Annotated in this window: 52 protein-coding genes, 1 tRNA gene, 2 pseudogenes and 1 riboswitch; of the genes and pseudogenes, 27 read left to right on the forward strand and 28 right to left on the reverse strand. The window is 72.5% G+C overall.

What is annotated here, in order from left to right:
- Both ABD207_RS13395 and ABD207_RS13400 read left to right on the forward strand, forming a co-directional pair.
- On the forward strand, nucleotides 1–458 hold a 458-nt coding region (locus tag ABD207_RS13395), incomplete at its 5' end, for a futalosine hydrolase (RefSeq protein WP_344012773.1).
- Between the two features lie 199 nt (nucleotides 459–657).
- Complete coding sequence (locus ABD207_RS13400) at nucleotides 658–1,491, forward strand: 1,4-dihydroxy-6-naphtoate synthase (RefSeq protein WP_425580716.1); 834 nt, start codon at nucleotides 658–660, stop codon at nucleotides 1,489–1,491.
- Nucleotides 1,492–1,517: 26 nt separating this feature from the next.
- Here the strand turns inward: ABD207_RS13400 and ABD207_RS13405 are convergent, their stop codons facing one another.
- On the reverse strand, nucleotides 1,518–1,898 hold the full coding sequence (locus ABD207_RS13405; protein ID WP_167996215.1) for a cold-shock protein: 381 nt from the start codon (nucleotides 1,896–1,898) through the stop codon (nucleotides 1,518–1,520).
- Nucleotides 1,899–2,061: 163 nt separating this feature from the next.
- Here ABD207_RS13405 and ABD207_RS13410 point away from each other — a divergent pair, with 163 nt between their 5' ends.
- Nucleotides 2,062–2,310, forward strand: coding sequence for a hypothetical protein (locus ABD207_RS13410; RefSeq protein ID WP_343999040.1), 249 nt, complete (start codon nucleotides 2,062–2,064; stop codon nucleotides 2,308–2,310).
- Here ABD207_RS13410 and ABD207_RS13415 read toward each other — a convergent pair.
- Nucleotides 2,289–2,945, reverse strand: coding sequence for an HAD family hydrolase (locus tag ABD207_RS13415; RefSeq protein WP_344012774.1), 657 nt, complete (start codon nucleotides 2,943–2,945; stop codon nucleotides 2,289–2,291). The genes ABD207_RS13410 and ABD207_RS13415 overlap by 22 nt on opposite strands.
- Nucleotides 2,946–3,475: 530 nt before the next feature.
- Complete coding sequence (locus ABD207_RS13420; protein ID WP_344012776.1) at nucleotides 3,476–4,534, reverse strand: hypothetical protein; 1,059 nt, start codon at nucleotides 4,532–4,534, stop codon at nucleotides 3,476–3,478.
- Nucleotides 4,535–4,653: 119 nt separating this feature from the next.
- On the opposite strand from ABD207_RS13420, the gene ABD207_RS13425 reads away from it, so the two are divergent.
- The 3 genes from ABD207_RS13425 (at nucleotide 4,654) to ABD207_RS13435 (ending at nucleotide 9,644) form a co-directional block, all read left to right on the forward strand.
- Nucleotides 4,654–7,269, forward strand: coding sequence for a helicase-associated domain-containing protein (locus ABD207_RS13425; RefSeq protein WP_344012778.1), 2,616 nt, complete (start codon nucleotides 4,654–4,656; stop codon nucleotides 7,267–7,269).
- Between the two features lie 503 nt (nucleotides 7,270–7,772).
- A complete protein-coding gene (locus ABD207_RS13430; protein WP_344012780.1) occupies nucleotides 7,773–7,904 on the forward strand; it encodes a hypothetical protein in 132 nt (43 codons plus the stop codon).
- A gap of 96 nt (nucleotides 7,905–8,000) precedes the next feature.
- Complete coding sequence (locus ABD207_RS13435) at nucleotides 8,001–9,644, forward strand: DNA repair helicase XPB (RefSeq protein WP_344012783.1); 1,644 nt, start codon at nucleotides 8,001–8,003, stop codon at nucleotides 9,642–9,644.
- Nucleotides 9,645–9,663: 19 nt separating this feature from the next.
- Here the strand turns inward: ABD207_RS13435 and ABD207_RS13440 are convergent, their stop codons facing one another.
- Entirely contained in the window at nucleotides 9,664–9,972 is a 309-nt protein-coding gene (locus ABD207_RS13440; RefSeq protein ID WP_344012785.1) for a hypothetical protein, read from the reverse strand.
- Nucleotides 9,973–10,140: 168 nt separating this feature from the next.
- Nucleotides 10,141–10,344 carry a hypothetical protein gene (locus ABD207_RS13445; RefSeq protein WP_344012787.1) on the reverse strand — a complete coding sequence of 68 codons (204 nt, stop codon included), beginning with the start codon at nucleotides 10,342–10,344 and terminating at the stop codon, nucleotides 10,141–10,143.
- 268 nt (nucleotides 10,345–10,612) lie between these two features.
- On the opposite strand from ABD207_RS13445, the gene ABD207_RS13450 reads away from it, so the two are divergent.
- Nucleotides 10,613–12,685: a HelD family protein gene (locus ABD207_RS13450; RefSeq protein WP_344012789.1), complete on the forward strand. Its 2,073-nt coding sequence runs from the start codon at nucleotides 10,613–10,615 to the stop codon at nucleotides 12,683–12,685.
- Nucleotides 12,686–12,862: 177 nt separating this feature from the next.
- On the opposite strand, the gene ABD207_RS13455 is transcribed toward ABD207_RS13450, so the two are convergent.
- The 4 genes from ABD207_RS13455 to ABD207_RS13470 all read right to left on the reverse strand — a co-directional run bounded on the left by ABD207_RS13455 (nucleotide 12,863) and on the right by ABD207_RS13470 (nucleotide 15,505).
- Nucleotides 12,863–13,552, reverse strand: a complete 690-nt coding sequence (locus ABD207_RS13455) for a copper homeostasis protein CutC (RefSeq protein WP_344012792.1) — start codon at nucleotides 13,550–13,552, stop codon at nucleotides 12,863–12,865.
- A gap of 94 nt (nucleotides 13,553–13,646) precedes the next feature.
- Complete coding sequence (locus ABD207_RS13460) at nucleotides 13,647–14,324, reverse strand: maleylpyruvate isomerase family mycothiol-dependent enzyme (RefSeq protein ID WP_344012794.1); 678 nt, start codon at nucleotides 14,322–14,324, stop codon at nucleotides 13,647–13,649.
- 138 nt (nucleotides 14,325–14,462) lie between these two features.
- Entirely contained in the window at nucleotides 14,463–14,666 is a 204-nt protein-coding gene (locus ABD207_RS13465) for a DUF397 domain-containing protein (RefSeq protein WP_343999057.1), read from the reverse strand.
- Nucleotides 14,663–15,505 (reverse strand): helix-turn-helix domain-containing protein, encoded by an 843-nt coding sequence (locus ABD207_RS13470; RefSeq protein ID WP_344012796.1) that lies wholly within the window; start codon nucleotides 15,503–15,505, stop codon nucleotides 14,663–14,665. Before ABD207_RS13470 ends, ABD207_RS13465 begins: the two co-directional genes overlap by 4 nt.
- Nucleotides 15,506–15,680: 175 nt before the next feature.
- On the opposite strand from ABD207_RS13470, the pseudogene ABD207_RS13475 reads away from it, so the two are divergent.
- Both ABD207_RS13475 and ABD207_RS13480 read left to right on the forward strand, forming a co-directional pair.
- A pseudogene (locus tag ABD207_RS13475) lies at nucleotides 15,681–16,049 on the forward strand (ATP-binding protein); the annotation flags it as partial.
- A 174-nt stretch (nucleotides 16,050–16,223) separates the two neighbouring features.
- The gene (locus ABD207_RS13480) at nucleotides 16,224–16,886 is read left to right on the forward strand and encodes an HD domain-containing protein (protein WP_344012904.1); all 663 of its coding nucleotides are present in this window, start codon (nucleotides 16,224–16,226) and stop codon (nucleotides 16,884–16,886) included.
- Between the two features lie 138 nt (nucleotides 16,887–17,024).
- On the opposite strand, the gene ABD207_RS13485 is transcribed toward ABD207_RS13480, so the two are convergent.
- Both ABD207_RS13485 and ABD207_RS13490 read right to left on the reverse strand, forming a co-directional pair.
- A complete protein-coding gene (locus ABD207_RS13485; protein ID WP_344012797.1) occupies nucleotides 17,025–17,333 on the reverse strand; it encodes a DUF4031 domain-containing protein in 309 nt (102 codons plus the stop codon).
- Nucleotides 17,330–17,761 (reverse strand): hypothetical protein, encoded by a 432-nt coding sequence (locus tag ABD207_RS13490; protein WP_344012798.1) that lies wholly within the window; start codon nucleotides 17,759–17,761, stop codon nucleotides 17,330–17,332. The genes ABD207_RS13485 and ABD207_RS13490 overlap by 4 nt, the downstream gene beginning before the upstream one ends.
- Nucleotides 17,762–17,816: 55 nt before the next feature.
- On the opposite strand from ABD207_RS13490, the gene ABD207_RS13495 reads away from it, so the two are divergent.
- Entirely contained in the window at nucleotides 17,817–18,764 is a 948-nt protein-coding gene (locus ABD207_RS13495) for a MurR/RpiR family transcriptional regulator (RefSeq protein WP_344012800.1), read from the forward strand.
- 120 nt (nucleotides 18,765–18,884) lie between these two features.
- On the forward strand, nucleotides 18,885–19,820 hold the full coding sequence (murQ, locus tag ABD207_RS13500; RefSeq protein ID WP_344012802.1) for an N-acetylmuramic acid 6-phosphate etherase: 936 nt from the start codon (nucleotides 18,885–18,887) through the stop codon (nucleotides 19,818–19,820).
- A gap of 169 nt (nucleotides 19,821–19,989) precedes the next feature.
- Here murQ and ABD207_RS13505 read toward each other — a convergent pair whose 3' ends face one another.
- On the reverse strand, nucleotides 19,990–20,427 hold the full coding sequence (locus ABD207_RS13505) for an MmcQ/YjbR family DNA-binding protein (RefSeq protein ID WP_344012803.1): 438 nt from the start codon (nucleotides 20,425–20,427) through the stop codon (nucleotides 19,990–19,992).
- Between the two features lie 69 nt (nucleotides 20,428–20,496).
- Between ABD207_RS13505 and ABD207_RS13510 the strand changes: the two genes are divergently transcribed.
- Complete coding sequence (locus ABD207_RS13510) at nucleotides 20,497–21,066, forward strand: hypothetical protein (protein ID WP_344012805.1); 570 nt, start codon at nucleotides 20,497–20,499, stop codon at nucleotides 21,064–21,066.
- Nucleotides 21,067–21,093: 27 nt separating this feature from the next.
- On the opposite strand, the gene ABD207_RS13515 is transcribed toward ABD207_RS13510, so the two are convergent.
- From ABD207_RS13515 to thrC, 6 genes are all read right to left on the reverse strand, one after another.
- Nucleotides 21,094–22,647, reverse strand: a complete 1,554-nt coding sequence (locus ABD207_RS13515) for a carboxylesterase/lipase family protein (protein WP_344012806.1) — start codon at nucleotides 22,645–22,647, stop codon at nucleotides 21,094–21,096.
- A 134-nt stretch (nucleotides 22,648–22,781) separates the two neighbouring features.
- Nucleotides 22,782–23,909 (reverse strand): NADH:flavin oxidoreductase, encoded by a 1,128-nt coding sequence (locus tag ABD207_RS13520; protein ID WP_344012807.1) that lies wholly within the window; start codon nucleotides 23,907–23,909, stop codon nucleotides 22,782–22,784.
- A gap of 250 nt (nucleotides 23,910–24,159) precedes the next feature.
- Nucleotides 24,160–25,782, reverse strand: coding sequence for a chaperonin GroEL (gene groL / locus ABD207_RS13525; RefSeq protein ID WP_344012809.1), 1,623 nt, complete (start codon nucleotides 25,780–25,782; stop codon nucleotides 24,160–24,162).
- 362 nt (nucleotides 25,783–26,144) lie between these two features.
- On the reverse strand, nucleotides 26,145–26,348 hold the full coding sequence (locus tag ABD207_RS13530) for a cold-shock protein (protein ID WP_004986573.1): 204 nt from the start codon (nucleotides 26,346–26,348) through the stop codon (nucleotides 26,145–26,147).
- Between the two features lie 440 nt (nucleotides 26,349–26,788).
- On the reverse strand, nucleotides 26,789–27,064 hold the full coding sequence (locus tag ABD207_RS13535; protein WP_167996234.1) for a MoaD/ThiS family protein: 276 nt from the start codon (nucleotides 27,062–27,064) through the stop codon (nucleotides 26,789–26,791).
- Nucleotides 27,065–27,153: 89 nt separating this feature from the next.
- A complete protein-coding gene (gene thrC / locus ABD207_RS13540) occupies nucleotides 27,154–28,467 on the reverse strand; it encodes a threonine synthase (RefSeq protein WP_344012811.1) in 1,314 nt (437 codons plus the stop codon).
- Between the two features lie 18 nt (nucleotides 28,468–28,485).
- Nucleotides 28,486–28,633, reverse strand: a riboswitch (SAM riboswitch).
- 136 nt (nucleotides 28,634–28,769) lie between these two features.
- Here thrC and ABD207_RS13545 point away from each other — a divergent pair.
- The 3 genes from ABD207_RS13545 (at nucleotide 28,770) to otsB (ending at nucleotide 32,090) form a co-directional block, all read left to right on the forward strand.
- A complete protein-coding gene (locus ABD207_RS13545; protein WP_344012814.1) occupies nucleotides 28,770–29,714 on the forward strand; it encodes a glucosyl-3-phosphoglycerate synthase in 945 nt (314 codons plus the stop codon).
- A gap of 112 nt (nucleotides 29,715–29,826) precedes the next feature.
- Nucleotides 29,827–31,221: an alpha,alpha-trehalose-phosphate synthase (UDP-forming) gene (locus ABD207_RS13550; protein WP_344012815.1), complete on the forward strand. Its 1,395-nt coding sequence runs from the start codon at nucleotides 29,827–29,829 to the stop codon at nucleotides 31,219–31,221.
- Nucleotides 31,218–32,090, forward strand: a complete 873-nt coding sequence (gene otsB / locus ABD207_RS13555; RefSeq protein WP_344012817.1) for a trehalose-phosphatase — start codon at nucleotides 31,218–31,220, stop codon at nucleotides 32,088–32,090. Before ABD207_RS13550 ends, otsB begins: the two co-directional genes overlap by 4 nt.
- Nucleotides 32,091–32,179: 89 nt before the next feature.
- Here otsB and ABD207_RS13560 read toward each other — a convergent pair whose 3' ends face one another.
- Nucleotides 32,180–32,425: a DUF3263 domain-containing protein gene (locus ABD207_RS13560; protein WP_344012819.1), complete on the reverse strand. Its 246-nt coding sequence runs from the start codon at nucleotides 32,423–32,425 to the stop codon at nucleotides 32,180–32,182.
- Nucleotides 32,426–32,477: 52 nt separating this feature from the next.
- Nucleotides 32,478–33,740: an extracellular solute-binding protein gene (locus ABD207_RS13565; protein ID WP_344012820.1), complete on the reverse strand. Its 1,263-nt coding sequence runs from the start codon at nucleotides 33,738–33,740 to the stop codon at nucleotides 32,478–32,480.
- 119 nt (nucleotides 33,741–33,859) lie between these two features.
- On the opposite strand from ABD207_RS13565, the gene ABD207_RS13570 reads away from it, so the two are divergent.
- The 3 genes from ABD207_RS13570 to ABD207_RS13580 all read left to right on the forward strand — a co-directional run bounded on the left by ABD207_RS13570 (nucleotide 33,860) and on the right by ABD207_RS13580 (nucleotide 36,999).
- Nucleotides 33,860–34,804: an ROK family protein gene (locus ABD207_RS13570; RefSeq protein ID WP_344012822.1), complete on the forward strand. Its 945-nt coding sequence runs from the start codon at nucleotides 33,860–33,862 to the stop codon at nucleotides 34,802–34,804.
- Nucleotides 34,804–35,949 carry an N-acetylglucosamine-6-phosphate deacetylase gene (gene nagA, locus ABD207_RS13575; RefSeq protein WP_344012824.1) on the forward strand — a complete coding sequence of 382 codons (1,146 nt, stop codon included), beginning with the start codon at nucleotides 34,804–34,806 and terminating at the stop codon, nucleotides 35,947–35,949. Before ABD207_RS13570 ends, nagA begins: the two co-directional genes overlap by 1 nt.
- A gap of 120 nt (nucleotides 35,950–36,069) precedes the next feature.
- Nucleotides 36,070–36,999, forward strand: a complete 930-nt coding sequence (locus ABD207_RS13580; RefSeq protein ID WP_344012826.1) for a 1-phosphofructokinase family hexose kinase — start codon at nucleotides 36,070–36,072, stop codon at nucleotides 36,997–36,999.
- Here ABD207_RS13580 and ABD207_RS13585 read toward each other — a convergent pair.
- Both ABD207_RS13585 and cdgB read right to left on the reverse strand, forming a co-directional pair.
- Nucleotides 36,996–37,946 (reverse strand): CBM35 domain-containing protein, encoded by a 951-nt coding sequence (locus tag ABD207_RS13585; protein WP_344012828.1) that lies wholly within the window; start codon nucleotides 37,944–37,946, stop codon nucleotides 36,996–36,998. The two genes, ABD207_RS13580 and ABD207_RS13585, sit on opposite strands and share 4 nt — an antisense overlap.
- Nucleotides 37,947–38,063: 117 nt before the next feature.
- Nucleotides 38,064–39,752 carry a diguanylate cyclase CdgB gene (gene cdgB / locus ABD207_RS13590; protein WP_344012830.1) on the reverse strand — a complete coding sequence of 563 codons (1,689 nt, stop codon included), beginning with the start codon at nucleotides 39,750–39,752 and terminating at the stop codon, nucleotides 38,064–38,066.
- A 351-nt stretch (nucleotides 39,753–40,103) separates the two neighbouring features.
- Between cdgB and ABD207_RS13595 the strand changes: the two genes are divergently transcribed.
- Both ABD207_RS13595 and ABD207_RS13600 read left to right on the forward strand, forming a co-directional pair.
- On the forward strand, nucleotides 40,104–40,688 hold the full coding sequence (locus ABD207_RS13595) for a flavin reductase family protein (protein ID WP_344012832.1): 585 nt from the start codon (nucleotides 40,104–40,106) through the stop codon (nucleotides 40,686–40,688).
- Nucleotides 40,689–40,765: 77 nt separating this feature from the next.
- Nucleotides 40,766–41,238: pseudogene (locus ABD207_RS13600) on the forward strand (GNAT family N-acetyltransferase).
- A gap of 122 nt (nucleotides 41,239–41,360) precedes the next feature.
- Here ABD207_RS13600 and arfB read toward each other — a convergent pair.
- A complete protein-coding gene (arfB, locus tag ABD207_RS13605; protein WP_425580712.1) occupies nucleotides 41,361–41,837 on the reverse strand; it encodes an alternative ribosome rescue aminoacyl-tRNA hydrolase ArfB in 477 nt (158 codons plus the stop codon).
- 145 nt (nucleotides 41,838–41,982) lie between these two features.
- On the opposite strand from arfB, the gene ABD207_RS13610 reads away from it, so the two are divergent.
- Nucleotides 41,983–42,558, forward strand: coding sequence for a TerD family protein (locus ABD207_RS13610; RefSeq protein WP_344012835.1), 576 nt, complete (start codon nucleotides 41,983–41,985; stop codon nucleotides 42,556–42,558).
- Between the two features lie 368 nt (nucleotides 42,559–42,926).
- Here the strand turns inward: ABD207_RS13610 and ABD207_RS13615 are convergent, their stop codons facing one another.
- A complete protein-coding gene (locus ABD207_RS13615; RefSeq protein WP_344012836.1) occupies nucleotides 42,927–43,160 on the reverse strand; it encodes a hypothetical protein in 234 nt (77 codons plus the stop codon).
- 289 nt (nucleotides 43,161–43,449) lie between these two features.
- Here ABD207_RS13615 and ABD207_RS13620 point away from each other — a divergent pair, with 289 nt between their 5' ends.
- The gene (locus ABD207_RS13620; protein WP_344012837.1) at nucleotides 43,450–44,010 is read left to right on the forward strand and encodes an XRE family transcriptional regulator; all 561 of its coding nucleotides are present in this window, start codon (nucleotides 43,450–43,452) and stop codon (nucleotides 44,008–44,010) included.
- 209 nt (nucleotides 44,011–44,219) lie between these two features.
- Here the strand turns inward: ABD207_RS13620 and ABD207_RS13625 are convergent, their stop codons facing one another.
- Nucleotides 44,220–45,629, reverse strand: coding sequence for a M1 family metallopeptidase (locus tag ABD207_RS13625; protein ID WP_344012839.1), 1,410 nt, complete (start codon nucleotides 45,627–45,629; stop codon nucleotides 44,220–44,222).
- Nucleotides 45,630–45,747: 118 nt separating this feature from the next.
- Between ABD207_RS13625 and ABD207_RS13630 the strand changes: the two genes are divergently transcribed.
- The 4 genes from ABD207_RS13630 to ABD207_RS13650 all read left to right on the forward strand — a co-directional run bounded on the left by ABD207_RS13630 (nucleotide 45,748) and on the right by ABD207_RS13650 (nucleotide 50,786).
- On the forward strand, nucleotides 45,748–46,248 hold the full coding sequence (locus ABD207_RS13630; protein WP_344012841.1) for a hypothetical protein: 501 nt from the start codon (nucleotides 45,748–45,750) through the stop codon (nucleotides 46,246–46,248).
- 136 nt (nucleotides 46,249–46,384) lie between these two features.
- Entirely contained in the window at nucleotides 46,385–47,596 is a 1,212-nt protein-coding gene (locus ABD207_RS13635) for a helix-turn-helix domain-containing protein (protein ID WP_344012843.1), read from the forward strand.
- A 970-nt stretch (nucleotides 47,597–48,566) separates the two neighbouring features.
- The gene (locus ABD207_RS13645) at nucleotides 48,567–49,727 is read left to right on the forward strand and encodes an FAD-dependent oxidoreductase (protein ID WP_344012847.1); all 1,161 of its coding nucleotides are present in this window, start codon (nucleotides 48,567–48,569) and stop codon (nucleotides 49,725–49,727) included.
- 84 nt (nucleotides 49,728–49,811) lie between these two features.
- A complete protein-coding gene (locus ABD207_RS13650; protein ID WP_344012848.1) occupies nucleotides 49,812–50,786 on the forward strand; it encodes a zinc-binding dehydrogenase in 975 nt (324 codons plus the stop codon).
- Nucleotides 50,787–50,891: 105 nt separating this feature from the next.
- On the opposite strand, the gene ABD207_RS13655 is transcribed toward ABD207_RS13650, so the two are convergent.
- The 3 genes from ABD207_RS13655 to ABD207_RS13665 all read right to left on the reverse strand — a co-directional run bounded on the left by ABD207_RS13655 (nucleotide 50,892) and on the right by ABD207_RS13665 (nucleotide 54,302).
- Nucleotides 50,892–52,295 carry an NAD(P)/FAD-dependent oxidoreductase gene (locus ABD207_RS13655; RefSeq protein WP_344012849.1) on the reverse strand — a complete coding sequence of 468 codons (1,404 nt, stop codon included), beginning with the start codon at nucleotides 52,293–52,295 and terminating at the stop codon, nucleotides 50,892–50,894.
- Nucleotides 52,296–52,408: 113 nt separating this feature from the next.
- Complete coding sequence (locus ABD207_RS13660) at nucleotides 52,409–54,019, reverse strand: alpha/beta hydrolase (RefSeq protein ID WP_344012850.1); 1,611 nt, start codon at nucleotides 54,017–54,019, stop codon at nucleotides 52,409–52,411.
- A 209-nt stretch (nucleotides 54,020–54,228) separates the two neighbouring features.
- Nucleotides 54,229–54,302 (reverse strand) — tRNA-Thr (locus tag ABD207_RS13665).
- A 270-nt stretch (nucleotides 54,303–54,572) separates the two neighbouring features.
- Between ABD207_RS13665 and ABD207_RS13670 the strand changes: the two genes are divergently transcribed.
- Nucleotides 54,573–55,661, forward strand: a complete 1,089-nt coding sequence (locus ABD207_RS13670) for an ABC transporter ATP-binding protein (protein WP_344012851.1) — start codon at nucleotides 54,573–54,575, stop codon at nucleotides 55,659–55,661.
- Nucleotides 55,662–55,811 lie beyond the last annotated feature (150 nt).

Consider the following 55,811-nt stretch of genomic DNA (forward strand, 5'->3'; position numbering starts at 1 on the left):
CCCCGCGGGCGCCCCTCGGCTCCCTCGTCCTCGCCGACGAGATCACCGCCGCCGACCTGGGCGCCGAGACCGCCGAGGGCTTCGTGCCGGTGACCGGCCTCGGCTTCGGGACCGTCACCCACCGCCCGCCGGCCGCCCTGGTGCGCGACGCCGCCGCCGCGACCGGCGCGCTCACCGGCACCGTCCTGACCGTCTCCACGGTGACCGGCACCGCCGCCCGCGCCGACGAGCTGCGCTCCCGCCACCCGCGGGCGCTGGCCGAGGCGATGGAGGGCTTCGGGGTCGCGGAGGCCGCCGCCGCGCACGGCGTGCCGGTGCTGGAGCTGCGGGCGGTGTCGAACCCCGTCGGCCCGCGCGACCGCGCCGCCTGGCGCATCGGCGACGCCCTGAGCGCCCTCACCGAGGGCTTCGGGAAGCTCGCGCCCGTCCTGCAGAGTTGGAACCCGCATGAGCAGTGAACAGCACCAGCGGCAGTGCACGAGCGGTGAGCAGCACGAGCGGCCCCGCACAAGCGGTGAGCAGCACGAGCGACCCCGCACAAGCGGTGAGCAGCACGAGCGACCCCGCACAAGCGGTGAGCAGCACGAGCGACCCCGCACAAGCGGTGAGCAGCACGAGCGGCCCCGCACAAGCGGTGAGCAGCACGAGCGGCAGCGGCTGCGGATCGCGTACTCGCCCTGCCCCAACGACACCTTCGTCTTCGACGCCCTCGCCCACGGCCGCGTCCCCGGCGCGCCAGAGCTGGACGTCACCTTCGCCGACATCGACATCACCAACGGCATGGCCGAGCGCGGCGAGTCCGACGTGCTGAAGGTGTCCTACGCGGTGCTGCCGTACGTCCTGGACGACTACGCCCTGCTGCCCTGCGGAGGCGCGCTGGGCCGCGGCTGCGGGCCGCTGGTGCTGACCCGGGAGCCGGGGGCGGACCTCGCGGGCGGCACCGTCGCCGTGCCGAGCGAGAAGTCGACGGCGTATCTGCTGTTCCGGCTGTGGGCGGCGGACGTGCTGCCGGACGGGGTGGGCCGGATCGTGGTGATGCCGTTCCACGAGATCATGCCGGCCGTGCGGGACGGCAAGGTCCGCGCGGGGCTCGTCATCCACGAGGCGCGCTTCACCTACCAGAACTACGGCCTGCACAAGCTCGCCGACATGGGCGAGCACTGGGAGCACACCACCGGGCTGCCGATCCCGCTGGGCGCGATCATCGCCAGGCGGTCGCTGGGCGCGGAGGCGCTGACGCGGCTCGCCGACGCCATCCGCACCTCGGTCCGGATGGCCTGGGACGACCCCGCCGCCTCCCGCCCGTACGTGATGGAGCACGCCCAGGAGATGGACCCGGCCGTCGCCGACCAGCACATCGGGCTGTATGTGAACGAATTCACCGCCGCGCTCGGCGAGGACGGCTACGCCGCCGTGCGGGGGCTGCTCACCCGTGCGGCGGCCGAGGGACTGGTCCCGCCCCTCGGCCCGGACGCCCTGCGCTTCCCGTAGGCCGGGCCCCGGCTCGGGGCCCGGCCTCAGACGTCCAGCTGGTCGGCGACGGCGCGCAGCAGGCCGGCGATCTTCTTGCCGGCCGCCTTGTCGGGGTAGCGGCCCCGCTCCAGCATCGGGGTGATGTTCTCCAGGAGCGTCGTCAGGTCCTGGACGATGGAGGCCAGCTCGTCGGGCTTCTTGCGCTGGGCCGCCGCGACCGACGGGGTCTCCAGGAGCGTCAGGGACAGGGCCTGGTCACCCCGCTGCCCGGCGACCACGCCGAACTCCACGCGCTGCCCCGGCTTGAGTGTCTCGACTCCGGCGGGGAGGACCGAGGAATGCACGAAGACGTCGCCGCCGTCGTCACGGGAGAGAAAGCCGAAGCCCTTCTCGCTGTTGAACCACTTGACCTTGCCGGTAGGCACGTCTGTCCTCGTCCTCGTACTCGTCGGAAAACTGCTTCTGAAACGGCTCTTGATAGCACTCGGGCGGGCCTGGTGACCCGCCGGTACCAAGGCTAATGGTCTTCAGGCCGGTGACAAGACGTCACCCGGTTGTTCCCTACGCGCTGGGAACTACCCTGGTCGGGTGCGTGACAAAACCCAAGCGAATTCCGCCGCGCCCGGTGACGGTCTGGTCCGTGCCGGTGCCATCGTCTTCTTCATCGGCGCTGTGGCCACACTGGTCACGGTGGCCCCGCTGTTCCTCGGAACGGAGCCCTTTCCGACGTACATGTTCGGATTGAGCATGCTCATGGCGGTCGGATTCCTGATGGCAGGCGCGGGGGTTCTGCGCTCGGTCGCGGCGGGGCGGCGTCAGGCCCGGGCGGGACGGTAGCCGGAGCAGTAGTCCGAAAACCACCGGGGAAATTCTTTCAGATCCGGTAGTACTACGTCCGCGCCGGCCGCGCGGAGCTCGTCGGGGTCGCAGGGCCCGGTGGCGACCGCCACGGAGACCGCGCCGGCGGCCCGGGCTCCGCGCACGTCTCCCACGTGATCACCCACATAGACGCACGCGCCGTGCTCGCGCAGGGCGACGGCCTTCTGCTCGGCCCACAGGTCGCCTATCACGGCGTCCGGCTCGAGGCCGAGGTGCTCCAGGTGCAGCTTGGCGTTCGGCTCGTGCTTGGCCGTGACGACGAGGGCGCGGCCGCCGGCCTCCTGCACGGCGGTGATCGCCTCACGGGCGCCGGTCAGGGCGAGCGTGGGCTCGATCGCGTACGCCGGGTACATGGCCCGGTACATCGCCGCCATCTCCTCCACCTGCTCGGCGGGGAACCAGTTCGCCATCTCCTCCGTCAGGGGCGGGCCCAGGCGGGTGACGGCGAGGTCGGCGTCGATACGGGTGCCGGTGCGTTCCGCCAGCGCGACGTAGCAGGCGCGGATCCCTGGCCGGGAGTCGATCAGGGTCATGTCGAGATCGAATCCCACGGTGGGACCGGGCGGGGAGACGTTCACGTCGGTGGAAGCCATGGGTGCCATTGTCCAGGGCGGTACGCGTCGCCTTCCGACGGCCGGGCCCGATTGCGAGGCCGCCCGGCGCGCGTGCAGGCCGGGGGCAGGCGGCGCACCCCGGCGCCAACGGGGTACCGCCCGCGCCCACCCTCCCCCACTCTCGGCTTCGCTCGAGCGGGGGACCCCCATCGCCCCAGGCGGCACGCATGGCCGCGGAGGCCGAGTCGGACCGTCGCCGCCACGGTCCGCTCAGCCGGCCAACGGCGGGCGCTCGCGTCACCCCGCAGGGCAGTAGGCAGCGAGGGGTGCCGTGACGTCGACGGGAGGACGGCCGGCCTCGCCCAACCGGGCGGCGTGCCGCCGGCGAAGTGGAGTCGGCGGGTGGACTGGCCCGCCCATCCGCGGGCAGTCGTGCCGCAGGGCGGCACGGGTGGGCGCGGGCGGTGACGCGGTGGCGCCGGGTCGCGCCACCTGCCCCCGGTCCGCAAGAACCCGGTCACCTGAGGCGTCGGGTTGCACCAGTCACCCCCGGCCGGCAAAAACCCGGTTCACCTGCGGCGCTGGGAGCGCCAGACGAGGAAGACCGCGGAGGCGAGGGCGGCGCCCCGGACGACCCAGGGCCAGGTCTCGGCGATCGCCTCGTTCATCGCGCCCTCGGCGATCGGATCGCCCCAGCCGCGGTTGGTCCGGCCCCACAGCCACACCACGCCCGACGTGAGCGCCAGGCCCGGCAGGATGACGACCGCCCACTTGACCTCCGCCGGGGTCAGCCGCCGCGAGGCGTACGCGATCAGCCAGCCGAAGAGCAGGACGAAGAGATTCCCCAGCACCGTCCCCGCGACCAGCAGCCCGGCGGCGAGCAGGAGCATGGGGTTCTGCCAGCTGCGTTGACGGGAGAGCAGGCGCAGGCTACGGCGCCGGGTCCTCTCAGTCTCGACCTCGGCCTCGGCCTCGAGCTCGCCCTCGGTCTCCGGCTCCGCCCGCTTCTCCTCCGTCTGCCTCGGCTGCGGCGGCCTGAGGAGTTCGGGGATCTCGATTCCGCCGGTGAATCCGGGCACCTCGTCGCCCACCCCGAGCGGACCGCGGTCCACCTGCCACCAGTCGGGCCGCGACGTGTCCCCCATCTCGTCCATGCCGGCCCGGTGGGGCGGGGAGGGTCCGTCCGTTCGCTCCCGAGCGGCCGGGGTCGCGGCCGCAGTGGAAGAGGCCGCCTCCGTACCGCCGTCCGGCTGGTCCGCGGGGCGGGTGCGGGGGATGACCTTCCGGAGTACGCCCTTGCCGACCCTGCCCCGCTCGCCCCGCTCACCTCGCTCACCGTCCCGCTGCAGCGGCACCGCCGCCCGCGGCGCCGGAGCGGCCGGCGCCGGAGAACCCTGCGCCCCCTCGGACGCCGCCGTCACCACCTCGTCCGGCGTCCCCAGGCGGGAGATGATCCGGCGGACGGCTGCCGGTGAGTCGACGACCGCCCTGGCGCGCCGCCGGTCGATCTCGTCCCGCAGCCGGGCGACCAGCCGCATGCGGTCCGCCGACGGCAACTGCCGCTGCTGCGCCACGTCGCCGACCCGGCTCAGATACTCGTAGACGACCTGGTCACTCTCGATACCCACGAAGTCCCCTCCGGGGCTGAAGTGTTGGGACACCCGGTCGCACGACCGTATCGCGAGTCGCACCGGCCGACCCAACTCCCGGGCCCCCCGCGGCGTGGCCACCCGCTACCGTGAGTCGGATGAGCACCGAGGACAAGCCCGTGCCGGCCTCGTCGGCCGCGGCCCCCCGTTCCCTGGCGGAGGCGCTCAGGGGGCGGGACGACGCCTCCCTGGCCGCGCTGCTGCGCAGCAGGCCGGACCTCATCACGCCCGTGCCGACCGACCTGACCCAGCTGGCCACCCGCGCCGGGACCCGCGCCTCGGTGGTGCGCGCGCTGGAGCGGCTGGACCGGTTCGCGCTGCAGACCGCGGAGGCGCTCGCCGTGGCCCCGGACCCGGCGACGTACGAGGAACTGCTCGGCCTGATGGCGGGCGACGAGGGTGACCCGGCGGTCGCCGCCGCGCTGCCGCACGCGCTGGGCACGCTGCGCGAGCAGGCGCTGGTGTGGGGCGGCGACGACCGGCTGCGGCTGGTGCGCACCGCCCGTGAGCTGCTGTCCCCGTCGCCGCAGCATCCGTCCCCGACCGGTCTGGGGCCGACCGTGCAGGAGGCCACCGCCGGGATGTCGCCGGGGCGCATCCAGGAGATCCTCGCGGCCGTGGGGCTGCCGTCCACCCACGACTCGGTGTCCGCGGTGGCCGCGCTGACCGAGCTGTTCACCGACCGCCGGCGGATGGCGGCGCTGCTCGCCGGGGCGCCGGCCGAGTCGCTCCAGGTGCTGGAACGGCTGGTGTGGGGCCCGCCGTACGGGCAGGTCACCGCCGACCCGGCGCCCAGGCTGCGCTGGCTGCTGGACCGGGGGCTGCTGCTGCCGACCGCGCCCGGCACGGTCGTGCTGCCCCGCGAGGTGGCGCTGCATCTGCGCGGCGGCCGCGCGCACCGGACGCCGGAGCCGGTGCCGCCGCCGGTGGAGACCGCGGCGGCGCACCGTCCACAGGTTGTGGACGCGGCGGCGGCCGCCCAGGCGTACACCGCGCTGGCCACCGTCGAGGAGCTGCTGAAGGACTGGGACGAGGGCGGCCCCTCGGTGCTGCGGGCCGGGGGCCTGAGCGTGCGGGACCTCAAGCGCACCGCCGTCGCCCTGGACGTGCCGGAGCCGGTCGCCGCGTTCTGGGTGGAGCTGGCGTACGCGGCGGGGCTGATCGCCTCCGACGGGGAGGCGGACGAGCGGTACGCGGCGACCCCGGCCTATGACGAGTGGCGCGAGCAGCCCGCCGCCGAGCGCTGGGCCCGCCTGGCGACCGCCTGGCTGACGGCGACCCGCGTCTCCGGGCTGGTCGGCGGCCGGGACGCGAAGGACCGCGCGCTGTCCGCGCTCGGCCCGGGCCTCGACCGCTCGGCCGCCCCGGAGGTGCGCCACCGGGTGCTGGCCCTGCTGGCCGGGCTCCCGGCGGGTGCCGCGCCGGTCCCGGAGTCGGTCCTGGCGCGCCTGCACTGGGAGCGGCCGCTGCGCGGCGGGCAGAACAGCGGCGGCGGGCAGAACAGCCGCGGCGGGCAGAACACCGGGGGCGACACGGGCGACGACCTGCGCACCCGCATCGCCCGCTGGACCCTCTCCGAGGCGGAACTGCTGGGGATCACCGGGCGCGGGGCGCTGTCCGCGCACGGGCGGGCGCTGATCGGCGCGCCCGCGCCACCGGAGCCGGAGGCCGAGCCGGAGGGCCCCGGCGACAAGCTGCCGGTGCATCACCGGCCCGCCCCGCCGCTCACGCCCCTGCCGCCGGCCGAGCAGGCCGCCGCCTCCGCTGCCGCCGCCCGGCTGCTCGCGCCCCAGCTGCCCGAGCCGCTGGACCATGTACTGCTCCAGGCCGACCTGACGGCGGTCGCGCCGGGGCCGCTGCAGCGGCCGCTGGCCGACATGCTGGGCGTGCTGGCGGACGTGGAGTCCAAGGGCGGTGCGACCGTCTACCGGTTCACGCCGGGCTCGGTGCGGCGCGCGCTGGACGCCGGGCAGACCGCCGCCGATCTGCACGCCTTCCTCGCCGAGCACTCCCGCACCCCGGTGCCGCAGCCGCTGACGTACCTGATCGACGACGTGGCCCGGCGGCACGGGCAGCTGCGGGTCGGCGCCGCCTCGGCGTACGTCCGGTGCGACGACGACGCGATGCTGAACGAGATCCTCGCCGACCGGAGGGCCGCCGGCCTGGGCCTGCGCCGGCTGGCGCCGACCGTCCTCGCGGCGCAGACGGACCCGGCCGCGCTGCTGGAGGGGCTGCGCGCGATGGGGTTCGCGCCGGCCGCCGAATCGGCGGAGGGCGATGTGCTGATCAGCCGCGCCCACGCCTACCGCACCCCGCCGCGCTCGGCCCCCGAGCCGGTGCCGGAGGGGCCTCCCGTCCCCGACGACACGCTGCTGACGGCCGCGATCCGCGCCATCCGCGCCGGTGACCGCGCCTCCACGACGCCGCGCAAGCAGATCGCCCCGGACGGCTCCGGGGGCGGCGGCAGCGGCAGCGGCGGGCTGCCGCGCACGACGGCCGCCGAGACCCTCGCCGCCATGCAGGCGGCCGTCCTCACCGGCGAGGCGCTGTGGATCGGCTACGTCAACGCCGAGGGCGCCGCCAGCCAGCGCGTCATCGCCCCGATCCGCGTCGAGGGCGGCTTCGTCACGGCGTACGACCACACCGCCGACGAGGTGCGGACGTACCCGCTGCACCGGATCACGGGCGTGGCGGAGCTGGCCGAGGACGACTGACCGGGTCCGCCGTATGCCCGCCTGACACCCCGGCGGGCCTCACACCTACGGGTGTACGGCGGACTTCATGCACGCCACGCCGGAGACTTCCAACGACCGGGCGAGCTTGGGGGCGTGTCCGCATTCCGGCGCCGGCCGCGGGGCAGCCACCGGGTGTCCCTGAACGGGCCGGGATGAGCCGACCGGGGATCAGCCGGGCCCCGTTCGTGTGCAACAGGAAGGAAGTCCCCATGCGACGTGCCGTTCGTCGGGTCGCTGCCGTACTGACCTCCACCGTGGCGCTGCTCGGCGCCCTGGCCGCGGACGCGGCGGCGGTCGGCATCGACCTCGGCGGTGGCGTGACTCTCTGACGCGCTCAGACGCCTACTCCGTTCTCGTTCTCGCGGGCCGGTCCCTGTCCCCGGGACCGGCCCGTCCCCGTGCAAGGTTTCCGGCGACAAGCGAAAGGCCGCCCGTGCGTCTCCCGCTCGCTCTCGCGCTCGCCCTCGGCACCGCCACCGCCTGTGTCCTGCTCGCCGGGCTCGCCCCGGCTGCCGCTGCCCCTGCCCGTCACCGGCGGGGAGCCGCTGGTCACCGAGGGCGTCCAGGTCGAGGGACCGCTGGTGAACAACCTCACGCTGCCCGCGCTGAAGTAGCTCGCCCGCTCCGGCCCCGGCGGGCGGACGATCAGGCAGACTGGACGTTTGGCCGTGTGTGCCCGTGCCGAGCCCGTCGCAGAAAGGCAGCCGCGCGTGAATGGTCCGCTGATCGTCCAGTCCGACAAGACCCTGCTCCTCGAGGTCGACCACGAGCAGGCCGACGACTGCCGTCGCGCCATCGCGCCGTTCGCCGAACTCGAGCGGGCCCCGGAGCACATCCACACCTACCGGGTGACCCCGCTGGGCCTGTGGAACGCGCGGGCGGCGGGCCATGACGCCGAGCAGGTCGTCGACGCGCTGGTGCAGTACAGCCGCTACCCGGTGCCGCACGCGCTGCTGGTCGACATCGCCGAGACCATGGACCGCTACGGCCGGCTCAGCCTGGTCAAGCACCCGGCGCACGGGCTGGTCCTCACCACCACCGACCGGCCGGTCCTGGAGGAGGTGCTGCGCTCCAAGCGGATCGCCCCGCTGGTCGGCGCCCGGATCGACCCGGACACGGTCGCCGTGCACCCTTCGGAGCGCGGGCAGATCAAGCAGGTGCTGCTGAAGCTGGGCTGGCCCGCCGAGGACCTCGCCGGGTACGTCGACGGTGAGGCGCACCCGATCGAGCTGCGCGAGGAGGGCTGGAAGCTCCGGCCCTACCAGAAGCAGGCGGTGGAGAACTTCTGGCACGGCGGCAGCGGTGTCGTCGTGCTGCCCTGCGGCGCGGGCAAGACCCTGGTCGGGGCCGGTGCGATGGCGCAGGCGAAGTCGACCACGCTGATCCTGGTCACCAACACCGTCTCGGCCCGCCAGTGGAAGCACGAGCTGGTGCGGCGCACCTCGCTCACCGAGGACGAGATCGGCGAGTACAGCGGGACGAAGAAGGAGATCCGTCCCGTCACCATCGCCACGTACCAGGTACTGACCACCAAGCGGAAGGGTGTCTACCCGCACCTGGAGCTGTTCGACTCCCGGGACTGGGGTCTGATCGTCTACGACGAGGTGCATCTGCTGCCCGCGCCCGTCTTCAAGTTCACCGCCGACCTCCAGGCCCGGCGCCGGCTGGGCCTGACCGCCACGCTGGTGCGTGAGGACGGCCGCGAGTCGGACGTCTTCTCGCTCATCGGCCCCAAGCGGTTCGACGCGCCGTGGAAGGAGATCGAGGCGCAGGGCTACATCGCGCCCGCCGACTGCGTGGAGGTCCGCGTCAACCTCACCGACTCCGAGCGGCTCGCCTACGCCACCGCCGAGGTCGAGGAGAAGTACCGCTTCTGCGCCACCACGGACACCAAGCGGAAGGTCGCCGAGGCGATCGTCCGGCGGTTCGAGGGCCAGCAGATCCTCGTGATCGGCCAGTACATCGACCAGCTCGACGAGCTCGGCGAGCACCTGGGCGCGCCGGTGATCAAGGGTGAGACGTCCAACGCGCAGCGGGAGAAGCTGTTCGACGCGTTCCGGAAGGGCGAGATCAACGTCCTGGTCGTGTCGAAGGTGGCGAACTTCTCCATCGACCTGCCCGAGGCGACGGTCGCCATCCAGGTCTCGGGCACCTTCGGCTCCCGCCAGGAGGAGGCCCAGCGGCTCGGCCGCGTGCTGCGCCCCAAGGCGGACGGCCATCAGGCGCACTTCTACTCGGTGGTCGCCCGCGACACCATCGACCAGGACTTCGCCGCCCACCGCCAGCGCTTCCTCGCCGAACAGGGCTACGCCTACCGGATCATGGACGCGGACGAACTCCTCGCGGAGAGCTGAGCGTCCGCGCTCCGGCGTCCTACCCCTGCGGCAGGCTCATCACCAGCATCAGCACGAACAGGGACGGCATCAGCGACAGGGCCGCCACCAGCGCCCGCCACATCGACCAGCGGTGCGTCCAGGGCAGCACCCACGAGGTGACCCACGCCCCGAGGGTCAGCAGACCGCCGTAGAACATCGCGCCGTCGATCAGGGTCAGCCGGGTCATGAGCGCCTGCGAGCAGTTGTCGGGGCCGCAGGCGTCCGTCGCCATGGGAGAGAGCCCTCCGAAGAACAGCGCGGCTGGGCCGAGGAAGAACAACAGCGCGGTCGCGACGGCCGGCGCCACCCGGGCTCGGCGATCGTGGTCGGCCGCCGGGAGCAGGACTGCGGGGTTCGGAGTGATCGGGTGAGGGCTCGAATGGCTCATACCGGCAGTGAAGCCGCACAGCCGGCGCCCGCGCACCGGTCGGGGTACTCAGTCGGAGGGGGTGGGAGTACTCATGTAACGGTGTGCTCAGGAGCGGGTGGGGTCCTTGCGGCGGACGCCGGCCTCCTCGGCGTACTCGCCGAGGACGATGACGTCGAAGGCGGCGCGCAGGAAGACCTTGACGGCACGCAGGGCGTCGCCGAGCGGGTGGTGGTGTTCGCCTCGTAGCGGGGTCGCGCCGGCCGGTGGCCGGCCCGGTGGGGTGGCTGGGTGGATGGCTGCTGCACTCATGTCTCCATGGTGACTCCGCCGGCGCCCCTGGAGCATCGGTCCGAAGGCCCCATTCCCGAGGCCCGCGTGTACATCTCCCGGCCGGCGGACAGCGCCCGCCTCCCGCCGCCGGACGGACACGCCCCCTAGGGGTCGGCCGGGCCAAGTGTGCCGGAGGGCGCCGGAAATTCATTGGGCGCCCGCCCCGCTCCGTCCTAAAATCACCGCCCTTGCCCGCCTCCCCTTCACGGAGTGCCGCCGACCGGACGGAAACCGGCCGGCATCTCGCATGCCCACCTCGCACAGGTCCTTCGGAGGCACCCCCTTGTCCAGCGCCGACCCCCTGTCCCGTGAGCGCGCCCATCTCGCCGCGTCCCGTGCCGCCCTGCGCGCGATGCGGGAGGACGTCGAGGCCCTCGACATCAGCGACGTCACCGCGAACTGGGTCAACGCCCAAGTCCTCCAGCGCCAGATCGAGCAGCGCATCAAGGCGCTCGCCGACCTCAGCGACACCCCGCTGTTCTTCGGCCGCCTCGACTATCTGCACGCCCCCGGCGTCGAGAAGGCGGAGGGCGCGCAGGGCGAGTCCTTCTACATCGGGCGCCGCCATGTGCACGACGCGGACGGCGACCCGATGGTGATCGACTGGCGTGCGCCGGTGTCCCAGCCGTTCTACCGGGCGTCCAAGAAGGACCCGATGGACATCGCGCTGCGCCGCCGCTTCGGCTACACCGGCGGCGAGCTCACCGCCTACGAGGACGAGCATCTGTCGGACCCGGCGGAGGCGGCGCGGACCAGCAGGCTGCTCCAGCAGGAGATCGAGCGCCCGCGCGTGGGCCCGATGCGGGACATCGTCGCCACCATCCAGCCCGAGCAGGACGAGATCGTGCGGTCCGGCCTGGCGGGCAGCGTCTGCGTGCAGGGCGGTCCCGGCACCGGCAAGACCGCCGTCGGCCTGCACCGGATCGCCTACCTCCTCTACGCGCACCGCGAGCGCCTGGCCCGCACGGGCACCCTGGTCGTCGGCCCCAACCGCTCCTTCCTGCACTACATCGAGCAGGTGCTGCCCGCACTGGGCGAGCTGACCGTCGCGCAGGCCACGGTGGACGACCTGGTCGCCCACGTCGAGGTGCGCGCCACCGACGACACGCGGGCGGCGACCGTCAAGGGCGACGCGCGCATGGCCGAGGTCCTGCGCCGGGCCCTCTACTCCCACGTCACCATGCCCACGGAACCGGTGGTCGTGGTCCGCGGCTCCCGCCGCTGGCGCGTCCCGGCGTACGAACTCGAGGAGATCGTCCGGCAGTTGCTGGAGCGGGACATCCGCTACGGCGCCGCCCGGGATGCGCTGCCGCAGCGCATCGCGCATGCCGTGCTGGTGCAGATGGAGCGGGCCGGGGAGGCGCCGGACGACCGGGTGCAGGACGCGGTGGCCCGCAACAGCGCGGTGAAGGCGGCGGTGAAGGCGATCTGGCCGCAGGTCGACCCGGCGAAGCTGGTGATGCGCCTGCTCGGCGACGCGGAGTTCCTGGCCGAGCACTCCGCCGGACTGCTCGAGGAGGACGAGCGGAAGGCGATCCTGTGGCCAAAGCCCGCGCGGTCGGTGAAGTCGGCGAAGTGGACCGCGGCGGACGCCGTACTGATCGACGAGGCGGCCGATCTGATCCAGCGCACCCCGTCCCTCGGCCATGTCGTCCTCGACGAGGCGCAGGACCTCTCCCCCATGCAGTACCGGGCGGTCGGGCGCCGCTGCTCCACCGGTTCGGCCACCGTCCTCGGAGACCTGGCACAGGGCACCACCCCGTGGGCGACCCGCAGCTGGCAGGAGGCCCTGGCCCACCTGGGCAAGCCGGACGCGGCGATCGAGGAACTCACGGCCGGTTTCCGCGTCCCCACGGACGTCATCACCTACGCCTCCCGCCTGCTCCCGCACATCGCCCCGGGCCTGACCCCGGTGACCTCCATCCGCGAGAACCCGGGCCTCTTCGAGATCCGCAGCATCACGCAGACGTCCCAAGTCGTCTCCGCCTGCGAGGAATTGCTGGAGAACGAGGGCTCCGTGGGCCTGATCGCCGCCGACCCCCGGATCCCGCAGCTGGCCGAGGCCCTCGCGGCGGCGGGCCTGCCGCACCTGGCCCCGGGCGAGGAGACCACGGAGGGCACCCGCCTGACCCTGGTCCCCGCCTCCCTGGCGAAAGGCCTGGAATACGACTACGTCGTCCTCGACGAACCGGCGGCCGTGATCGACGCCGAGCCCGACGAACCCACCGGCCTCCGCCGCCTCTACGTGTCCCTCACCCGTGCGGTCTCCGGCCTGATCATCACCCACACCGCACCCCTGCCGGAGCAGCTGACGGATTGATCAACTCCCCCGCATCCACGGACCGTACGAGCGGAACGGCAACTCCCTCAGGGGCTACGAGCGGAACAGCAACTCCCTAAAGGGGCGCGGGGCCGTATCAATGTGCGGCTCCGCCGCGCGGGCGCGACCAGCCACCACCCACCCGCACCCGGCAACGCGCAGAAACCCGCCCCCCTCTCACCCGTCCAGAACTTCCCTCCACCTGGCAACCGCCTCCGCGGAGACCGGACCGCGCCACCCCTCCGGCCGGGCGGCTCCGCCGATATGGAACGCCTCGATCCCGGCCCCCCGCAGCGCCGGCACGTGATCGAGGCGCAGGCCGCCGCCCACAAGGAGCTGCTGCTCGTACCCGGGCTCTCCCCTCAGCCCCGCTTCCCTCACCAACGTCGGCAGGCCCGCGTCCACCCCGTCCGCCGCCCCGGCAGTCAGGTAGGTGTCGAGTCCCGGCAGCCCGTCCAGCTGCTTGCGCAGCGCGTCCCGGTCCGCGGCCCGGTCGATGGCCCGGTGGAAGGTCCACCTGCACCCGTCCAGCGCACCGACGACCCGTTCCACCGCGTCCAGGTCCACAGTCCCGTCGGCGTGCAGGAAGCCCAGCACGAACTCCTCGGCGCCGGCCGCCCGCATCTCCTCCGCGACCCCGGCCAGCCGGCCCACGTCCCCCGCGGCGAAGCCGTCCGCCAGCCGCAGCATCACCCGCAGGGGGAGGTCGACCGCCCGGCGGATCGCGGCCACCGTCCGGGGCGAGGGCGTGAGCCCGTCCGCCGCCATGTCGGTGACCAGCTCGAGGCGGTCCGCACCTCCGGCCTGGGCGGCGACCGCGTCCTCGACGTCGAGGGCGATCACCTCCAGGACTGCACGCTTGCTCATGGGACCCCATTCCTCGGCGTCGGGCGGCTACGGGCGGCTCCGGGCCACAGGGCCCGAGAGGTCTAGTCCAATCTAGACTACGCCCCTCACCCGATCAGTCACCGAGGATGTTCAGCTCCGCCGCCTCCACCCCGGCCAGCTCGTAGGGCCGGTCCACCGGCCGCCCCGCGTACAGGCGCACCAGCGTCGAGCCGTCCCCGATGAACCGGGCCGGCGGCCGCTGCCCCGTCGCGTCCCCGAGCCGCAGCGGCTCGTCCGCGTCGTCGAGGTCGGCGTGGAGCGGCACATGGCCCCGCTCCGTGGTCGCCTGCGCCAGCAGCGCCAGCGCGTACGGCAGTCCCGCGCCCCCGTACGCGCCGGGCTCGCCGAAGGCCACGCGCACATCACCGGCGTGCACCCACTCGCCCAGCGCGATCAGATCCAGCGCACCGCCCGCCTTGGCGATCGCCGGGCCCGCCTCGGTCATCCCGCGCTCCAGCTCGTCCACGACCTGGGCGTTGCTCCACCCGGCCCGCTCGGCGATGTCCCGGTCGTTGGACTCGGGCGAGAAGGCCCCCTTCTCGAAGCGGTTCTCCACCACCCGGGTCAGCGCGGCCGAACAGTGCGCCAGCACATCCCGCACCGTCCACGCGGGGCACGCCGCCACCGGCAGCGCGAAGTCCTCCTCCGCCCTGCTGCGCAGCAGGGGGATCAGCGCGTCCCGTTCCACGGCCAGCAGCCGCCCGGGCAGCTCGGGGTCACGTACGTTCTGCACATCCGCAGGAGTCGTCATGCCCCCACGCTAGTGCGGCTCGATTCCCCTGGCAGGGACACCTCGCGACACGGCACTCGGGCCGCCCCGAAGGAGCGGCCCGAGGACCTGGTGCAGCCGACGGGCGGCCGTCACGCCAAGATCGCCGCCTGTTTCCGGTCAGTGACGGCGACCGGTGTGGTCGACGAAGGCGGACCAGGAAGCAGGAGACACGGCGAAGGAGCCCCGTCCGGTGTCCTTGGAGTCGCGGACGCGGACGGAGTGGGGGAGAGCGGCGACCTCGATGCACTCGCCGCCCTCGCCACCGCTGTAGCTGGACTTGAACCAGTGGAGCTGCTGTGCCTGGGACTGCTCGGTGTTCATAGGTCTCCTTGCAGCAACTTCTCGATGTGACGCACGGATTCGGCAGGGGACAACGCCTGCGCCCGCAGGATTCCATACCGCACCGCGAAGCCGCGTACGCTTTCCCGCTTGGTGATCACGCGCCCGTTGCCCTGACTCTCGACATACGCGACCTGTTCTCCGCCGTCCGGCGTCATCAGCGTGAAGGGCCCGTCCGCGCCCGCGTGATCGACGACCCGGGTCGGCATGACCTGGATCTCGACATGGGGGTTCTCCGCGACCAGCCGGATGTGCTCCAGCTGACCGCGCAGCACGTCCACCCCGCCGAACGGCCGCTCCAGCACGGACTCCTCGATCACGAAGCTCAGCGTCGGCGCGGGCTTGCGCTCGTAGATCCTGTGACGGGCCAGCCGTGCCGCCACCATCTCCTCGATCTCGTCCTCGCGCCGCCGGGGCCGACGTACGGTGAACATGGTCCGCGCATACTCCTCGGTCTGCAGCAGACCCGGCACGGCGAGCACCGCGTACGCGTGGAACTCGACGGCCTCCTCCTCGATACGCGCGGCGTCACGGAAGAAGGCCGGATACCGCGTAAGCGCCACGGCCCGCTTCATGGCGGTCAACAGCCCGTTGCCGTCCAGCAGGCCGTCGAGCCGGTCGATGGTCTCCGGCCGTGGAATGCGGCGCCCCTGCTCGATCGCGGCGATCTGCGCCTCGCTGTACCCGATCCGCTCGGCAAGTGCGGCCTGGGTGAGCCCGGCCCGCTCGCGGAGGATCTTCGTCTGCCGGCCGAAGCACCGCAGAAGTTCATCGGCGGGATCCGCTTCCCGCACTGCCGGCTGCCCTGTGATCTGCACCATCGACCGTCCCCTTCCCTGCCCCGACAGCCACGCGCAACACCCCCACAGCGACGCTGTGTAAGGGGCTCGTCACTGGTCACCGTAGGTGTGGGCCACCAAGCTCACCGGCATGACGACCGAAATTCCCTCGTTCGGGAAGACGGGGCAACTCACCGGCCCCGAGCCGCAGTTCGCCATGGCCTTCACCTCCACGCCGCGCGGGGCCCGCCTGGCCCGGCGGCTCGCCTCCCATCGCCTGGACGCCTGGGGCTTCCCGTACGACTCGGACGTGAACGAGACGGTGACCTCGGTGGTGGCGGAACTCGTCGCGAACGCCGTGACGCACGGCCGTGACCCCGGCCGCGACTTCCACCTGCGCCTGACGCTGACCGCCGCCCGCGATCGGGTACGTGTCGAGGTCACCGACACCAGAGGCGACCGCTTGCCGCCTGCCCGGCCGTGCGCGCCCGGGAATCCCGAGGCGGAAGCGGGCCGTGGCCTGTGGCTGGTGACCAGCCTCGCGAGCCGGCTGTCCGTCGAGCCGCAGGAGGGCGGCGGTCCGGGGAAGGTGGTGCGAGCCGAGGTGGATCTCCGCAGCACCCCACCGATGCTGGAGCAGGTGCGGCGTCGTGTACGAGGATCGGCCCATCCGGCCGGTGCACCGCCCGCTACCCGGCTGCTGACGGCGATCGGCGCGGCCGGAACGACGGATACCCGCGCAGCGGGAACAATGGACCGCATGGCCGATCTCGACGCCCTGCGTGCCCGATTCGCCCGCGCCCTCGAAAGTGCCCGCGGCGGCGCCGGGGGTCCCGACCCCGGGCCCTACGCCGACCATCTGCTCAGGCGCTGGCAGGAGCCGCGGCGGCACTATCACACGGTCGCGCATCTCACCGCGGTGCTGGACCACGTCGACGAGCTGCAGGCGTACGCCGACGACCCCGACGTGGTGCGGCTGGCGGCCTGGTTCCACGACGCGGTGTATCTGCCGGAGCGGTCGGAGAACGAGGAGCGGTCGGCGCGGCTGGCCGAGCGGGCGCTGCCCGAGGCCGAGGTGCCGGGGGACAAGGTCGCCGAGGTGGCCCGGCTGGTCCGGCTCACCGTCACGCACGATCCCGCCGACGGCGACCGCGACGGGCAGGTGCTCTGCGACGCCGACCTGGCGATCCTGGGCTCGCCGCCTTCGGCGTACGCCCACTACACGGCGGCCGTCCGCGAGGAGTACCACTTCGTGCCCGCGGACGCCTTCCGCGAGGGCCGGGCCGCGGTTCTGCGTCAACTCCTCGATCTGCCGCGCCTGTTCCGCACGCCCTACGGCCGGGAGCACTGGGAGGCCACCGCCCGCCACAACATGCGCGGGGAGCTGGAAATGCTGTCGCAGCCGGTGCCGCCGTCCTCGTAGCCTTCGTCCGGTCGGTCGACTCCGCCCGCCTCACCTACGAGTTCCGCGAACAGGTCAGCTGAGGTTCAGCGCAGCGAACCCGCCGGCTGCGAGTTCCTCGGGCCGCTCGGCTGGAGGTTCAGCGAATCGCCCCTTCTGCTAGTTCCCCAAGCTGCCCGGCTGGACGTCACGTGAACCGCCCGGCCAGACGGCCCCCTTGCGCCGGCGCAGCCCAGCCGCGTGCAGCAGCCGCACCACCTCGCGGCTGCTCACCTCCCGCGCCCCGGCGCGCACGGCGTCGGCGTACCGCTGGCGGGGGATGTCGTAGTGGTCGCGCTCGAAGGCGCGGCGCGGGACGCCGAGCCGCTCGGCGAAGGCGTGGAGTTCCTCGTAGGAGTGGTCGCTGACCAGATGCGACCAGAGGCGGCCGTGGCCCGGCCAGGTGGGCGGGTCGATGTAGAGCGTCACGACTCGGCCGCCCCGCCGCCCGTCGCCGCGCCCAGCGCGCCGACCGCCGCGACCTTCACGCCGGCCTTGGTGCACACCCAGTGCGGGTCGGGTCCGAGCTCCGGTTCCACCTCCAGTGCGTGCGGGGCGCCGGAGCCGCACACCGGGCACAGCGGCCAGCGGCCGTACCGCTCCAGCAGGGCGTCCTGCACGTCCTGGGCGACCAGGCCGGCGAGATAGGCGGAGCCCTCCGGCCACTGCTCGACCCACCAGCGGCGCTGGGCCACGGACTCCTCGACCAGGGAGACCACGTCCGCCTCGGCCACCTCGCGCGCCACCAGATCCGCGAGCACCAGGGCGCGCGCCGCGTGCAGCGCCTGTTCCAAGGGGCTGACGTGGGCAGCGGGAGAGGCGTCGCCCGAAGTACCGTGCGGGTCGGAGGGGGTCATGTCCCTATTGTGCGCGCTCTTGACCGCACCACAGAGCCGAAAATATCTTTCATCTGTGACCAGTGAAGTGAAGGAAATTTTCGCGACTGAGCGCGGCCCCGGCGGTTCCGCCTCAGCACCGCCCGCGCCCGCCGCCCTCGCGGCCAAGGTACGCACGCTGGCCCCGTCGATGACCCGCTCCATGCAGCGGGTCGCGGAGGCCGTCGCGAACGACCCGGCGGGCTGCGCGGCGCTCACGGTCACCGGCCTCGCCGAGCTCACCGGCACCAGCGAGGCCACCGTCGTGCGCACCGCCCGCCTGCTGGGCTACCCCGGCTACCGCGATCTGCGCCTGGCCCTGGCCGGGCTCGCCGCCCAGCAGCAGTCGGGCCGGGCGCCCGCCATCACCACCGACATCGCGGTGGACGACCCGATCGCCGACGTGGTCGCCAAGCTCGCCTACGACGAGCAGCAGACCCTGGCCGACACCGCGGCCGGGCTGGACACCGTGCAGCTGGGCGCCGCCGTCACCGCGCTCGCCTCGGCGGGCCGGACCGACGTCTACGGCGTCGGCGCCTCCGGGCTGGTCGCCCAGGACCTCACCCAGAAGCTGCTGCGCATAGGGCTCATCGCCCACGCCCACAGCGACCCGCACCTCGCCGTCACCAACGCGGTGCAGCTGCGCTCGGGTGACGTGGCCATCGCGATCACCCACTCCGGTTCCACCGGCGACGTCATCGAACCGCTCCGGGTCGCCTTCGAGCGCGGGGCGACCACGGTGGCGATCACCGGGCGGCCGGACAGCCCGGTCACCCAGTACGCCGATCATGTGCTGACCACCTCCACGGCGCGGGAGAGCGAACTGCGCCCGGCGGCGATGTCCTCGCGCACGGGCCAGCTGCTGGTGGTGGACTGCCTGTTCGTCGGGGTGGCGCAGCGGACGTACGAGTCGGCGGCGCCGGCGCTGTCCGCCTCGTACGAGGCGCTGGCGCACCGGCACCGGGCCGGCCGCAAGGGTCCCTAGGGGTGTCCGGGACGCCGTGGTGAGCCGCGTACGGGTGGGGGCCGGCCGGGCAGGTCCCCGCGCCCCCTGGGATGTCGCACCGCCCCCGCCGAGAAGAGACCCGAAAGAGCCGCCCCGCCCATGACCTCTGCATCCGACCCGCGTGATGTCCGCACGGAGCTGGCATCCCTCACCACCGAGGCCTACCGGCCGGAGCTGGCCGGCATCGACCGGCTGCCCACCCTCGAGATCGCCCGCCTGATGAACGGCGAGGACGCCACCGTGCCGGCCGCCGTGGCCGAGCGGCTGCCCGAGATCGCCGCCGCGATCGACGCCATCGCCGACCGGATGGCGCACGGCGGACGCCTGATCTACGCCGGCGCCGGCACGGCCGGCCGGCTGGGCGTGCTGGACGCCTCCGAGTGCCCGCCCACCTTCAACACCGCCCCCGGTCAGGTCGTCGGGCTCATCGCCGGCGGCCCCGACGCCGTGGTCACCTCCGTCGAGGGCGCCGAGGACTCGCGGGAGCTGGCCGAGGCGGACCTGGCCGCACTGGATCTCACCGCCGACGACACGGTGGTCGGCATCTCCGCCTCCGGCCGCACCCCGTACGCCGTCGGCGCCGTCACCTGGGCCCGCGCCCGGGGCGCGCTCACGGTGGGCCTGTCCTGCAACGCGGGCAGCGCGCTGGCGGCGGCGGCCGAGCACGGCATCGAGGTCGTGGTGGGCCCGGAGCTCCTCACCGGCTCCACCCGTCTGAAGGCCGGCACCGCCCAGAAGCTGGTGCTCAACATGCTGTCGACGATCACCATGATCCGCCTGGGCAAGACCTACGGGAACCTGATGGTCGACGTCCGCGCCTCCAACGCCAAGCTGCGCGCCCGCTCCCATCGCATCGTCGCCCTCGCCACCGGAGCGGAGGACGCCGCGATCGAGAGCGCCCTGGCCGCCACCGACGGCGAGGTCAAGCCCGCGATCCTCACCCTCCTCACCGGCGTCGACGCCGCGACGGCCGCCCGCCTCCTCAAGGACGCCCAGGGCCACCTGCGGGCGGCCCTGGCGGCCGCGGGGAGCTGAGCACCCGGACCTCCGCTCGGCTTCCCCGAGTCACGCACCGGCCGTCACCCGCGCAGCGGGCTGCCCTGCCGCTGCAGCGCCCCGGTGAGGACGCGCACCGCCTTCGGGCCGACGCCGTGCAGGGCCGGCAGCTCGTCCGCGGTGTGCCGGGCCACGTCGTCCAGCGTGGTCAGTCCCGCACCGAGCAGGGCCCGCGTCGCCGCCGTCCGATGCCGGCGGGCAGGTCGCAACCGGACTCGCCCGCCCCGGCCTCGGAGGCGGTCTCGAAGGGGGCCTCGGAGGCGGCGAGCTCCGCCGCGAGCCTCTTGGGCGCCCGGCCGGCCCAGGCGGCCCGCACCAGGGCGTTCAGGGCCTGGCCGTCGATGTCGGCCGGCGGAACGCGGAAACCGATCGTCTTCCCGGCCCGGACGATGCGCTCACCGGCCGGATGCGCCGCCAGGGCGGCCTCGGTCTCGTCCTCGGGCAGGTTCAGCTGCACCTGGCCGTCCTTCGTCACCGAGACGAAGCCCTTGCCCCGCACCGAGAAGGCGACCATGCCGAAGTGGGTGCCCTCCTCCGCCTCGGGGAGAGCCAGGGCGTAGGTGCGCAGATGAGCCAGTGTGGTCATCCGGGCAGTGTTCCGCACCGATCGGGGCGGACGCGATACTGAAGCGAACCCGACCACGGAGACACCACCATGAACCACGCGCAGCTCACCGCACTGGGCCGGGCCCTGCGGGTGCTCGGCGAGCACGGTGAGGCGCTCTCCGCCGACACCCCGGACGCCCGGCTGCACGAGGTGAGGGCGGACCTCAAGCGTGCCTTGGAGCTGCTGGACGAGACCGTCACCACCGAGGTGCCCCGCACCCGCTGCCCCGAGCACCCCACCGGTCCGGTCGACGAGAGCGCCCCGGACCTGTGCCTGCTGTGCGAGACCCGGCGCCGCGCCGCCCGCCGCGCCGAGTACGCCGGCCCCGCCCCGCAGTACCGGTCGCCCGATCCGGCCCCGTCCCGCTACGGCGTGCGCGGCGACCGCCCGCAGCCGCAGCAGCGGTGGCTGCCGGAGGCGTGGAACGGCCAGGCCTGGCAGCTGTGCGGCACGCCGCGCCGGGACCGCCGCGAGGCCGAGCTGTACCTCGCGGCCCAGCGCCGCGGCCCCCGGCCCGCCACGGCCTACCGGCTGGTCCACGAGTTCACCGACTACGAGGTGCTGCGCGTGTGGGGCACCCCCGTGCGGACCGACATCGAGCCGATGGGCGGGCTGTAGGCCCCGAGGAGGGCACAGGGGCCGGTCTCAGAGCAGTGGCAGGGGCCTGAACTCGTAGTCCGCCCACAGGCGGCGGGAGGCCTCCTCCGGGCAGGGCTCGACGCGCGGCTCGGTGTCCAGCACCTGCACCAGCCGCCGCTCGGTGTCGTAGGCGGGCCAGCCCGGGTCACCGGTGCGGGCGAACGCCGTCCAGGCGGCCCGGAACCGGGACGACAGCGCCTTCGCGTCCTCACCGGGCTGCGCCCCGGCGAACATCAGCATCCCCAGGTCGGCCTCGAAGGTGCCGAAGAGCAGCGGGATGTCCAGGCCGTGGCAGGCGCCGAGCGCGCCGTCCAGGCCAGGTGCCGGCCAGGTGAGTTCGTAGAGGTGCGCCCGTCCGCCGCCGGCCAGATGCGCCTCGGCCAGCTTCAGGGTGGGCATGGCGAACACCCAGTCGGTCTGCACCCGCTCGTACAGCTCGCCCGGCGAGGCGTCCGGGAAGGCGGCGCGGTAGGCGTCGGCTCCGCCGGGGCCGGGGGCGTACATGTGCAGGGCGCGGTCCGCCTGCTCGGCGGTGATCTGCCCGAGCCGGCCGCCCAGGGCGATGAAGAGGCGGAACTCCTCGCGGTTGTGCCCGGTGACCAGCTCCACGTCCCGGGCGGAGCCCTCGGCGAGCGCCTGCCAGGGCGTGGTCGGCAGCACCTCGCCGTCGACGACGGGCGCGTACGGGGTCAGGGTGGGCGCGGCCTCCCCCCAGCGGTCCACGGAGCGGGGCATCTTCGGGCCCAGCGTCTCCCCGGCGGCCGTCAGCTTGCGCGGGTCCACCGCCGACAGGTCCGCCACCGTCGGCCGCAGACCGACCTCGGCGGCGAGCGCGGCACCGAGGTCGCGGGCGAGGGCGTCGGAGAAGTACGTGCCGGGCACGCTCTGCGCGATCGCCCGCCGGAACAGTCCCGCCGCGCGGGGCATCGCCAGCAGCGCCGCGATCGACCCGGCGCCCGCCGATTCCCCGAACACGGTGACCTGCCCGGGGTCGCCGCCGAACGCCGCGATGTTGTCCCGCACCCACTCCAGCGCGGCCACCTGGTCCAGCAGTCCCCGGTTGGCGGGCGCCCCCTCGATGTGGGCGAACCCCTCCATCCCCAGGCGGTAGTTGAGGGTGACCACGACGACGTCGCCGTCCCGTGCGATCCGCCGGGCGTCGTAGCCGGGGCTGCCGGAGTGGCCCAGCCGGAAGGAGCCGCCGTAGATCCACACCATGACCGGCCGGCGGGCGGCCGGACCGGGTTCGGGCGTCCAGACGTTGACGGTCAGCCAGTCGTCGCCGGTGGGCAGGCTGTCCACGACGGCCCGCCCCTGCAGCGCCGCGTCCTGCGGGGGCGGCGGCCCGAAGGCGTACGCCTCCCGCACGCCGTCCCAGCCGCGCACCGGCCGGGGCGCGGCGAACCGGGCCTCGCCGACGGGCGGTTCGGCGAACGGTATGCCGCGGAACACCGCCAGACCGCCCTCGTACCGCCCGCGCACGGCACCGGCGGCGGTCCGTACGACGGGCTCGGGGCGGGCGGCGTCACCGGACGGCGGACGGGACGGGGACGTCGTCATCGGCTCTCCTCACGCGTGCGGGGGGCGGCGCGAGGGAGCAAGTGCCCCTCGCGGCAGGGGCGTTCATACGTACCGGTCGGTCTTGCATGCACGACCCTACGCCCGCCCCGCTCCGTCCGCGCGAGCGGAACGCGTCAGCTCAGCGTCTTCAGGGAGGCCGCGTCGTACGGCGTCAGCTCGTCGAACCGGCCGGAGAGCACCTTGGCCGCCCAGTTGGGGTCCTGGAGCAGTGCGCGGCCGACGGCCACCACGTCGAACTCGTCGCGCTCCAGGCGGTCGAGCAGGTTGTCGATGCTGCCGAGTGCCGCGCCCGCGCCCTGGAACGCCTCGATGAACTCCCCGTCCAGGCCCACCGATCCGACGGTGATGGCCGGCTTGCCAGTGAGCTTCTTCGTCCAGCCGGCCAGGTTGAGGTCGGCGCCCTCGAACTCGGGCACCCAGTAGCGGCGCTGCGAGGCGTGGAAGGCGTCGACACCGGCGGCGGAGATCGGGGCGAGGATCGCCTCCAGCTCCTCCGGCGTCTCGGCGAGCCGGGCGTCGTAGGCCTCCTGCTTCCACTGCGAGTAGCGGAAGATGACCGGGAAGCCGGGCGAGACCGCCTCCCGGACGGCCGCGACGATCTCGGCGGCGAAGGTGGCGCGGGCGACCGGGTCGCCGCCGTAGGCGTCGGTGCGGCGGTTGGTGCCGGACCACAGGAACTGGTCGATCAGGTAGCCGTGGGCGCCGTGCAGTTCGACTCCGTCGAAGCCGATGCGCTCGGCAGCGGCGGCGGCCTCGGCGAAGGCGGCGATGACGTCGTCGATGTCCTTCTTGGTCATGGTGCGGCCGCCCTCGGTGCCGTCGATCCGCAGCCCGGAGGGTCCGACGGCCGGCGCCTCGGGGAACGGGCCCTGGCCCTCCTGGCGCACCATGCCGATGTGCCACAGCTGCGGCACGATCCGGCCGCCGGCCTCGTGCACCGCCTCGGCCACCTTGGCCCAGCCCGCCAGCTGCTCCTCGCCGTGGAAGCGGGGCACCCGGCTGCTGCCCCCGGCGGAGGGGTGGCCGACATATGTGCCCTCGGTGATGATCAGCCCGACACCGGCGGCGGCGCGGCGGGCGTAGTACGAGGCCACGTCCTCCCCGGGAATGCCGTTCGGGGAGAACATGCGGGTCATCGGCGCCATGGCGATGCGGTTCGGCACGGTGAGACCGTTGATGGTCACCGGACGGGACAGGACGTCGGCGGCCCGGGAGGCGGAGTCGGCGATGGTGACGGTCACGAGGGCTCCTTGACGGGGGAGGTACCGCTTGGTATGTGCGCATGCATTCAACGCACGCCAAGGAGAACCACCGCGGGGAGGCGGCCATTCCGGCCCCTGCTTGTGATCCGAACCACAGCCCCCGTCGCCGCGACGCTCCCGGCTCTCCCCCCGGCACAGCGGCCGTGAAACGCCCGAGGGCGGCACCCCCCTCGCGGGGAGTGCCGCCCTCGGCTGTGAACGCGGGACGTTCGATCGACGCTGAGGCCGATCAGAAGTCCATGTCACCGCCCGGCATGCCGCCGCCGGCCGGCGCAGCGGCCTTCTCCGGCTTGTCGGCGATGACGGCCTCGGTGGTGAGGAACAGCGCGGCGATGGACGCGGCGTTCTGCAGCGCGGAGCGCGTCACCTTCGCCGGGTCGATGATGCCCTCGGCGATCAGGTCGACGTACTCGCCGGTCGCGGCGTTCAGGCCGTGGCCCGGGGTGAGGTTGCGGACCTTCTCCACCACGACGCCGCCCTCGAGGCCGGCGTTGACGGCGATCTGCTTCAGCGGGGCCTCCAGGGCCACGCGCACGGCGTTGGCACCGGTCGCCTCGTCGCCCTCGAGCTCCAGCTTCTCGAAGACCTGGGAGGCCTGCAGCAGGGCCACGCCACCACCGGCGACGATGCCCTCCTCGACGGCCGCCTTGGCGTTGCGGACGGCGTCCTCGATGCGGTGCTTGCGCTCCTTGAGCTCCACCTCGGTGGCGGCACCGGCCTTGATGACGGCCACACCGCCGGCCAGCTTGGCCAGGCGCTCCTGCAGCTTCTCGCGGTCGTAGTCGGAGTCGCTGTTCTCGATCTCGGCGCGGATCTGGTTGACACGGCCCTGGACCTGCTCGGCGGAGCCGGCACCGTCGACGATGGTGGTCTCGTCCTTGGTGATGACCACCTTGCGGGCCCGGCCCAGCAGGTCGAGGGTGGCGTTCTCCAGCTTGAGGCCGACCTCCTCGGAGATGACCTCGCCGCCCGTGAGGATGGCGATGTCGCCGAGCATGGCCTTGCGGCGGTCGCCGAAGCCCGGGGCCTTGACCGCGACGGACTTGAAGGTGCCGCGGATCTTGTTGACGACCAGGGTCGACAGGGCCTCGCCCTCGACGTCCTCGGCGATGATCAGCAGCGGCTTGCCCGACTGCATGACCTTCTCCAGGAGCGGGAGCAGGTCCTTGACACTGGAGATCTTGGAGTTGGCGATCAGGATGTAGGGGTCGTCGAGGACGGCCTCCATACGCTCCATGTCGGTGGCGAAGTACGCCGAGATGTAGCCCTTGTCGAAGCGCATACCCTCGGTGAGCTCCAGCTCCAGGCCGAAGGTCTGCGACTCCTCGACGGTGATGACGCCTTCCTTGCCGACCTTGTCCATCGCCTCGGCGATCAGCTCACCGATCTGGGTGTCGGCGGCGGAGATGGACGCGGTGGAGGCGATCTGCTCCTTGGTCTCGACGTCCTTCGCCTGCTCCAGCAGGGCGGCGGAGACGGCCTCGACGGCCTTCTCGATGCCGCGCTTCAGGGCCATCGGGTTGGCACCGGCGGCAACGTTGCGCAGGCCTTCCTTGACCAGAGCCTGGGCGAGCACGGTCGCGGTGGTCGTACCGTCACCGGCGACGTCGTCCGTCTTCTTGGCGACTTCCTTGACCAGCTCGGCGCCGATCTTCTCGTACGGGTCCTCGAGCTCGATCTCCTTGGCGATGGAGACACCGTCGTTGGTGATCGTGGGGGCGCCCCACTTCTTCTCGAGGACGACGTTGCGGCCCTTGGGGCCGAGGGTCACCTTGACGGCGTCCGCGAGCTGGTTCATGCCGCGCTCGAGGCCGCGCCGCGCCTCCTCGTCGAACGCGATGATCTTGGCCATGTGAAGTGGTCCCTCCAGGACTGGGGGTGATTCCTTCGGACCGCGCCCGCGCCCGCGACGGACGGCTCGCACGCCTTGTGGTTCCTTGCCCCACCCGGCCTGCGGGCCTCACCGACCCGGTCCTTCCGCTGTCACTCTCACCTTCAGAGTGCTAACGCCCAATGATTAGCACTCGACCCATGCGAGTGCAAGCGCCCGCGGGGTTCGGACGGGCTCCCGGCGGCGCTCGGCGGGGCGTCGCGCGCCCCGTATCCCCTGGTCCCGGCATGTCCCGAGGACATGGTCCCGGCATGGGCGAAGGGCCCGCACCCGGCGGGGTGCGAGCCCTTCGTCAGTGAACGATGCCTGCGGCTGGTAAGCGTTCAGGCGGTGACGCGAACCATGTCGGCCTGCGGGCCCTTCTGGCCCTGCGAGATCTCGAACTCGACCCGCTGGCCCTCTTCCAGGGTGCGGTAGCCGTCCATCTGGATCGCGCTGTAGTGGACGAAAACATCCGCACCACCGTCGACCGCGATGAAGCCGTACCCCTTCTCCGCGTTGAACCACTTGACGGTGCCCTGAGCCATGCCTAACTCCCCTATTACTGGCCCTTGCACAGATCCACACTTCGCGGATCCGGGTCAGACCTCACCCCCCAACGGTTGGGGGCGTGCGCCGGAACGCGTCGACCGCGGCTGAATGTATCTGTCCAACTGCCGTCTGCAACAGGTCAATCGGACGAGAAATCTGGACGACACCGGTCCGGAATATGGCGAGAATTCACCCGAATTCAGGGCAAGTCGGGCCGTACAAATGCCGCAAAAGCCGCGAAAAGCGCCCGCACTTTGGCCATTTCCAGTCGGGCGTGCGGCAGGAATTCAGGGTGCTCGATCGCTGGATCGGGAGCGCGTTCCCCAACTCTACCGCGCTCAACCCCATGGAATTGCCCCCTCCGCATCTCTCACGGAGGGGGCAGCACGGTGAACGCTCGGTAATCGAAGTTACCGAGGGTAATGTCCGGCGGGGATCAGCCGCCGGCGACGGCCGGGATGATGGACACGCCCGCACCGTCCGGGGTGGCGGTCTCGAGTCCCTGCTCGAAGCGGACGTCGTCGTCGTTGACGTAGACGTTGACGAACCGGCGCAGCTTGCCCTGGTCGTCCAGGACCCGGGCGGCGATCCCGGTGTGGTTCTTCTCCAGGTCCTCGATGACCTCGGCGAGGGTGGACCCCTCGGCCGTGACCTCGGCCTTGCCACCCGTGTAGGTGCGCAGGATGGTCGGGATGCGGACGGTGACGCTCATGGTGTGGACCTCCGGTCGACTGACGCCCCAGGGGCGCGGGAACTGCGTGGCCGGCCCGCACCGGCCCGCAGACGTACGGCAGGCGGCGCTCAGGCGAGGCCGGCCTCGCGGAACGACTCCAGGCTGGGCCGGATCGTCGCGGTGAGCCCGGTACCGGCCACCGCGTCCAGCGTCTTCAGACCGTCCCCGGTGTTGAGCACCACGGTGGTCTTCGACGGGTCCAGCACCCCGTTCTCGACGAGCTTGCGGGTGACGCCCACGGTCACCCCGCCGGCGGTCTCCGCGAAGATGCCCTCGGTGCGCGCCAGCACCTTGATCGCGTCGACGATCTGCTCGTCCGTCACGTCCTCCACGGCGCCGCCGGTACGGCGCGCGATGTCCAGGACGTACGGCCCGTCCGCCGGGTTGCCGATCGCCAGCGACTTGGCGATGGTGTCCGGCTTCTGCGGGCGCACCACGTCGTGCCCGGCCTTGAAGGCGGCCGACACCGGCGAGCAGCCCTCGGCCTGGGCACCGAAGATCTTGTAGGGCTTGTCCTCGACCAGGCCCAGCTTGATCAGCTCCTGCAGGCCCTTGTCGATCTTGGTGAGCTGGGAGCCGGAGGCGATCGGCACCACGATCTGGTCCGGCAGCTGCCAGCCCAGCTGCTCGCAGATCTCGTAGGCGAGCGTCTTGGAGCCCTCGGCGTAGTACGGCCGCAGGTTGACGTTGACGAAGCCCCAGCCCTCGCCGGCCGGGTCGCCTATCAGCTCGGAGCAGAAGCGGTTGACGTCGTCGTAGTTGCCCTCGATGCCGACCAGCTCGCCGCCGTAGACCGCGGCCATGACGACCTTGCCCTGCTCCAGGTCGTGCGGGATGAACACGCAGGAGCGGAAGCCGGCCCGGGCGGCCGCGGCACCCACCGCGCCGGCCAGGTTGCCGGTGGAGGAGCAGGACAGGGTGGTGAAGCCGAAGACGCGGGCCGCCTCCAGGGCCTGGGCGACCACCCGGTCCTTGAAGGAGTGCGTGGGGTTGCCGGAGTCGTCCTTGACGTACAGCCCGCCGGTGATGCCCAGCTCGCCCGCCAGGTTGTCGGCCTTGACCAGCTTGGTCCAGCCGGGGTTGAGGTTGGGCTTGTCCGCCACGTCGGCCGGGACGGGCAGCAGGGGCGCGTAGCGCCAGATGTTCGCGGGGCCCGCCTCGATGCGCTTGCGGAGCTGCTCGGTGTCGTAGGAGGAGAAGTCGTAGGCGACCTCGAGCGGGCCGAAACACTCCTCGCAGGCGAAGACCGGGCCGAGCGGGACGCGGTGGCCGCACTCGCGACAGCTCAGGGCCGCTGCGGGGCCGAGGTCGACAGTCCGGGCGGACGCGGTACCCGCGGAGTCCGTAGAGTCCGTGGAGCTTGCAACAGTCTGCACAGCCATGTGAGGCGAGGCCCTTTCTCCTCATCTTCCTCACGACGCATCTCGCCGTGAGACGGATTTGGCACCTTCCCTAGCCGGGAGCCTCGCCACGTCCGTGTGACAAGAACCGACTGGAGGGTTGCCGGGGCTTCATCGGGCCGTGTCCCTCTGCCCCTCTGGATGAGCGGTGTTCAGTTGTCCGCGCGGCGACCCCGGCATGCGATGGTCACGCGCGTTGTTCAAGACTGTAACCGACAGCCAGGACACTTGAGACAGCCGTCCGAACCGCGAGATGGATCACGACCAGTGAGGAGCCGCCGACCGTGCTGGAAGAAGTCGAGCGCTGGCTGATCGACCGCTCCTGGTCCGTGACCGACCGCCCGCTGCACCGGATCCTGGCCGCCAAGCGGGCCACCGGGCAGACGGTGAGCGTGGTGCTGCCCGCGCTGAACGAGGAGGAGACGGTCGGCGACATCGTGTCCGTCATCCGGGACGAGCTGCTGCTGAAGGCACCCCTGGTGGACGAGATCGTGGTGGTGGACTCCGGCTCCACCGACCGCACCTCACAGGTGGCCGCGGCCGCGGGGGCGCGGGTGGTGCACCGGGACGAGATCCTGCCCCGGCTGCCCGCCGTCCCCGGCAAGGGCGAGGTGCTGTGGCGCTCGCTGCTGGTCACCCGCGGCGACATCGTCTGCTTCGTCGACGCCGACCTGCGCGACTTCTCCGCCGACTTCGTCACCGGCATCGTCGGCCCGCTGCTCACCGAGCCGGACGTGCACCTGGTGAAGGCGATGTACGACCGGCCGCTGGGCGCCGCCGCCGGGCAGGGCGGGCGGGTGACGGAGCTGATGGCCCGGCCGCTGCTCAACATGCACTGGCCGCGGCTGGCCGGCTTCGTGCAGCCGCTGGGCGGCGAGTACGCGGCCCGCCGCTCCCTGCTGGAGCGGCTGCCCTTCCCGGTCGGCTACGGCGTGGAGCTGGGCCTGCTCATCGACGCCCTGCACCTGGTGGGCCTGAACGCCCTGGCGCAGGTGGACGTGGGAGTGCGCAGGCACCGGCACCAGGACGGGCAGGCGCTCGGCCGGATGTCCGCCGCGATCTACCGCACCGCCCAGCTGCGGCTGGCCCGCGGGCATCTGATCCGCCCCGCGCTGACCCAGTTCGAGCGGTCCGGGAACACCTTCGAGCCGCGCACCTACTCGGTGGACACCGAGGAGCGGCCGCCCATGGCGGAGATCGCGGAGTACCGGGAGCGCCGGGTCGCCTGAGAACCCGGGAATCGAGTACCGGGAGCGCCGGGTCGCCTGAGAATCAGCGTGACATTCGTATACGGCCGGGCTCCACGTTTGATTGTTCGAGGGCCGGGCTAGGTTGAGCTTTATGGCTTCGACGTTCGGTGCAGCTCAGGTGCTGGTGGCCTCGAATCGGGGGCCGGTTTCCTACGTGCAGGACGAGGACGGCTCGCTGCGCGCCAAACGGGGCGGCGGCGGGCTGGTCTCCGGGCTGTCGGCGATCGGACCGGACGCTGGTGCGCTGTGGGTGTGCTCGGCGCTGTCCGACGGCGACCGCGAGGCCGTGCGCCGCGGCATCGGCGAGGACGGCGTGCGGATGCTGGACATCCCGGCCGAGGTGCACGCGGACGCCTACAACGGGATCGCCAACTCGGTGCTGTGGTTCGTGCACCACATGCTGTACCAGACGCCGCTGGAGCCGGTGTTCGACGCGGAGTTCCGCCGGCAGTGGGCCTCGTACGGGACCTACAACCGGGCGTTCGCCGAGGCGCTGGCCGAGGAGGCGGCGCAGGGCGCGGCCGTGCTGGTGCAGGACTACCACCTGGCGCTGGTGCCGGGCATGCTGCGCGAGCTCCGCCCCGACCTGCGGATCGGGCACTTCTCGCACACCCCGTGGGCGCCGCCGGAGTACTTCCGGATGCTGCCCGACGACGTCGCCCAGCAGGTGCTGCGCGGCATGCTGGGCGCGGACCGGCTCGGCTTCCTCACCCGCCGCTGGGCGGACGCCTTCACCGCCTGCTGCGAGCGCATCACGGGCGGCCTCGGCGACACCAGGATCGGCGTGCACGGCCTGGGCGCCGACCCCGACTTCCTGCGGGAGCGCGCCCACCGGGCGGACGTCGAGGAGCGCATGGCCGAGCTGCGGCGCGAGATCGGCGAGGGCCGCCGCGCCATCGTGCGGGTGGACCGCACCGAGCTGTCGAAGAACATCGTGCGCGGTCTGCTCGCCTACCGGCAGCTGCTCGCGGACCACCCGGAGTGGCACGAGCGGGTGGTGCACGTCGCCTTCGCCTACCCCTCCCGGCAGGATCTGGCCGTCTACCGCGACTACACCGCCGAGGTGCAGCGGGTCGCCGAGGAGATCAACGAGGAGTACGGCACGGAGGGCTGGCGCCCGGTCGTGCTGCACGTCAAGGACGACTTCGCCCGCTCGCTGGCCGCCTACCGGCTGGCCGACGTGGGGCTGATCAACCCGATCCGCGACGGGATGAACCTGGTCGCCAAGGAGATCCCGGTCCTCTCCGACCAGGGTGCCGCCCTGGTGCTGTCCCGTGAGGCGGGCGCCCACGAGGAGATGGGCGAGGACGCGATCACGGTCAACCCCTACGACATCTCCGCCACGGCCGAGGCCCTGCACGAGGCGCTGACGCTGTCCCCGGCGGACCGCGCGGAGCGCTGCAAGCGTCTCGCCGCGGCCGCCACCGCCCTGCCCCCGGCCAAGTGGTTCCTGGACCAGCTGAACGCGCTGCGGGAGGGCTCGTGAACGACGACGCGGCCGGCCGCCGCTCCGGCTCCCCGGACGGCTCCGTCCCGGAGCCCGTCACCCGGGCCGGGCGCGAGGGCCTTGAGGCGCTGCTGGCGGGGCCGGGCAAGGCGCTGATCGGGCTGGACTTCGACGGGACGCTCGCGCCGATCGTGGCCGATCCGGAGCAGGCGCGGGCCCACCCCGAGGCCGTGCCGGCGCTGGCCGCGCTGGCGCCGAAGGTGGCCTCCGTGGCCGTGATCACCGGGCGGCCGCCCGAGGTGGCGGTGCGCCTCGGGGGCTTCGCGGGCGTGAGCGGCCTGGAGCACCTGGTCGTCCTCGGGCACTACGGCGCCGAGCGCTGGGACGCCCGCACCGGCGAGCTCACCGCTCCCCCGCCGCACCCCGGGGTGGCGGGGGCCCGTGCGGAGCTGCCGGGGCTGCTGGACGGGACGGGCGCCGCGCAGGGGGCCTGGATCGAGGAGAAGGGGCGCGCGGTGGCCGTGCACACCCGGCGGGCCGCCGACCCCCAGGCCGCGTTCGAGGCGCTGCGGGAACCGCTGAGCGAGCTGGCCGCGCGGCACGGGCTGATCGTGGAGCCCGGCCGGATGGTGCTGGAGCTCCGCCCGCCGGGCATGGACAAGGGCGTCGCCCTGCTGGAGTACGCCCGCGAGATCGGCGCCGGCTGCGTCCTCTACGCCGGTGACGACCTGGGCGATCTGCCGGCCTTCTCCGCCGTGGACGAGCTGCGCTCGGACGGTGTGCCCGGCCTGCTGGTGTGCAGCGGCAGCGACGAGGTGACCGAGCTGCGGGAGCGCGCGGACCTGGTGGTCGGCGGCCCCGAGGGGGTCGTGGGGCTGCTGCGGGCGCTCGCACAGCGGATCGGCTGAGCCGGTCGGCCGGGTTCCGGCTCACGCCCGCCGCGCGTACCGGATCGGGTACGCCCGCCGCGCGTACCCGATCCGCCGCACGTACCCGGTCAGCGCTCGGCGCGCCGCCGTTCCCGCACCCGGCGCAGGCGGTTCACCGTCACCGGGTCGTGGGCCAGGGCGCGCGGGTCGTCGAGGAGGGCGTTGAGGAGCTGGTAGTAGCGCACGGGGGACAGACCCAGCTCCTCGCGTATCGCGCGTTCCTTGGCGCCGGGGCCGGAGAAGCCGCGGCGTTCCAGCGCGAGGATGCCGCGCTCGCGGCTGCCCAGACCACCGGCCGTCGGTTCCTCGTCCATGAGCGCACCGTAGCCCGTGCCGCTGACAACGCCGGCCTCGGGCCGGGCTGCGTCACTGCCCTGCGCGGGTCGCCGTCGCCTGGAGGTTGCTCAGCACAGACTCAGGGTCGCCGCCCGGGGCGACCGCCTTGCCGATCTGCTTCTTCACGGCCGCGTTGACCGCCGCCCAGGCGCTGTCGCCGACCGGGTACAGCTCGGAGGTGACCAGCTGGTCCAGGAACGGCTTGAGGTGCTTGTCCTGCTCGGCCTCGGCCATCGTCCGGGACGCGGAGGAGGTCACCGGCACCAGGTTGTAGTCGCGGGAGAAGGCGAGCACCTGCTCCTCGCCGTAGACGAAGTCGAGGAAGTCACCGATCTCCTCGCGGTGGCCGTGCTTCTTGAAGGCCATCATCCAGTCGGCGACGCCGAGCGTGGCGGAGCTGCGGCCGTCCTTGCCCGGGGTGGGCACCATGCCGTACTCGACGCCGTTCTTCTCGGCCATCGCCATCAGGGAGGGGTGGCCGTTGAGCATGCCGACGTCGCCCGCGGCGAACGCCTTGAAGGCGTCGGCCCGGTTCAGCTTGCCCGGCGGGACGGGTCCGGTCAGGCCCTTGCCGACCAGCTCGTCCTTCAGCCAGGTGAAGGTCTCCACGTTGCGGCTGGAGTCGATGTTGAAGGAGCCCACGGAGTCGGTGTAGCCGCCCTCGCCGCTGAGCAGCCACTGCATGGTCTCGGCCTGCGCCTCCTCGGGGCCGAGCGGCAGCGCGTAGGGGTACTTCACGCCCTTGGCCTTCAGCGCCGCGGCGTCGGCGGCCAGCTGCTCCCAGGTCCGGGGCGGGGTGATGCCGGCCTCGGCGAACAGCTCCTTGTTGTAGAAGAGCACGCGGGTGGAGGAGGCGAACGGCATGCCGTACTGCGCGCCGTTGACCCGGCCCGCCTCGGCCAGCTGGGAGACGAAGTCCGCCTGGACGGGTATGGAGAGCAGGTCGTCGGCGCGGTAGAGGAGGCCCTCGGCGGCGTAGTCGGCGTAGGCGCCGATCTGCGCCATGTCCGGCGGGTCGCCCGCGTCGACCATCTCCTTGACCTTGCGGTCGACGTCGTTCCAGGAGTAGACGTCGACCTCGATCCTGACGCCGGGGTGGCCGGCCTCGTACTTGTCGATCAGGGCGTCCCAGTACTTGCGGGAGCTGTTGGCGGCCGAGGTGCCGTAGTCGGCGGCGACCAGGTGCAAGGTGACGTCGGAGGAGCCGACGCCGGCGCCGCATCCGCCGAGGACCCCCGTCAGCCCCAGTGCGGACACCACCGCGATCGCCCTCTTGCTGACCCGTCGCTGCACTGCTGCTCGCCCCAAATCCGGCGCCCCGCGCCATCCGAAACGTTTCGATTACCGGATTATGGTCTACACCACGTGAGTGGACTAGACCTCTCGCGGGTCCGGGGGTCACACTGTTCTGCGTGAAACATGTCATCGCCCTCGACGTGGGCGGCACCGGGATGAAGGCCGCCCTGGTCGGGGCGGGTGGCGAGCTGCTGCACCGGGCTCGCCGGGCCACCGGGCGGGAACGCGGCCCGGACGCGGTGGTCGCGGACATCCTCGACTTCGCCGCCGAACTGCGCGCCCACGGCGCCGACCGCTTCGGCATGCCCGCCTCCGCCGCCGGTGTCGCCGTCCCCGGCATCATCGACGACGCCCGCGGCGTCGCCGTCTACTCCGCCAACCTCGGCTGGCGCGACGTCCCGCTGCGCGCGCTGCTCGGCGAGCGGCTCGGCGGTGTGCCGGTCGCCCTCGGCCACGACGTGCGCACCGGCGGGCTCGCCGAGGGCCGGATCGGGGCCGGCCGGGGCGCCGACCGGTTCCTGTTCGTGCCGCTGGGCACCGGCATCGCCGGCGCCATCGGCATCGACGGCCGGGTCGAGGCGGGCGCGCACGGCTTCGCGGGCGAGATCGGCCACATCGTCGTACGGCCCGAAGGCGCCGCATGCCCCTGCGGGCAGCGCGGCTGTCTCGAGCGGTACGCCTCCGCCGCGGCGGTGAGCGAGGCCTGGGCGGCGGCCTGCGGCGACCCGGGGGCCGACGCGGCGGACTGCGCCAAGGCCGTCGGGGCCGGCGACCCGCGGGCCCGCGCCGTGTGGCAGGAGGCCGTCGACGCCCTCGCCGACGGGCTGCTCACCGCGCTCACCCTGCTGGACCCGCGCACCGTGATCGTCGGTGGCGGGCTCGCCGAGGCAGGAGAAACCTTGTTCACACCGCTGCGGGAGGCCGTCCGGCGGCGGATCACCTTCCAGAAACTGCCGTCGCTGGTCCCCGCGGCCCTCGGGGACACCGCCGGATGCCTGGGCGCGGGACTCCTCGCCTGGGATCTCCTCGCATCCACCGACCCCTCGGAGGTAACCACCTGATGGCCCCCACCAAGGTTCTGACCGGTGCCCGGGTGGTACTGCCCACCGGGACCGTGGACGACGGCCGCGTGATCGTCGAGGGCACGCGGATCACGGACACGGCCCCCGGCGACGCCGAGACCGTCGACCTGTCCGGCCACTGGCTGGTGCCCGGCTTCGTCGACATCCACAACCACGGGGGCGGCGGGGCGTCCTTCGCGGGCGGCACCGCGGAGGACGTCCTCAAGGCGGTGCGGACCCACCGCGAGCACGGCACCACCACAGTGGTCGCCTCCGCCGTCACCGGGGACCTGGACTTCCTCGCCCGGCACGCCGGGATGCTGGCCGAGCTGGCCCAGCAGGGCGACATCGCCGGCATCCACTTCGAGGGCCCGTTCATCTCGCCGTGCCGCAAGGGCGCGCACGACGAGGAGCTGCTGCGCGACCCCGACCCGGCCGAGGTCCGCAAGCTGATCGACGCGGCGCACGGGCACGCGGTGATGATGACGCTGGCGGCCGAGCTGCCCGGCGGCCTGGACTCGGTGCGGCTGCTGGCCGACCACGGGGTGATCGCGGCCGTGGGGCACACGGACGCCACCTACGAGCAGACCGTGGCCGCGATCGACGCGGGCGCCACGGTCGCCACCCACCTCTTCAACGCGATGCCGGTACTGGGCCACCGCGCGCCCGGCCCGATCGCGGCGCTGCTCCAGGACGAGCGGGTCACCGTCGAGCTGATCAACGACGGCACCCATCTGCACCCGGCCGCACTCCAGCTGGCCTTCCGTCACGCGGGCGCCGACCGGGTCGCCTTCATCACCGACGCGATGGACGCGGCCGGCTTCGGCGACGGCCGCTACATGCTCGGCCCGCTGGAGGTCGACGTCGCCGACGGCGTGGCCCGGCTGGTGGAGGGCGGCTCGATCGCGGGCTCCACCCTGACCCTGGACCGCGCCTTCAAGCGCGCGGTGACGGTGGACGGCCTGCCCGTCGAGGACGTCGTCACCGCCATCTCCGCCACCCCGGCCCGCCTGCTCGGCCTGGACGACCGCATCGGCTCCCTGGAGCCCGGCAAGGACGCCGACCTGGTCGTCCTGGACGCCGAGTTCACCGTCCGGGGCGTGATGCGCCGGGGGGAATGGGTGGTGGATCCCCGACTGGGCTGACCTGTCCCGTGGCCCCGGCGACGGTGGCCGGTCCGAGGGGTGGGCCGGTCGCCGTCTGTTTGGCATGATCGTGTCTCCGGGGCCCAGGCAAGGCGCAGGCACAAGGGGGAGGTCGTCCCGGTGATCCTCACGGTCACGCTGAACACCGCGCTCGACATCACCTATCGGGTACCGTCCCTGCGGCCTCACGCCTCCCACCGGGTCTCCGAGGTGACCGAACGCCCCGGCGGCAAGGGCGTCAACGTGGCACGCGTGCTGGCGGCGCTCGGGCACCAGGTGACCGTGACCGGGTTCGCGGGCGGTGTGACGGGCCGGATCCTGCGCGAACGCCTGATGCGGGTGCCGAATCTGACGGACGCGCTGGTGCCCGTCTCCGGCACGACCCGCCGCACCATAGCCGTGGTCGACGGCCTCTCCGGCGGCACCACCCAGCTGAACGAACCGGGCCCCACCATCACCCCGGCCGAATGGTCGGCCTTCCAGGAGGTCTACGAGGACCTCCTCGCGGGCGCCTCGGCGGTCGCCCTGTGCGGCAGCCTGCCGCCGGGCATCCCGGTGGGCGCCTACGCGGGCCTGATCCGCACCGCACGCGCGGCCGGCGTCCCGGCCCTGCTGGACACCAGCGGAGCGGCGCTGCGCCGCGGGGTGGCGGGCCGCCCCGACATCCTCAAGCCCAACGCCGAGGAACTGGCCGAACTCACCGGCTCCCACGAGCCGTTGCGCGCCACCCAGGACGCCCGCCGCAGGGGCGCGGGCGCGGTGGTGGCGTCCCTCGGCGCGGAGGGCCTGCTGGCGCTCAGCCCGGAGGGCCGCTGGCGCGCGACGCCCCCGGCGGCCCTGCGCGGCAACCCGACCGGCGCGGGCGACTCCGCGGTCGCGGGCCTGCTCTCCGGCCTGGTCGAGAACCTCCCCTGGCCGGACCGCCTGACCCGCGCGACCGCCCTGGCCGCGGCGACGGTGCTGTCACCTGCGGCGGGCGAGTTCGACCGGGAGGCCTACGAGGAACTCTCCGGCCGCGTGACGATCTCGACCCAGGTGCCGGCGGCCTAGTTCTTCCTCTCGACCCAGCCGTCGGCCAGCCACAGCTGGTCGATCAGGGCGTCGCACTGGTTGTCCGCCTCGCAGGACACCGTGATCGTGTTGGTGCCCTTGTTGAGCTGGATGTAGTTGTACGTCCGCGTCCAGCCCTTCTCGTAGTCACCCTCCGGGGCGTTCGCCCAGTTCTTCAGGGAGACCGGGGTCGTGGAGGGCGTCCCGTTGACCGAGAGCGTGGCCTTCTGGTCCTTGCCGGGGACGCTGTAGCTCACATAGACGGTGTACTTGCCGCTCTTGGGGATGCCGTTCACGGTCCAGGTGATCGACGAGCCGGCCTTGTTGAAGCCCGTCACATAGACACCGCCGTCGGCCTTGGCGCCCTTGATGTCCGAGGCGGTGACGGCGCTGCCCCCCAAGCGGAGCGCCTTCGCATCGATCTTGGGCAGCTCGACCTCGTTCTTGCCCCCCTCGCTCGCCGACGGAGTCGGATCCTTCGGCTGGGACTGGCTGGGGGTGGAGCCCGCCTCGTTGCCGGTGTCGCCCTCGTCCTTGTCGCCGCCGATCATGGCGACGCCGATGCCGATGACGACCGCGGCGACCACCGCGATCGCGCCGATCAGCAGGCCCTTGGTGTTGGGGCCGCGGCCCCGGCCGCCGCCCCCGCCGGCGTGCGACGGCTGCGGGGTGTGCGCCGGAGGCGCGCCCCCGGGCAGCGTCTCCGGGGCGGCGTAGTGCGGGTTCGGCTGGCCGTAGGCGCCCTGCTGCTGCGGTATCTGCGCTGTGGGGCCGGCGCCCTGCTGGCCGTACTGGCGTGTGCCGACCGCCCGCACGCGGTTGACCGAGTTCGGGTAGCCGTAGCCGCCGGACGGCGGCTGGGCCCCGTTGGCCTGGCCGTCGGCGTAGAGGTAGCCGAACGGGTCGTCGTCCTCGGGCGTGCTCGCGCCGTTGTTGCCGGGCGTCATCCCTTGGTGCTCCTAGCTGCGGATCGGGTGCGGATGCGGTGGTGAGAATGGCGAGCCTACCCGCTTCGGCGCACCCGAACGGGTGACTCGGACCGCATCAACCCGATGACCTGCGGTTCATCCCGCACGCCGGTGCTGTTTGGGACGAGATCGTTTCTCGACGTACATCCGTTCGTCGGCGGATTTCAGCACCTCGTCCGCCGTCATGCCGCAGTGCGCCCACCCGATGCCGAAGCTGGCGCCCACCCGGACGGCCCGGCCCTCGGCCCTGATGGGCTGGATGATCTCGTTGCGCAGCCGCACCGCGAGGTCCTGGGCGTCGGCCCGGCCGAGCCCGTCGGCGAGGATCACGAACTCGTCGCCGCCGAGCCGGGCCACGGTGTCGCCGTCCCGCACGCCGTTGCTGAGCCGGCGGGCGACCTCGATGAGCACCGCGTCACCCGCGTTGTGCCCGAACCGGTCGTTGATCGACTTGAAGCCGTCGAGGTCGCAGAAGAGCACCGCGAGGCCCTTGGCGCCGTCGTCGCGGTCGCCGGGGGCGACGGTGTGCACATGGTGGTCGTAGCCCTGGTACTCGTCGGCCCCGGGCGGGAAGTCGAAGTCGTGACCCCGGTCGAAGTCGGGCGGGCCGTACGCGGCGTCCGCGGAGTCGAAGGACTCGTAGGGGTCCATGGCGGCGCCGACCGCGGCGGGCAGCGTCGGCTGCGGGCGCTGGCTGCACAGCCGCGCGGAGAGCCGGGCGCGCAGCTCGGCGGAGTTCGGAAGGCCGGTGAGCGAGTCGTGGGAGGCGCGGTGGGCGAGCTGCAGCTCGCGGCGTTTGCGTTCCTCGATGTCCTCGACGTGGGTGAGCAGGAAGCGGGGCCCGTCGGCGGCGTCGGCGACGACGGAGTTGCGCAGCGAGACCCAGACGTAGGTGCCGTCGCGGCGGCCGAGGCGCAGCTCGGCGCGGCCGCCCTCGGCGGAGGTGCGCAGCAGGGTGCCTATGTCCTCGGGGTGGACGAGGTCGGAGAAGGAGTAGCGCCGCATCGCGGAGGCGGGGCGGCCCAGCAGCCGGCACAGCGCGTCGTTGGTGCGCAGGATCCGCCCGTGCTGCTCGCCGCCCATCTCGGCGATGGCCATGCCGGAGGGTGCGTACTCGAAGGCCTGCCGGAAGGACTCCTCGCTGGCGCGCAGGGCCTGCTGCTCGCGCTCCAGCCGGACCAGGGCGCGCTGCATGTTCGCACGCAGACGCGCGTTGCTGATCGCGATGGCGGCCTGGAAGGCGTACATCTGCAGGGCCTCGCGGCCCCAGGCGCCGGGCCTGCGGCCGTTGCGCGGGCGGTCCACGGAGAGCACGCCGATGAGCTCGCCGGAGCCGCCGGCGCCCTGCGGGCCGGGCGCGTACATCGGGGCGAAGAGACGGTCGGAGGGATGCCACTCGTCCTCGAAGCGGGGCATGGGACCGTCGGTGTACCACTGCGGGACGTCGTCGTCGTCGAGGACCCAGCCCTCGGTGTGGGGTATGAACACTAGGTCGCCCCAGCGTTCGCCCATGGACAGGCGGCGCTCCCAGGACGCGCGGGAGCCGACGCGGCCGGTGATGAGCGCCTCGGCGGCGGGGTTGCCGGAGAAGGCGGCGACCACGAGATCGCCGTCGGGGCGTACGAGGTTGACGCAGGCAAGCTCGTACCCGAGGGCGTTCACGGCGCCGTCGGCGACGGTCTGCAACGTGTCCGCCAGGCTGCGGGCCGTGTTCATGTCGGCCATGACCTGGTGCAGTTGTCGCAGGGACGCAAGACGGACATAGGGTTCCGACTCGGTCTCCATGCTCGCCCTCCCCCCGAGACCTCGTGGCGAATCAAGGGTGCTCATCGGCGTATCGTCCTGGCAGGCTTCCCCGCCACTGAATCACAGCGCGCTGCCCACTCGGTACACAGGGTCAACAATTCCTCCCTCTTGTGACTCAAGTCACAGCGGAGCGTGGACATTTGTCAGGTTCGTGCGTGGTTCCCCGAGGCTTCCCGAGGGCGGATTGTGTGGCGATTGTGCACGGCCCGTGCCGGTCCCGCGGCCGGTGTGCGGCGCGGTCCGGCCCTGCTGCTCGGCCGCTGGTCCTAGGTCTTCGCTCGGACCGGGGTCCGATGCATCGGCCATGGAGCGGAGACTAGCGTTTCCGGCGTGCCCGACACTCCCTCACCGCAGTCCGCGATCACCGCTCCGCCCGCCGCCCGGCATGCTGAGGGGGTGAGCAACGACGAGTTCCGTGCCGCGATGTCCCGGCTGGCCTCCGGGGTGGTCCTGGTGACCGCCGTGGAGCCGCCGCTGGACCCGGACGACCCGCGGGCGCCGGCGGGCGAGGACGTCGGCATGACGGCGACCGCCTTCATGTCGGTGTCGCTGGACCCGCCGCTGGTGCTGGTCTCGCTGCGCGAGGGGTCGCGGATGGACGAGCTGCTCGAGGAGCAGCCGCTGTGGGCGGTCTCCGTCCTGTCCGAGAACCAGCGGCACATCGCGGGCCGCTTCGCGATGAAGGGCCGCGTCAGCGACCGCCTGCTCTTCGCGGACCTCGACCATGTGCGGGGCCGGTACAGCGGCGCCCCGCTGGTGGGCGGCGCCCTGGCGACCCTGGAGTGCCGCACCGAGCAGCGGGTCACCGCGGGGGACCACACGCTGGTGATCGGCCGGGTGCTGGCGGCGGAGGTGCCGAGCGCCGAGGGCGGCCCGCTGACGTATTTCCGGGGCCGCTACCGGAAGTTGGGCTGAGCGGGCCGCGGCTCATTCCTGTGCGCGCGGGCGAAAGCCCTGTTCCCGGATGGTTCCGCGGCGTTTACCCTGCCGCCGTGACGACGACCACGACGGCGCCCCGCCTCGAAGAGATCACCGCAGAGAATCTGGACGCCGCGCTCGGCATACGCGTCCGGCCGGAGCAGGAGTTCGCGGTGGCCCCGGTGGTGAAGTCCCTCGCCGAGGCGTATGTCCACCCCGGTGTCGCCCGGCCCCGCCTGATCATGGACGGCGAGCGTGCCGTCGGCTTCCTGATGGCCTCTTCGGCGTCGACTGGTTCGAGGACGGCAGCTGCTTCCGCTCGGGCCTGTGGCGGCTGAACATCGCGGCCGGGGAGCAGGGCAAGGGGTACGGCCGGTTCGCCGTGGAGTCGGTCGCCGCCGAACTGCGCCGCCGCGGCACCGGGGAGCTGTATGTGACCTGGCACCCCGGGGAGCACGGGCCGGAGAACTTCTACCTGCGCCTCGGCTTCCGGCCCAACGGCGAGGTCGTGGAGGGGGAGACGGTGGGGGTGCTGCGGGTGCGCTGAGCGCGCCGGGCGGCCACGGCTCTCGCGGCCGGCTCCCGTGCTGTGGGCCGGCTCCCGTGCTCACGCCCTTGGCTGCCCGCTCCCGTGCTGTGGGCCGGCTCCGGCCGCTCCGGCCGTGCGGGTCAGCTCCAGTCGCGCAGGGAGCGGCCCCGGCCCCGCTTGGTCTCGGAGCGGTGCTTCTTCTCCCGCAGCCGGCGTTCGTTGATCCCGCGCGGGACGCGGGTGGGTTTGCGGGGCTTGGGCGGGGGTGCGGTGGCCTCGGCGAGCAGCGCCGCGAGGCGCACGGCGGCGGCCTCCCGGTTGCGCCACTGCGAACGGTGCTCGGAGGCCCGGACGGTGACCACGCCGTCGGTCAGCCGCCCGGCCAGCCGCTGCAGCGCACGCCGCTTCCACACCTCGGGCAGCGCCTCGGTGCGGGCCAGGTCGAAGCGCAGCTCCACCTGAGAGTCGCTGGTGTTCACATGCTGTCCCCCGGGCCCGGACGAACGCGAGAAACGCCACATCAGCTCCGCCTCGGGCAGCGAGACGGAGCCGCGGATGGTCAGATGCCGGGGCGCCAGACCCCCGGACCTGCGAGAGGGACCGGACATGCCCTCCATGGTTGCGCCAGTGAACGGGGCACGTCACCCGAATTTCGTAGGTAAAGAAAGTAAAGGAGCGGGAACCGCGTGAACGCCTGCCCGCGTTCAAGGGGGTAGCTGTAGCTTTCTCGCCGTACGCACACGAGGGAAGGAACTCCCAACAATGGCTGTAAGCCTGTCCAAGGGTGGCAACGTCTCGCTCACCAAGGAGGCACCGGGCCTGACCGCTGTCACCGTGGGCCTCGGCTGGGACGTCCGCACCACCACCGGCACGGACTTCGACCTCGACGCGTCGGCGATCGCGGTCAACCCGCAGGGCAAGGTCTACTCCGACGCCCACTTCGTCTTCTTCAACAACAAGCAGACCCCGGACAACAGCATCGTCCACACCGGTGACAACCGCAGCGGCGAGGGCGCCGGCGACGACGAGGCGATCAACGTCAACCTCGCCGCCTTCCCGGCCGATGTCGAGAAGGTCGTCTTCCCGGTCTCCATCTACGACGCCGAGAACCGCGGCCAGAACTTCGGCCAGGTCCGCAACGCCTACATCCGCATCGTCAACCAGGCCGGCGGCACCGAGATCGCCCGCTACGACCTGTCGGAGGACGCGGCCACCGAGACCGCCATGATCTTCGGCGAGCTCTACCGCAACGGCGCCGAGTGGAAGTTCCGCGCCGTCGGCCAGGGCTACGCCTCGGGCCTGGCCGGCATCGCCCAGGACTTCGGCGTGAACGTCTGACAAGGCATGTCTGACAGCGCACGTCTGACATACGCACGCTGACGTGCGCCGTCAGGACGCGCGCTGCCCGAAGCCCCCGGCCGCCCGGTCACTCAGGGGGCTTCATCGCCCACCCCGGCAGCTTCATCGACCCACCCCGGCAGGGGCGGCAGCCGTTGCCGCGCGGGTACCTGGTCCGCCGGGGTGGGCGTCCTGTGTCCGGGCCCGATGGCACCGGCACGTGCAACTCTCCACCAGGAGGATGCCTTTGGAGTGCGGCAAGGGAACGTCCTCGGTCCTGCGGCACATGTCATGCGCGGCCGCATACTCGGGCCGCCGGCCAAGCGTGCACTCGGCTGACAGCGCCTGCTGATCCTTGGCGGAGGCAGTCAACGGAACCTCCGGCAGTGCGGGCACTGACAGGGCGGGAAGCCGCCCTTCACGACCGACACCGGCGACGTCGTCGCCGTGCCGTCCTCGCTCCCGTCGTAGAACTCGCGTACGCCGCTCTTGGACAGCACACGCCCCGCGCGATTCACGCGGATGACCTGAAGCGTCATCCTGGGCTTGAGAGTCGCCACGCTTGCCACCTCTCCCCGACTGCTTTCCACGGCCTTGATCATGCGGCGGCGCAAAGGACGTATCTGTGGGCATACAGGGGACACACGGAGCACTTCCGCGCTACGTTCCAAGTGTCAGAAACGTCAGGGAGAGGCGACGTTGAACGCGGCATTACGACGTGCTATGGCCGAGAAGGACGTACGTCCTGGACAGCTCGCACGACACTTGGGAGTGGCCAAGGAAACGGTGGAACGATGGATCACTGACGCTGATCGCGTTCCCCACGCCCGAACACGGACGGACGCGAGCGAGTACCTGGGGGTACCGGAAGAGATGCTGTGGCCCAGGGCGGTGAAGACCGCAGTGAAGGCGGGGCCGGACAGAGAGATCGTCTCCGTCTACCCGTACAGGTCGGCCTGCCCGAAGGCGGTGTGGGCCGAGCTTGTGGAGCAGGCGAAGCAAGAGATCTTGTTCGCCGGCTATACGAACTACTTCATCTTTCTGGAGCAGCCGCACTTCCATCTGACCATTCAGCGCAAGCTGGACCAGGGCGTCAGGGTGCGGTTCCTTCTCGGGAACCCCGAGTCGGAGACGACTCGCGCCCGAGAAGCTGTGGAGGACACCCCCCTGAGCGTGTCTACGCGTATCAGGATCGCCCAGGACAACCTGGCCAAGGTCACGGCCCGTGAGGGCCTGGAGGTGCGCTACAGCGCCGAGGAGGACGCCGCCAACCATGTCGGTCTGAGCGTCTTCCGGTTCGATCATGACGCGCTGGTGTGCACCCACCTGGCCCGGCTCGTGGGCCATGACTCGCCGATGCTCCACCTGCGCAAGCGCGACGAACACGGCATGTTCGACCGCTACGCCGAGCACGCCGAGGAACTGTGGGACAGGGCCGCACCGGCCCGCTGACCCACCACAGACCGAAGCACCCTGGAATCCGCCCCCTGCGGCCGGGGGCTTTGGCGGATGTGTGCGGTCTCAGGGGCCAAGTTCCAAGGGCCCCGGCTCGCGGGCGCGGTCCCAACGGCCCGGCCCCACGGGCACAGTCCCAGGGGCCCGGTCGCACGGGCACAGTCCCAGGGGCCCGGTCGCACGGGCGCGGTCCCGAGGGCGCGGTCTCATGGACGCGGCGGCTTGCCGTCGCCGTACAGCCAGTCGGACCAGATCGTGCCGAAGTCCCGCTCCGGGAAGCGGCGTTCCACGAAGGCGATGAAGTCCGCGGTGTCCGCGTTGCCGTGGCGGCGGGTCCGGGCCCAGCCGCGGATCAGGGCGGAGAAGCCGGCGTCGCCCACCGTCTGCCGGATCTTGTGCAGCACCATCGCGCCGCGCCAGTAGACCGGCACGTCCGAGATGTGCGCCGCGTCGGGCGGCTCGGCGGGCGGGAAGGACCACAGCGCCTCGCCGGACTCCGCGTCCGGGAAGTACTCGCCCTCGTAGAGCGCGTCGAAGGTCTGCTGGGCGGTCTCCCCGCCGTGCTCCTCCCGCCACAGCCACTCCGCGTAGGTGGCGAATCCCTCGTTCAGCCACATGTCCCGCCAGGACTTCGGGGTGACGGAGTTGCCGTACCACTGGTGCGCCAGCTCGTGCACCAGCAGCCCGGTGTCCGGGGCGCCGGGGAAGACGGGGCGGGTCTGGGTCTCCAGGGCATAGCCCGAGTCCTCCGCCCGCTCGACGATCACGCCCGCCGAGGAGAACGGATACCGCCCGAACCGGCGCTGCGCCCAGTCCAGTACGCGGGGCAGCTCGGCCAGGACCTCCCGGCTCGCCTCGGCCACCTTCGGATCGACCACCGTGAGCAGCGGCACCCCGTCGGGTGTCCGGCCGCGGGCGATGTCGTACCGGCCGATCGCGACGGTGGCGAGGTAGCTCGCCATCGGCTCGGCGGTCCGCCACCTCCAGGTCGTACGGCCGCCTCTGGTGCGCTGCCCGGCCGGCTCCCCGTTGGACACCGCCCGCAGCCCCTGCGGCACGGTCACGGAGATGGTGTAGGTGGCCTTGTCCGAGGGGTGGTGGTTGCCGGGGAACCACGCCATGGAGCCCACGGGCTCCCCCAGCGCCAGCGCCCCGTCCGCGGTGCGCAGCCAGCCCTCCTCGGAGCCGTCCGGGTCGGTGAGGGTGCGCGGGGTGCCGGAGTAACGGACCGTCAGCCGGAAGGTGCGGTTCTGCCGCAGCTCCTCGGCGGGGCGCACGGTCAGCTCCTGCCCCGCCCGGTTCCAGCGGGCCTCGGCCCCGCCCACGGTGACGCGCTCCACCTCCAGGCCCTTCAGGTCGAGGTTGAGCGAGGAGAGCCTCCGGGTGGCGCGGGCGGTGAGGGTCGCGGTGCCGGTGAGATGCCGGGTGCGGGGCTCGTAGTCCAGGCGGAGGTCGTAGTGCATGACGTCGTACCCGCCGTTGCCGGCCTCGGGGAAGTACGGGTCGCGCAGCCCGGAGGCGCCGGGGGTGCCGTCCACGCCGCCTCCGCACCCGGCGAGCAGGGCCAGCACGGCGATCAGGGCCAGCACGGCGATCAGGGACCGGTGAGCACGCACTCCGTGATCCTAGGAGCCGCAAGGCCGGATGAACCGGTACCTCAGGGGGTGTCCGGAAGCGGCTGCCGCGGGGCCCGCCCGTCCGGCGGCGCGGCGGCGGCATGACACCATCACCTGCGTGCTCGACATCGGCTACGCCCTCTCCAACCGCTTCCCCGACCCCCCGCAGACCGACTACCGCCGCGCGGACGTCCGTGCCCTGCGCCACGACCTGTTCTGCGGGGACGTCTACCTCGCCGACACCGAGTCGGACCGGGAGATCTCCACAGCCTGGGGATGGGTGCCGGTGCTGGACTTCGCCTGGGCGCTGTGCGACATCGTGGAGCGCGTCGACCGGGACCCGGCCGGCTCCCGCGCCGCCCGCCCGCAGCGCGCGGAGCTGGACTTCACCGAGTCGGCCGACCGGCTGCTGTTCGAGCGGCGCTTCGGCTGGGTGGACATCGAGGCGGAGTGGCTGCCCGCCTCCGAGCCGCCGCTGACCTTCTCCCACGCCGAACTGCGCCGCGAGGCCCGCGACTTCCTGCACGATCTCATCGCCGACCTGATCGACCTGCACGAGGACCTCGGCGAGAACCCGGCGATCTGGACCCTCCAGGCCCGCTACCCCCGCGTCGACTGACCCGCCCGTGCCTGCGGGTCCCCCGACCACCCCTCCTTGCTGATCCTGCGCGGGGGGATTGCCATGAGTCGCCTATGGGGCTTCTGGCGTTTGCGGACCGCTGCCACAGGACCATCCCCGGCCGTACGCTGGCGGCATGGCTGAGCACCTGGGCGACCGGCTGGCGCGCTTGCGCCGACTCTCCGACTTGACGCAGGAAGGGTTGGCGGAGCACTCCGGAGTGTCAGTGGACGTGATCCGGAAGCTTGAGCAGAAGCGCAAGCACAGCGCACGACTGCCGACGCTGCACGCCCTGTCTCGTGGCTTAGGTGTCGAGCTGACCGCCCTTCTCGGTGACCCACCCGGCGTGCCGTCGACCGGTGACGTGGACCCGCCTCAACTCGTTGCCGTCCGACGAGCGATCATGCCGCCGCTCTTCGCCCCGCCGCAGGAGCCCAACGGCGCTGAGCGGCTGACTGTGCCCCTGCTGCGACGCGAGATCGCCGAGGGCTGGACGCTGTACCACAACGCCGAGTTCGGTCGCCTCATGGAAGTGCTGCCGGGCATCATCGCGGATGCTCGCTTCGCTGCCGCTGTGGGGAACGCAGACGAGAAGGCAGCGGGACATGCCGCGCTGGGGAAGGCACTGCAACTGGCCGGTCACCTTGCCATCCGTTCAGGCAAGACTGATCTTGCCTTGAGCGCCCTTGAACGTGCCATGCAGGCCGCCACGGACTCGTCCGACCCGCTCTTGCCTGCCATGGTCAGCAACTCCGTGGCTTGGAACTATCAGCGACAGAACCGGCTTGACGACGCTGAGCGCCTAGCCGTGTACGCCGCGGACGGGGTGGAGAAGGAACACAGCAAGTCGGCCGAAGGGCTGCGGGTCTGGGGCGGACTGATCATGTCCGCTGCCACCTCTGCCGCCCGTTCCGGCGACTACTCGAAGGCGTCGGACATGATGACCGCAGCGGAAGACGCCACCCGCCGGCTCGCCACGCTGCCGCCACCCGCTGACGGAAAGATGGTCTCCGTCTTCAACCGGTCATCGGTGCGCATTGAGCGAGTGCGGCTCGCCGTCCAGCATGCGCGCCCCGAAGAGGCTCTAGCACTGGCGAAGGGTATGCGCCTGAGCGCGGACACCCCGCTTTCGTGGCGCACGTGGCTGCTGCTGGACGTGGCACGCGCACACGCCGATCTAGGGAACGCTGAGGGCGCCGTGAAGGCCCTTGAGAAGCTGCGGCAGATCGCCCCCGGATGGATGCGGCACCACACCCTTGCCGTCGCCATAGCGCGCGATCTGTGGGCCGGACCGTCGCACCCGCCAGGGCTGCGGAAGATCGTCGAGTTCCTTGGAGTCGCTGGCTAAGGCGGCGAAAGTAGGACGTTGCATCCCTGTCGGGTGCGTCGCCCGGTCGGCACGATCTCCCCATGACTGAGCCGACGAGATACAGCACTGAGCCGGTCGAACTTCCCTTATCTGAGCCGAAGTCGGAGCCCACGCCGGTTGAAGGGTGCGCGAGCTGCGCGGAGCTTGCCAAGGTACGTGACTGGGCGCGAGCGAGCAGTGATCAGACGACCATCACAGACTGCAATGTCCTCCTGTCGCGACACCCGGACGGGCACTGATGACCACAGCCCCGGAGCGTCCGAAGCCGCGCACTGGGCGCCGCCCATACGACCCGCCCCGACCGCCATCGGTACTGGAGTGGCTTCACGACGTATCGGTGGTGTGCGGGCGCTGTGCCGGACACCGAACGGTGTGGTGCCCAGCGTGCTGCGGCTTCGGTGGCTGCTCCGAATGCCGGAAGACGGGGATGCTGTCGTGCCCCGACTGCACGAACGGCCCCGATGTGCCGGTGATCAGGTGGTGAGACTCCGGTCCGCTGAGCGACGGCGAGCGATTCAGTCCAGCGAACCGGATCGGCCCCGTTCATGTGCCTTCAGTGGTGCACGGTCGGGGTTCATGTGCATCTACCCAGGCGAGCACTGCGTCTGTACGGTCAGGGCAGGCTCCCGCCCGGTCAACGCGCAGTCCAGGAACCGCGCACCGGCCCCGTCCTGCCCGGTGATGACCGCCTCCCGGAGCTCCAGCCCGTCGTAGTCCCCGTCCGGCGCCAGCCCACCCCCTCGAACGGCGCCGGCGCGGGCAGCCGCATCTCGGGACACGGTTACCCTTGCGCCCCGGACCGCCCGTCCCTCTTCTCCTCGTCCCCCCCACGCTCTCACCACCCCCCTCTGACCTGCGACAACGCGACGATGTCACATTCCGGGGGCCCCGTCCGGTCGTAGCTGGTGGACACATCATCAGGCGACTGTGAGCAAGGGAGACCCCAGCCATGCACCGCATCACCGTCATCGGCGGCGGCTTCGCCGGACTGACCGCGGCCATCACCGCCGCCGAGTCGGGCGCCAAGGTCACCATCCACGAGGCCCACCACACCCTCGGCGGCCGGGCCCGCACCGCCGAGGGCCCTTACCGCACCAACGAGGGACCGCACGCCCTCTACAACGGCGGGCCGCACTGGGCCTGGCTGAAGAAGCGCGACCTGCTCGGCCCCCTCGCCCCGCTCCCGCCGCTGGAGGCGGCCCGGCTGCGCCTGCGCCACCGGGGCGTGCTGCGCCGCACACCGCCCTTCGCCATGCTGAAGCTGCTGCGTCGCAGCGGCGCCGAGGCCCCGATCGACACCGACTTCCTCACCTGGGCCACGCGCATCGCCGGCGAGGAGGCCGCACGGGCCGCCGCCCACTTCTCCGCGGTCGCCCTCTTCCACCACGACCCCGGCTCCCTGTCCGCCGCCTTCGTGCAGGAGCGGCTGCGCCGCGCCACCAAGCTGCCGCCCGAGGCGCAGTACCCGCGCGGCGGCTGGGGCGGGATCATCGACCGCATGGCCGCCCGCGCCTGGAACCTGGGCGTCCGGATAGAGACCCTGTCCCGCGTCGACACCCTGCCCACCGACACCCCGGTCATCGTCGCCACCTCCCTGGCCTCCGCCCGCCGGCTCCTGGACGACCCCGCACTGACCTGGGCGAGCGGCCGTACCACCCTGGTCGACCTCGCCGTGCGCACCCGGCGCGGCGACGCGTTCGCCGTGTCCGACCTGGACGCGCCGGGCTGGATCGAACGCTTCACCGCCCAGGACCGCACCCTCGCCCCGGCCGGCGAGCAGCTGATCCAGGGCCAGATCCCCATCGGCCCCGACGAGACCAAGGCCGACGGCGTCCGGCGCGCCGAGGAACTGCTGGACCTGGGCTTCCCCGGCTGGCGCGAGCGGGTCACCTGGCGGCAGCAGGCCGTGGCCAACGGCCGCACCGGCGCCGTCGACCTGCCCGGCACCTGCTGGCGCGACCGGCCCGCCGTCGACCGCGGCGACGGCGTCTACCTCGTCGGCGACCAGGTCGCCGCCCCCGGCCTGCTCTCCGAGGTCTCCTTCAACAGCGCCCTGACCGCGGTCTCCCTGGCCCTCGGCCGGCACGCGCTTGACCTCAAGCGTGCTTGAGGTTGAACAGTGGGGTCGTCACAGCGCGGCGGCACCGCACTCACCGGGTGCGGCAGCACCGCGCACCGCACCTAGGGGGAGCTCATGCACGCCATCCGCCTGCACGCCTTCGGCCCGGCCGAGAACCTGACCTACGAGGAGGTCGAGGATCCCCGGCCGGGCCCCGGCCAGGTCCGTATCGCGGTACGGGCCGCGGGCGTCCACCTCCTGGACACCGCACTGCGGGAGGGGCACCAGGGTCCCGCCCCCGCACCGATCGAGCTGCCGACCATCCCCGGCCGCGAGGTGGCCGGCACCGTCGACGCGCTCGGTGAGGGCACGCCCGAGCACTGGCTGGGGCGGCGCGTCGTCGCCCACCTCGGCTTCGTCCCCGGCGGCTACGCGGAGCTCGCCGTCACCGACGCCGAACGCCTCCACGAGTTCCCCGAGCGCCTGGACTTCGCCGAGGCCGTCGCCATGATCGGCACCGGCCGCACGGCCATGGGCATCGTGCAGTTCGCCGAACCCGGCCCCGGTGACGTGGTCCTGGTCCCCGCCGCGGCCGGCGGCATCGGCACCCTCCTGGTCCAGTACGCCAAGAACGCCGGGGCCACCGTCATCGGCCTCGCCGGCGGCCCCGCCAAGACCGCCCGCGTCACGGCGGGCGGCGCCGACCTCGCCGTCGACTACCGCGCCGCCGACTGGGCCGAGCAGCTGGCGCCGTACCAGGGCAAGGTGACGATCGTCTACGACGGCGTCGGCGGCGACGTCGCCCGCACCGCCGTCGGCCTGCTCGCACCCGGCGGGCGGCACATCGTCTTCGGCTGGACCTCCCAGGGCCTCGGCGCCGACAGCCCCTACCTGGTCGAGGGCGTCTCCACCAACGTCCTCGGCGCGGAGATGATGCGCCGGGCGGGCGGCCCCAACCCCGTGCGCACCCTCGAACTCCGCGCCCTCGAGCAGGCCGGCGCCGGCCGCCTCACCCCCGCCGTCCACCGCTTCCCCCTCGCCGACGCGGCCGAGGCCCACCGGGCGCTGGAGAGCAGGGCGACGACGGGGAAGGTCGTACTGGAGCCGTGACGGGGAAGGTCGTATCGGAACCGTGACGGGGAAGGCCTCACCGGAGCCGTGACCGGGAAGACGGGGGACGGGGCGGACATGCCGGAAGCGGGACGTCCCCTCCGGCTACCGCCCCGCCACCTTGTCCGCCCACCGCGCCAGCCGCGACGACTCGGCCGCGTACGTCGCCTGCTCCCGCCGGTCCGCCGCCCGGTACGCCGCGTACATGCCGCGCACCCCCAGCCAGCGCAGCGGCTCCGGCTCCCAGCGGCGCACCTTGTGCCCCACCCACGGCAGATCCGTCAGCTCCGTGCGCCCGCCCTGCCCGGAGTCCAGCGCCACCAGATCGCACAGCGTCCGCGCCGCCAGATTCGCCGTGGCCACACCCGAGCCGACGTAACCGCCCGCCCAGCCGAGCCCCGAGGACCGGTCCAGCGTCACCGACGCGCACCAGTCGCGCGGCACCCCCAGCACCCCCGACCAGGCGTGTTCGATGCGCACCCCGGCCAGCGACGGGAAGAAGGAGACCAGCACCTCGCGCAGCGCCTCGACCGTCTCCGGCTGGGTCGAGCCGTCGTTGTCCGTGCGCGAACCGAAGCGGTACGGCACACCGCGCCCGCCCAGCGCGATCCGCCCGTCCGGGGTGCGCTGCGCGTACATGTACGCGTGCGCCATGTCGCCCAGCGTCTCCCGGCCCGCCCAGCCGAGCGCCTCCCACTGCTCCTGGCTCAGCGGCTCGGTCACCACCATCGAGGAGTTCATCGGCAGCCAGGTCCGCCGCTGGCCCTTCAGCCCCGCCGTGAAGCCCTCCGTGCAGCGCAGCACGTACGAGGCCCGCACCGTCCCGTACGGCGTCACCGCATGCTTCGGGCGGATCTCCGTCACCGGTGTCGACTCGTGGATGGTCACGCCCAGCTTCTCCACCGTCGCCGCCAGGCCCTTCACCAGCCGCACCGGATGCAGCCGGGCCCCGTGCGGCGTCCACGAGGACCCCACCGCGTCCGCGACCCGCACCCGACGGGCCGTCTCCTCGGCCCCGTACAGCTCCCGGTCCTGCTCCCCGAACGCCAGCTCCCGCTCGTGGAACGCCTTCAGCCGCGCCAGCTGCGCGGGCGTACGCGCCACTTCCAGCACCCCGCCGCGATGGATGCCGGCGTCGATGCCCTCCGCCCCGGCGACCCGGATCACCTCGTCCACGGTCGCGTTCATCGCCTGCTGCAGCCGCACCGCCGCCTCGTGCCCGTGCAGCCGCGCATACCGGTCCCGGCCCGCGATCCCGTTGTACAACCAGCCGCCGTTGCGCCCCGAGGCGCCGTACCCGCAGAACTTCCGCTCCAGCACGGTGACCCGCAGGAAGGGGATCGCCTTCTTCAGGTAGTACGCCGTCCACAGCCCGGTGTAGCCGCCGCCCACGATCGCCACGTCCGCCACCGCGTCCCCCACGAGCGGCGTCCGGGTCACCGGAAGCCCGTCGTCCGCGAACCAGAAGGAGACGCCGCCATTCACAACACCGCTGGTCATGCTGCTCATGGCCGGGACGTTAACCCCTGCCGGCGCGCGCTGTCTCCTGCGGAATCCGCAGCCGGATGCCCACCGGCCGGGCCGGCGCGGATCATGACCAGAGCCGCGCCGGCCGGGGGCGGTCAGCGAGTGCCGCGGGCCTTGGCGAGTCCGCCGCCGCCCGTCGCGATCCCGCCCGTCGGCCGGGCGGGGGCGAAGGGCGGGGTGTCCTGCCGGCAGGAGGCCCCGGCGGGCGGCAGGGCGCCCGTGGTGAAGTAGCGCACCGCGTACCGGTTCACACAGGTGCTGGGGTTGAGCAGGGCGGTGTGACCGTAGCCGTCAAGGGTCAGCAGGCGCGCGTCGGCCAGTGCCCCGGTCATGGCTTGGGCGGCCTGGTAGGAGGTCGACGGGTCGTAGGTGGGGTTGACGACCAGGACCGGGTGGGCGGTGGGGCGGTTCCACGGGCCGGTGTAGCGGTGTGCGGCCGTGGCCGGCCACTGCGCGCACCACTCGTAGTCCCACACCCAGCGGTGCCCGAGGTCCCCGGCCCGCTCGGCACTGAACGCGTCCAGCTCGGCGTAGCGGCTGAGCCTGCGGGGGTTGGGGCTCTCGGAGCAGACGACGGCCGCCTCCTGCTCGAATCCCGGGTAGTTCGGGCTCGGCGGGGGCAGCGGGGGCGCGCTTCCCTGCCACAGCTGCTGCAGCATCTCGGCAGCGCCGGTCCATCCCGGGTGCACGAAGTAGAGGTAGGACCTCAGTGCCTCCACGGTCCTGCCGTAGGTCCACTTGCCCACCGGTTCGCCGGGGAGCCGCCGCATCAGTGCGGCGAACTTGGCGCGGGTGGCCTCGGCGCTGCCCGCGGAGAAGGCGCACTGCGACACCGGGGCCTGACCGCACAGCTCGAGGAACTTCCCCACGGTGTCGGCGGACCCGAGGTCCGAGCCCATGCGCAGGGAGGTGGTCTGCGAGGGCTCGCTGTCCATCGCGCCGTCCGCGTAACCGCGGGGGTCGACGTTGCCGTCCAGGAGCAGCCCGCCCACCTTGCCGGGGAAGAGGTTGGCGTACACGGCACCCAGGAACGTGCCGTACGAGACCCCCCAGTAGCTCAGCTGCCGGTCCCCCACGGCCTCACGCAGCCGGTCCAGATCACGGGCGGTGTCGGCGGTGGACACGTACGGCATCAGCTTCGAGGCCCGCTTCCGGCAGCCCTCGGCCAGTTCCGCCCGCCCGGCGAACCACGCCTTTCGTTCCTTCTCCCCCACCGGGAAGCCCGCCGGCTGCCGGTCCCACCACGCCGTGGCCTCCTCCGCGTCGGCGAAGCAGCGGACCGCCGTGCTCCGGCCGACACCGCGGGGGTCCCAGCTGACGACGTCGAACCGCTCGCGCAGCTCGGCCGGGAAGAACCTCTCGTACCACTGGGGCAGCGAGACCGTGCCGGAGCCGCCCGGGCCACCGGGGTTGAAGAACAGGGAGCCGGTGCGTGCGGACGGGTTCGTGGCCTTGTGCCGGATCACGGCGAGCTGGATGGTGTCACCCGCCGGACGGCTGTGGTCGAGGGGGACGTCGAACGTCGCGCACTCGAATCCCCGCTGCGCCGGGTCCTCGCACGGCCGCCAGTCCAGGGCCGATGCCCCGGCGGCGCCTCCGTGCACGGCCTGCGGTGCGGCCGCGGCCGGGGTGAACAGCGCACACGGCAGCACCAGGGCCGCACACCAGGCCAGCCTGCTTCGTCGTCTCGATATCTGCCCAGGCATCAGGAATCCCTTCGTGGCAACGTGTCGCCCCCGCGGTGCCGGACGCCGGCAGCCCCCTTCACCTCATATGGGTGGATTGCCGCCCGCACCCGGTGGACGGCCGAACGTGGTACCCGGCGCGGGCCCCGTGCCCGCCGCCCGACCGGTGCGCCGCCGCAGATACACGCAAAAACCCCAGGTCAAACCATGCTGACCTGGGGTGTGCACAGAGCCCCCTGTCGGACTCGAACCGACGACCTACGCATTACAAGTGCGTTGCTCTAGCCAGCTGAGCTAAGGAGGCATCGCGCGCGTCGCGCGCGGGCTGGTCCACTGTACACAGAGCCGGTTTCGCCGAGCCACGCACTTCCGGGCCGGGAAATCACCGCCATGGGAGTACTGACAACCAGGTCAACGCCAGGTACCGTCCTGTGCCAGTTCACTCTCGTGGACTACGCCACACACGGAACCACAACGGAATACGCGGACCACCACTGCGGAACACCCGTCGTGGCACCACCTTCCTACTCGGATCGTCCGGCACGTTCCTGCCGGTAGAAGGGGGCCCATCACCATGGCCACTGTTACGTTCGACAAGGCGACCCGGATCTACCCGGGTTCCGACAAGCCCGCCGTCGACGCACTCGACATCGAGATCGCGGACGGGGAGTTCCTCGTTCTGGTCGGACCGTCCGGCTGCGGCAAGTCCACCTCGCTCCGGATGCTCGCGGGACTCGAGGACGTGAACGCCGGCGCCATCCGCATCGGTGACCGCGACGTCACGCACCTTCCGCCGAAGGACCGGGACATCGCCATGGTGTTCCAGAACTACGCGCTCTACCCGCACATGACCGTCGCCGACAACATGGGCTTCGCCCTGAAGATCGCCGGCGTGAACAAGGCGGAGATCCGCAAGAAGGTCGAGGAGGCCGCGAAGATCCTCGACCTCACCGAGTACCTGGACCGCAAGCCGAAGGCGCTCTCCGGTGGTCAGCGTCAGCGTGTGGCGATGGGCCGCGCGATCGTGCGTGAGCCGCAGGTGTTCCTCATGGACGAGCCGCTGTCCAACCTGGACGCCAAGCTGCGTGTGTCGACGCGCACCCAGATCGCCAGCCTGCAGCGCCGGCTCGGCATCACCACCGTCTACGTCACCCACGACCAGGTCGAGGCCATGACGATGGGCGACCGCGTGGCGGTCCTCAAGGACGGTGTGCTCCAGCAGGTCGACACCCCGCGCAACATGTACGACAGGCCGGCGAACCTGTTCGTGGCCGGCTTCATCGGCTCCCCGGCGATGAACCTGGTCGAGGTGCCGATCACCGACGGCGGTGTGAAGTTCGGCAACTCGGTGGTCCCGGTGGACCGTGACGCCCTGTCCGCCACCACCGACAAGACCGTCACCGTGGGTGTGCGCCCCGAGCACTTCGACGTGGCGAGCGCCGAGTCGGACCAGGGCCTCGCCATCACCGTGAACGTCGTCGAGGAACTCGGCGCCGACGCCTACGTCTACGGCACCGCGAAGCTGGGCGCCGACTCCAAGGACCTGGTGGTCCGCGTCAGCGGCCGTGACGTCCCGGAGAAGGGCAGCCAGCTGCACGTCGTGCCGCGCTCCGGCGAGACCCACGTGTTCTCGACCTCCACCGGCGAGCGTCTGTCCGACTGACGCCCCGGCGCAAGAACGGAACCGAAGGGCCCCGCGGCACCGCCGCGGGGCCCTTCGGCGTCGCCGTCGAGGGCTGCGGCGTTGTCGATAAATACCCCGGCACACCGGACATTTCGAGCGGCGTGCGTCAACCCGCTACCCACAGATCCG

It is taken from the genome of Streptomyces thermospinosisporus (assembly GCF_039526425.1).
GTDB lineage: Bacteria > Actinomycetota > Actinomycetes > Streptomycetales > Streptomycetaceae > Streptomyces > Streptomyces thermocarboxydovorans.

Excerpts from the sequence above, each read along its gene's own strand:
- ABD207_RS13455 (WP_344012792.1), bottom strand. The coding sequence starts at position 13,552 with ATGAGCAAGCGTGCAGTCCTGGAGGTGATCGCCCTCGACGTCGAGGAC.
- ABD207_RS13615 (WP_344012836.1), bottom strand. The coding sequence starts at position 43,160 with ATGATCAAGGCCGTGGAAAGCAGTCGGGGAGAGGTGGCAAGCGTGGCG.
- arfB (WP_425580712.1), bottom strand. The coding sequence starts at position 41,837 with ATGGAGGGCATGTCCGGTCCCTCTCGCAGGTCCGGGGGTCTGGCGCCC.
- ABD207_RS13515 (WP_344012806.1), bottom strand. The coding sequence starts at position 22,647 with ATGACGACGTCCCCGTCCCGTCCGCCGTCCGGTGACGCCGCCCGCCCC.
- ABD207_RS13535 (WP_167996234.1), bottom strand. The coding sequence starts at position 27,064 with ATGAGCGTCACCGTCCGCATCCCGACCATCCTGCGCACCTACACGGGT.
- ABD207_RS13560 (WP_344012819.1), bottom strand. The coding sequence starts at position 32,425 with ATGGACGAGGAACCGACGGCCGGTGGTCTGGGCAGCCGCGAGCGCGGC.
- ABD207_RS13465 (WP_343999057.1), bottom strand. The coding sequence starts at position 14,666 with ATGAACACCGAGCAGTCCCAGGCACAGCAGCTCCACTGGTTCAAGTCC.
- ABD207_RS13655 (WP_344012849.1), bottom strand. The coding sequence starts at position 52,295 with ATGAGCAGCATGACCAGCGGTGTTGTGAATGGCGGCGTCTCCTTCTGG.
- cdgB (WP_344012830.1), bottom strand. The coding sequence starts at position 39,752 with ATGGAGACCGAGTCGGAACCCTATGTCCGTCTTGCGTCCCTGCGACAA.
- ABD207_RS13445 (WP_344012787.1), bottom strand. The coding sequence starts at position 10,344 with ATGAGTGCAGCAGCCATCCACCCAGCCACCCCACCGGGCCGGCCACCG.
- ABD207_RS13415 (WP_344012774.1), bottom strand. The coding sequence starts at position 2,945 with ATGGCTTCCACCGACGTGAACGTCTCCCCGCCCGGTCCCACCGTGGGA.
- groL (WP_344012809.1), bottom strand. The coding sequence starts at position 25,782 with ATGGCCAAGATCATCGCGTTCGACGAGGAGGCGCGGCGCGGCCTCGAG.
- ABD207_RS13645 (WP_344012847.1), top strand. The coding sequence starts at position 48,567 with ATGCACCGCATCACCGTCATCGGCGGCGGCTTCGCCGGACTGACCGCG.
- thrC (WP_344012811.1), bottom strand. The coding sequence starts at position 28,467 with ATGGCTGTGCAGACTGTTGCAAGCTCCACGGACTCTACGGACTCCGCG.
- ABD207_RS13460 (WP_344012794.1), bottom strand. The coding sequence starts at position 14,324 with ATGACGACTCCTGCGGATGTGCAGAACGTACGTGACCCCGAGCTGCCC.
- ABD207_RS13635 (WP_344012843.1), top strand. The coding sequence starts at position 46,385 with ATGGCTGAGCACCTGGGCGACCGGCTGGCGCGCTTGCGCCGACTCTCC.
- ABD207_RS13425 (WP_344012778.1), top strand. The coding sequence starts at position 4,654 with ATGAGCACCGAGGACAAGCCCGTGCCGGCCTCGTCGGCCGCGGCCCCC.
- ABD207_RS13660 (WP_344012850.1), bottom strand. The coding sequence starts at position 54,019 with ATGCCTGGGCAGATATCGAGACGACGAAGCAGGCTGGCCTGGTGTGCG.
- ABD207_RS13610 (WP_344012835.1), top strand. The coding sequence starts at position 41,983 with ATGGCTGTAAGCCTGTCCAAGGGTGGCAACGTCTCGCTCACCAAGGAG.
- ABD207_RS13670 (WP_344012851.1), top strand. The coding sequence starts at position 54,573 with ATGGCCACTGTTACGTTCGACAAGGCGACCCGGATCTACCCGGGTTCC.
- ABD207_RS13505 (WP_344012803.1), bottom strand. The coding sequence starts at position 20,427 with ATGACCACACTGGCTCATCTGCGCACCTACGCCCTGGCTCTCCCCGAG.
- nagA (WP_344012824.1), top strand. The coding sequence starts at position 34,804 with ATGGCCCCCACCAAGGTTCTGACCGGTGCCCGGGTGGTACTGCCCACC.
- ABD207_RS13650 (WP_344012848.1), top strand. The coding sequence starts at position 49,812 with ATGCACGCCATCCGCCTGCACGCCTTCGGCCCGGCCGAGAACCTGACC.
- ABD207_RS13530 (WP_004986573.1), bottom strand. The coding sequence starts at position 26,348 with ATGGCTCAGGGCACCGTCAAGTGGTTCAACGCGGAGAAGGGGTACGGC.
- ABD207_RS13470 (WP_344012796.1), bottom strand. The coding sequence starts at position 15,505 with ATGGTGCAGATCACAGGGCAGCCGGCAGTGCGGGAAGCGGATCCCGCC.
- ABD207_RS13480 (WP_344012904.1), top strand. The coding sequence starts at position 16,224 with ATGGCCGATCTCGACGCCCTGCGTGCCCGATTCGCCCGCGCCCTCGAA.
- murQ (WP_344012802.1), top strand. The coding sequence starts at position 18,885 with ATGACCTCTGCATCCGACCCGCGTGATGTCCGCACGGAGCTGGCATCC.
- ABD207_RS13550 (WP_344012815.1), top strand. The coding sequence starts at position 29,827 with ATGGCTTCGACGTTCGGTGCAGCTCAGGTGCTGGTGGCCTCGAATCGG.
- ABD207_RS13585 (WP_344012828.1), bottom strand. The coding sequence starts at position 37,946 with ATGACGCCCGGCAACAACGGCGCGAGCACGCCCGAGGACGACGACCCG.
- ABD207_RS13450 (WP_344012789.1), top strand. The coding sequence starts at position 10,613 with ATGCCCACCTCGCACAGGTCCTTCGGAGGCACCCCCTTGTCCAGCGCC.
- ABD207_RS13490 (WP_344012798.1), bottom strand. The coding sequence starts at position 17,761 with ATGACCCCCTCCGACCCGCACGGTACTTCGGGCGACGCCTCTCCCGCT.
- ABD207_RS13510 (WP_344012805.1), top strand. The coding sequence starts at position 20,497 with ATGAACCACGCGCAGCTCACCGCACTGGGCCGGGCCCTGCGGGTGCTC.